General features: G+C 42.6%; 41 protein-coding genes (1 of these 41 running past the window's edge). 39 read left to right on the top strand and 2 right to left on the bottom strand.

The window, feature by feature from the left end:
• Positions 1-169 precede the first annotated feature (169 nt).
• From BO18_RS31340 to BO18_RS31495, 32 genes are all read left to right on the top strand, one after another.
• Positions 170-2,062 (top strand): hypothetical protein, encoded by a 1,893-nt coding sequence (locus BO18_RS31340; RefSeq protein ID WP_034452932.1) that lies wholly within the window; start codon positions 170-172, stop codon positions 2,060-2,062.
• 24 nt (positions 2,063-2,086) lie between these two features.
• Positions 2,087-3,082: a CIS tube protein gene (locus BO18_RS31345; RefSeq protein ID WP_034452933.1), complete on the top strand. Its 996-nt coding sequence runs from the start codon at positions 2,087-2,089 to the stop codon at positions 3,080-3,082.
• A 15-nt stretch (positions 3,083-3,097) separates the two neighbouring features.
• Positions 3,098-3,997: a CIS tube protein gene (locus BO18_RS31350; protein WP_034452935.1), complete on the top strand. Its 900-nt coding sequence runs from the start codon at positions 3,098-3,100 to the stop codon at positions 3,995-3,997.
• 3 nt (positions 3,998-4,000) lie between these two features.
• The gene (locus tag BO18_RS31355; protein ID WP_034452937.1) at positions 4,001-5,170 is read left to right on the top strand and encodes a phage late control D family protein; all 1,170 of its coding nucleotides are present in this window, start codon (positions 4,001-4,003) and stop codon (positions 5,168-5,170) included.
• A gap of 29 nt (positions 5,171-5,199) precedes the next feature.
• A complete protein-coding gene (locus BO18_RS31360) occupies positions 5,200-6,012 on the top strand; it encodes a phage baseplate assembly protein V (protein WP_034452939.1) in 813 nt (270 codons plus the stop codon).
• Positions 6,013-6,022: 10 nt separating this feature from the next.
• Positions 6,023-6,472: a GPW/gp25 family protein gene (locus tag BO18_RS31365; protein WP_034452941.1), complete on the top strand. Its 450-nt coding sequence runs from the start codon at positions 6,023-6,025 to the stop codon at positions 6,470-6,472.
• Positions 6,473-6,475: 3 nt separating this feature from the next.
• The gene (locus tag BO18_RS31370; protein ID WP_034452942.1) at positions 6,476-9,538 is read left to right on the top strand and encodes a hypothetical protein; all 3,063 of its coding nucleotides are present in this window, start codon (positions 6,476-6,478) and stop codon (positions 9,536-9,538) included.
• Between the two features lie 12 nt (positions 9,539-9,550).
• Positions 9,551-11,647, top strand: a complete 2,097-nt coding sequence (locus tag BO18_RS31375) for a baseplate J/gp47 family protein (protein WP_034452943.1) — start codon at positions 9,551-9,553, stop codon at positions 11,645-11,647.
• 19 nt (positions 11,648-11,666) lie between these two features.
• Positions 11,667-12,725: a phage tail protein gene (locus tag BO18_RS31380; protein WP_034452944.1), complete on the top strand. Its 1,059-nt coding sequence runs from the start codon at positions 11,667-11,669 to the stop codon at positions 12,723-12,725.
• 18 nt (positions 12,726-12,743) lie between these two features.
• Positions 12,744-13,043, top strand: coding sequence for an STAS domain-containing protein (locus tag BO18_RS31385; protein ID WP_034452945.1), 300 nt, complete (start codon positions 12,744-12,746; stop codon positions 13,041-13,043).
• Positions 13,040-13,690, top strand: coding sequence for a cell division ATP-binding protein FtsE (locus tag BO18_RS31390; protein WP_051689361.1), 651 nt, complete (start codon positions 13,040-13,042; stop codon positions 13,688-13,690). The genes BO18_RS31385 and BO18_RS31390 overlap by 4 nt, the downstream gene beginning before the upstream one ends.
• Before the next feature lie 22 nt (positions 13,691-13,712).
• A complete protein-coding gene (locus BO18_RS31395; RefSeq protein WP_034452946.1) occupies positions 13,713-14,588 on the top strand; it encodes an ATP-binding protein in 876 nt (291 codons plus the stop codon).
• A 15-nt stretch (positions 14,589-14,603) separates the two neighbouring features.
• Complete coding sequence (locus BO18_RS35325; protein ID WP_051689362.1) at positions 14,604-15,197, top strand: SH3 domain-containing protein; 594 nt, start codon at positions 14,604-14,606, stop codon at positions 15,195-15,197.
• Positions 15,198-15,202: 5 nt separating this feature from the next.
• The gene (locus BO18_RS31405) at positions 15,203-15,439 is read left to right on the top strand and encodes a hypothetical protein (RefSeq protein WP_034452947.1); all 237 of its coding nucleotides are present in this window, start codon (positions 15,203-15,205) and stop codon (positions 15,437-15,439) included.
• A gap of 23 nt (positions 15,440-15,462) precedes the next feature.
• Positions 15,463-17,916 (top strand): ATP-binding protein, encoded by a 2,454-nt coding sequence (locus tag BO18_RS31410; RefSeq protein ID WP_034452950.1) that lies wholly within the window; start codon positions 15,463-15,465, stop codon positions 17,914-17,916.
• Between the two features lie 128 nt (positions 17,917-18,044).
• Complete coding sequence (locus BO18_RS31415) at positions 18,045-22,982, top strand: hypothetical protein (protein WP_034452951.1); 4,938 nt, start codon at positions 18,045-18,047, stop codon at positions 22,980-22,982.
• Positions 22,982-23,854: a hypothetical protein gene (locus tag BO18_RS31420; protein ID WP_034452952.1), complete on the top strand. Its 873-nt coding sequence runs from the start codon at positions 22,982-22,984 to the stop codon at positions 23,852-23,854. Before BO18_RS31415 ends, BO18_RS31420 begins: the two co-directional genes overlap by 1 nt.
• Position 23,855: 1 nt before the next feature.
• Positions 23,856-27,455, top strand: coding sequence for a hypothetical protein (locus BO18_RS31425; protein WP_034452953.1), 3,600 nt, complete (start codon positions 23,856-23,858; stop codon positions 27,453-27,455).
• 15 nt (positions 27,456-27,470) lie between these two features.
• Positions 27,471-29,207: a PP2C family protein-serine/threonine phosphatase gene (locus tag BO18_RS31430; RefSeq protein ID WP_034452954.1), complete on the top strand. Its 1,737-nt coding sequence runs from the start codon at positions 27,471-27,473 to the stop codon at positions 29,205-29,207.
• 96 nt (positions 29,208-29,303) lie between these two features.
• The gene (locus BO18_RS31435; RefSeq protein WP_034452955.1) at positions 29,304-29,990 is read left to right on the top strand and encodes a hypothetical protein; all 687 of its coding nucleotides are present in this window, start codon (positions 29,304-29,306) and stop codon (positions 29,988-29,990) included.
• A gap of 21 nt (positions 29,991-30,011) precedes the next feature.
• Entirely contained in the window at positions 30,012-30,836 is an 825-nt protein-coding gene (locus BO18_RS31440) for a GNAT family N-acetyltransferase (protein ID WP_034452956.1), read from the top strand.
• 14 nt (positions 30,837-30,850) lie between these two features.
• Positions 30,851-35,458: a hypothetical protein gene (locus BO18_RS31445; RefSeq protein WP_034452958.1), complete on the top strand. Its 4,608-nt coding sequence runs from the start codon at positions 30,851-30,853 to the stop codon at positions 35,456-35,458.
• A gap of 34 nt (positions 35,459-35,492) precedes the next feature.
• On the top strand, positions 35,493-37,805 hold the full coding sequence (locus BO18_RS31450; protein WP_034452960.1) for a hypothetical protein: 2,313 nt from the start codon (positions 35,493-35,495) through the stop codon (positions 37,803-37,805).
• Positions 37,802-38,629, top strand: a complete 828-nt coding sequence (locus tag BO18_RS31455) for a GNAT family N-acetyltransferase (RefSeq protein WP_034452962.1) — start codon at positions 37,802-37,804, stop codon at positions 38,627-38,629. Before BO18_RS31450 ends, BO18_RS31455 begins: the two co-directional genes overlap by 4 nt.
• 71 nt (positions 38,630-38,700) lie before the next feature.
• Complete coding sequence (locus BO18_RS31460; protein ID WP_034452964.1) at positions 38,701-39,984, top strand: glycoside hydrolase family 3 N-terminal domain-containing protein; 1,284 nt, start codon at positions 38,701-38,703, stop codon at positions 39,982-39,984.
• Between the two features lie 443 nt (positions 39,985-40,427).
• Entirely contained in the window at positions 40,428-41,078 is a 651-nt protein-coding gene (locus tag BO18_RS33905) for a hypothetical protein (RefSeq protein WP_051689363.1), read from the top strand.
• Positions 41,079-41,119: 41 nt separating this feature from the next.
• Positions 41,120-41,485: a zinc-ribbon domain-containing protein gene (locus BO18_RS31470; protein WP_034452966.1), complete on the top strand. Its 366-nt coding sequence runs from the start codon at positions 41,120-41,122 to the stop codon at positions 41,483-41,485.
• Positions 41,486-41,496: 11 nt separating this feature from the next.
• Positions 41,497-42,729 (top strand): hypothetical protein, encoded by a 1,233-nt coding sequence (locus tag BO18_RS31475; protein WP_034452968.1) that lies wholly within the window; start codon positions 41,497-41,499, stop codon positions 42,727-42,729.
• A gap of 306 nt (positions 42,730-43,035) precedes the next feature.
• A complete protein-coding gene (locus BO18_RS31480; RefSeq protein WP_034452970.1) occupies positions 43,036-44,358 on the top strand; it encodes a YARHG domain-containing protein in 1,323 nt (440 codons plus the stop codon).
• Between the two features lie 23 nt (positions 44,359-44,381).
• Positions 44,382-45,155, top strand: coding sequence for an N-acetylmuramoyl-L-alanine amidase family protein (locus BO18_RS31485; protein WP_081861371.1), 774 nt, complete (start codon positions 44,382-44,384; stop codon positions 45,153-45,155).
• 417 nt (positions 45,156-45,572) lie between these two features.
• Complete coding sequence (locus tag BO18_RS31490; protein ID WP_034452972.1) at positions 45,573-46,127, top strand: hypothetical protein; 555 nt, start codon at positions 45,573-45,575, stop codon at positions 46,125-46,127.
• Positions 46,102-46,284, top strand: coding sequence for a hypothetical protein (locus BO18_RS31495; RefSeq protein WP_034452973.1), 183 nt, complete (start codon positions 46,102-46,104; stop codon positions 46,282-46,284). Before BO18_RS31490 ends, BO18_RS31495 begins: the two co-directional genes overlap by 26 nt.
• 14 nt (positions 46,285-46,298) lie before the next feature.
• On the opposite strand, the gene BO18_RS31500 is transcribed toward BO18_RS31495, so the two are convergent.
• Complete coding sequence (locus BO18_RS31500; RefSeq protein WP_051689365.1) at positions 46,299-47,201, bottom strand: YitT family protein; 903 nt, start codon at positions 47,199-47,201, stop codon at positions 46,299-46,301.
• A 38-nt stretch (positions 47,202-47,239) separates the two neighbouring features.
• Positions 47,240-48,040: a hypothetical protein gene (locus BO18_RS31505; RefSeq protein WP_034452974.1), complete on the bottom strand. Its 801-nt coding sequence runs from the start codon at positions 48,038-48,040 to the stop codon at positions 47,240-47,242.
• A gap of 114 nt (positions 48,041-48,154) precedes the next feature.
• Here BO18_RS31505 and thrC point away from each other — a divergent pair, with 114 nt between their 5' ends.
• The 7 genes from thrC to BO18_RS31540 all read left to right on the top strand — a co-directional run.
• Complete coding sequence (thrC, locus tag BO18_RS31510; protein WP_034452975.1) at positions 48,155-49,648, top strand: threonine synthase; 1,494 nt, start codon at positions 48,155-48,157, stop codon at positions 49,646-49,648.
• 35 nt (positions 49,649-49,683) lie between these two features.
• On the top strand, positions 49,684-51,054 hold the full coding sequence (locus tag BO18_RS31515) for a citrate/2-methylcitrate synthase (protein ID WP_034452976.1): 1,371 nt from the start codon (positions 49,684-49,686) through the stop codon (positions 51,052-51,054).
• A 149-nt stretch (positions 51,055-51,203) separates the two neighbouring features.
• Positions 51,204-52,058 (top strand): hypothetical protein, encoded by an 855-nt coding sequence (locus BO18_RS31520; protein WP_034452977.1) that lies wholly within the window; start codon positions 51,204-51,206, stop codon positions 52,056-52,058.
• Between the two features lie 6 nt (positions 52,059-52,064).
• Positions 52,065-56,060, top strand: a complete 3,996-nt coding sequence (locus BO18_RS31525) for a C2 family cysteine protease (RefSeq protein WP_034452979.1) — start codon at positions 52,065-52,067, stop codon at positions 56,058-56,060.
• Between the two features lie 2 nt (positions 56,061-56,062).
• A complete protein-coding gene (locus BO18_RS31530) occupies positions 56,063-56,716 on the top strand; it encodes a hypothetical protein (protein WP_034452981.1) in 654 nt (217 codons plus the stop codon).
• Positions 56,717-56,786: 70 nt separating this feature from the next.
• A complete protein-coding gene (gene deoC / locus BO18_RS31535) occupies positions 56,787-57,446 on the top strand; it encodes a deoxyribose-phosphate aldolase (RefSeq protein ID WP_034452982.1) in 660 nt (219 codons plus the stop codon).
• Between the two features lie 119 nt (positions 57,447-57,565).
• Positions 57,566-57,671 carry the start of an aminopeptidase P family protein gene (locus tag BO18_RS31540; RefSeq protein ID WP_034452984.1) on the top strand. Its footprint extends 1,718 nt past the window's final position, so the window shows 106 of its 1,824 coding nt (coding positions 1-106); it begins with the start codon at positions 57,566-57,568; its stop codon lies beyond the right edge, outside the window.

Here is a 57,671-nt window from a genome sequence, read left to right on the forward strand (position 1 = left end):
CCTTATGAACTAAGTAAAGACAGACAGATGAATAAATACGCGAAGGTTCCACCTGACGATAAGAAGAGGCCTGAGCCGGTAATCTGGCCACCAACAAGAAGAGCTCTTATGGCAGATAATCTCAAGTAATGAGCGAAAGAAATAATAAACAGGATAAGAGGGGGACATCTTGTTAACCATTTCAGCACCTATAGAGATAAAGGCAAAAACTACATACCTGCGAGACCCGGAAGCCTTTTATCAAAGGATAACAGGCAACTACTCTCTGATGGAGACCAGGATTGAGGAAGAGGATCTTCTCCACATAGCTGCAACACCTCCCGAGATCTATGTGACTGAGGGAGAGGGAATGACCAGCATCCTTACCCAGAACCAGAGGAACGAGACCAATCTTCAGAAGGTTGAGATCCTGAACAATGTCCTTAACAGGATAGTTGCTTCAGCTGATGTGGAGCTCACCTATCAGGATAAGGTATTTATAACTGACGCACTGTATAAGCTTGGCGTCAAGGATGACAGGAAGTTCATGAACGCCTTCTACCGCATGGCAGAGGAGACAAAGAACACCAACACCCTTATAAATATCTACCTGCAAAGGGCAGGTGAACTTAAGGAACTGGTGGAGTCCATCGAGTCAAGGCAAAAGGAGATCACCAGACAAGAAATAACAGCTACAGAAAGTGAGAGGGAGAACTTTCTTTATAACTCTGTAATGAAGAGACTAAAGACAGGGGCTATCTACCAGATAGTATCCAACTTCAACAGGTCCGTTACAGAGAACGAGATAGAAAACACCGAGTACTCCATTTCAGACCAGTCCTATACAGCTCAGCACATCCTTCTTTCAGTGCTTCGGGAAAGGGCAGGAGTTTCCGGAGAGAACCTGGTATTTCTTAACAGCAATGTCTACGAAGAGGACATTGAAAACAATGAAAATGAGATCAGCACCGTAAGAAATCAGATCACGGCTGCGGTCCTCATGGATCTTTTAAAGAACATCTACCATACAGCCTACGACAGGTTTTATGGAAGGACAGAGAACTACTACAGATTTGAGGATACCTTCTTTAAATCTTCAGATCACACTTTCCTTAGGCTTCTTAACAACACTGATGAGAGCTACATAAACTATCTGGAGAGTGAAGAGTACATCACAGAGAACAATAACCTCACCTCCACCGAGATAGAGCTTCTTCAAAGGGGAGAGGAAGGCCAGATGTCTGAGGAAGAGCTACTTCAGATTACTCAGACCATCAATGAGATAAATGTTCAGAATGAAAAGAGAAGGCAGGAGTACGAAAGAGCCTTCGAAAAGATAAGGGAAAAGCACATTGAAAGAGAAACCACAGGAGGAATGGAAAAGACCAGACAGGACGGTGTTCTGGCACTTTCAAATCCTGAGGAGCTGAAAGAGGTCCTTGCCCAAAGACAGGAAAAGAGGCAAAAGAAACAGGATCTCATTATGAGAGAGATGCAGACTCTTTTCCCTGACCAGGCATCAGAGATATACCAGCTGATAGATCAGTATTATCAGGGCAACACGACACTCATACAGAACAATGTCCTAAGGCCTGCTGAAGTTGGAGAACTAATCTACGATATCAACGAGGCAGAGAGAGCTGAAACAGAAGCAGCAACCCAGCAGGAACAAAAACGTTCAAAAGAGGCTGAGGAATTCCTGAAATCCTTAAAGGAAGCAAGAGCACAGGAAAAGAAGCCAAAGAGAAAGACAGAGAACTTTGAGCAGCCTGTGGAGACAGTTCACAGAACTAGCAATGCCCTTACTACTGAGGAACTGGATGAACAGATATCAGAACTGCAGAACAATATTTCCAGGCAGATCAATAAAGAGATAAGGTCTGAGTCAGTTACTGAAGACAGAGTGATCAATAAGCAGGAAGTGATCACCAACCAGACTACCTCAAACAATATCAGTGCCTTCGATATTCAGAAACTCATTGAAAGTGGTGTGAAGAGAGAGATGAACACCATAAGCAATCAGGTTATAAATAAGCTTGAGAGACAGATGAGGAATGAAAAGGCAAGAAGAGGTTACAACTAAGAATAACCGGGAAAGGAGGGCACCATGGCAACAGCACTTGATAATTTTACCACCAGTTTAAAGGGAATGTTCCTTGATGGAGGCGGCGCTGAAAAGGCAGTCCTATATATCTACCTTGTTGACGTGGATCAACCTCAGAACGTAGAGGAAGAGATCAAATACGTTAAGAATCTGGAGCATGGTCTCTTGGCAAAGCTGGATAAAAAACTCAGTGTCAAGGATGCTATTTCAAATACTGCTTCAGGGGTATGGGATTCTCTTAAGGAAGCATTTACTCCCGGATCAGGAAGCAGCCAGGATTTGGGAAAGCTATTTCAGGAAGCAGACAATAACCTGAAAGGTAAGTCTGAAGAAGATGGTGGAGACAAAAACTTCGACTTGGATCCCACCAAGAGTAACTTCCTTAAGTTCAAGGTTCAGTATAATCCAGCAACCATAAGACTTTCTTCCATCAACGGTAAGGTACAGTCCAGAAGAGCAGAGGAAGGTATTGAGAACCTGAAGATCTACAATTTCACAGGAAAGAGCAAACTCTCCTTTGATCTTGTCTTTGATGACACCGACAACATGAATGCCTTTGGTATGAATGAGCTGACCAACATGAACTTCACATCAGCCATCAATAAAGGAATAGACACCTTTAAAAAGGGAAAAGAGGGACTTACGGGAGACTACAGTGTAAAGCCAAAGATGGATGCTATTTTATCACTTCTTTGCTCAGCTGTAACCCAGGAAGTAGTTTTCTTCTGGTCTAAGATGGTCTTCAGAGGAACTGTTACGGATGTCAGCAACAGATTCACAATGTTTAACAGTAAAGGAAATCCTGTAAGAGGTGAGATGCATTTAGAGCTTACTCAGGATAAAAAGAAGACTGAACAGGGCTATGATGACTCCTATTGGAAAAAAGCTTTTTCTGATGTCTTCAAGGAGCAAAAAACCGGCTCTGATCTTACAGGAGCTTCTTCTTCAAACACATTACAGAAATTTACCAATAACAGTTTTATGAATATAAATATCTGATAATGGAGAATTGATATGGGAGTTATGGATACCGTAGGAAAGGCTGCCAAGGGCTTTTTAGGGGTGGCGGAAAAAGCGGTCCTCATCATAGGAGATTCAGAAGACTATAAAGTTGAACTTGCGAATTCGGAAAAACCTCAGGCAGGTGCTAAGGCAGGTGGTCTTGGTCCTAAAAACATTGGAAAGTTTGACACTTCAGCAGCCAAGGGCTTTAAGCGAATGGCCAAGGGATTTAATCTGGAACAGGAAGATGAGGATTTTACCGATGCCGGAAATATCAAATCCTACAGATTTGAAGTTCAGTTTAATCCTGATGAGATCACAATCAACGGATACGGCGGTGAGGAGCTGCCTATTCAGAACTACGCCAACAGGCGAGATCCTTCGGAAACAGCCAAAAACGATGAGGTTAAAAAGGATATGAAGAAGGGTATACCCGGATCCCACATGGCAGCCGCTGATACCCGTATAGATATGAACTTCAAGGTGGTTTTTGACAGAACTGATCCTCAGGATGCTTTCTTTTCTGATAAGTTCACTCTTAGCCAGTCTAGCCTTGTAAAGGGAGCAGTAAATGTTGGTTTGTCAGCAGCAGGAGTTAAGAAAACTTCTGTGCAGCCTGAAGTAGAAGCCCTAAACGCCGTTGTAAGAGATCCCAATAAGAGACTATGCATGTTTATCTGGGGCGACATGAAATATGAAGGGCTTCTCAACTCGGTAAATGCTGAGTATACAATGTTCAACGTAAACGGTGAGCCCTGTAGAGCGGTAGTGTCAATTAACATGGTACTCTACGACCAGGCTGAGCTTGGTAGAAACATTAAGACCATTAAGAATATGTACAGTAAATATGTTCATGCGCCTGGTCCAAGCATGGCATCATCTGCAGGCGCGATCATAGGAAACGGAAACTAAAAAATGGCTGCTATTGATCTTGATGAATTATATACCAAATATTGTGGATTCCAGACACCTCAGGCGAAGGTCCTTATGGGGGGTAACGACCCTGAAGAGGATAAAAAACTAAGGGTTTCAGTGGCAGATATCCTGGTTGAAACCACCAGTGAACTAAAGGCGGGACTTGCTACATTTTCACTGCTATATGCCTATGATACTTTTTCCGGAGCCTTCGAGGTAAAGGACCTTAAAAAGTATCTGGTTCTTGGCAATGATGTAACGATCTATCTTGGACATGCAGAAAATGCCACAGAGGTCTTTAAGGGATACATCGCCAAGGTGGACTTTGTATATGACGCTGAATTTGCAGGAGATACGGTCATCAGAGTAACTGCCATGGATATAAAGGGCATAATGATGGCCAACAACAATTCCAAGCGCCTCAAAGCCAATTATTACTCCGATGCGGTAAAAGAGATACTGGATCAGCAGACTTACCAGAATTTGAAAAACAACAGCGTCATTGATTCTATCACCATTGATGACACACCGGATAAACCCGCAGGGGGAGCTCCGGCAGGTGGCGGAGCCGGAGGAGAAACACCGGATAACAGAATTGAGATGGTGGCTGAAAGCGATTACGACTTCGTAGTAAAGACTGCTAAAAAGTTTAATTTCGAGTTCTTTACCATCGGTGGAAATGTAGCCTTCAGAAAAGCTAAGGCCAACACCCAGGAACTTGCAGAGATACATCCTTCGGACATGATAATATCCTACGATATCGGTTACGATATCACCGGTATAGTAGGTGAAGTTAAGGTAAGAACCCTTGATATTGGCAAGGCCAACAAGGTGGAAGTTAAAAAGAAGAACACCGGTAAGTTTTCTCTTGGGTCAAAGGCAAAGCCTCTTATCACCAACCAGTCCTACGTCTACATAGATTCATCTATTGAGACCCAGGCTGATGCAGATAACAGAGCAAGCTACATCATGGAGGACATTTCCTACAGGTACGGACATCTGGAAATGAAGCTCTGCGGAATGCCTGAATTTGTACCGGGAAGATTTGTTACATTAAAGGGATTTGGGGATGCGGCTTCCAACAAGTTTTACTTGACCGATGTAATTCATGAATATGCCTATGGCGGAAAATATACCACCAAGATAATTGGCAAAGCTGCAACACTTTGATCTAAAAGATAAGAATTGTGGAGGATGAGATGCCATTTTTTGATATTGTTGATGACGTGGCAAGACAATCAATGGAAAAAACCGCCATGTGGGACAACCGGATAAGCGGCGTAATGGTCTGCACGGTTGTTAAGAACTACGATCAGGAAAAGCAGGGGTTTGTCCAGGTTAATATCACCACCAGAGATTACGAGGAGAGTAAACTCATCTGGGCAAGAATGGCATTTCCCTATGGCGGAGATAAATGGGGAAATTACTTTGTTCCTGAGATAGGGGATCAGGTCCTTGTAGTTTTCGAACAGGGTAGTATCGAAAGGGCCTTCATCATAGGAGCTGTCCCAAAGAACAACTCCGGCTTTATGAAAAAAGCCTTTGATGAGAACAACCAGATAAAGAGGATCATCACCAAAAACGGAAACACCATAGACATTATCGATAACAAGGAGGGTGAGGGAGACAACGACAAGATAACCGTCACCACCTCCAAGGGCCTCCACAAGATGGAGCTGGATAATGAAAAAAAGAAGATCCTCATCTCCGACAAGGAGGGGGATAACAAGATAGAGATCAAGACAGAAAACGGTCAGATGGAGATCAATGCAAAGCAAAAGCTGACCATCAAAGTTGGAGATAACATAAAGCTCTTTATGAACGGCTCCAACGGAACAGTTTCCCTGGAGGCCACAAAGGTTAAGATGGAAGCCTCCAACACCTTCGAAATATCCTGTAACAACAGAGTAAATGTAGAAGGTGGAAACCTGGCACTTACAGGAAATTCAATGACCAAGTTAAAGAGCAGTGGCCCTGTAACTGTAGAGGGAACACCAATAAAGCTTGGATAAGGAGAACTAAATGGAACAGTCTTTTTTAGGAACGGGAGTTTCCTTCCCACCTCAGGTTGATCCGGCCACAGGCAGATTCAAGATGAGCGGAGGATCCCAGAGCGTAAAGGAATCCATATATCTGATACTTATGACCCAGGTCACTGAAAGGCTAACAAGACCTGAATTTGGTACCCGGTCAGCCTCCTACGTATTCATGGATGTTAACCAGACAGAGATCACCATCATGAAAAGAGATCTGACTGACGCCATCCTGAAGCAGGAACCCAGGGTCAGTGATGTGGATATAGAAGCTGACATGGAAGCCCAACAGGGGTACATCCTTATGAATATTGATTACACCCTGGCAGCCAACCACAGGCGAGGCAATCTGGTATTTCCATTCTACTTAAATGCTGAGCCGGCTCCTTCCGAAGAGGAAGAGTTCTATGAACCAGAAATTATAGACGTGGAAGAATAATCTATGGAAAGTGCATTCAAGCCTCAGACCGCTGAGGATATCGAGAACAGAATAGACAGTCTCAGAAAGAGCTACGCTCCCGAGTGGAAGTTCGATAGGATTGACCCTGACGCAGGTAGTGTTATAGCCCAGATCTTCGCAAGACAGACTGAGGAAAACAACAGACTCATGAGCCAGATGCCTGAGCGCTATCACATGGAGTTTGTGAATATGCTGGATGCTACACTTCGTCCGGCACAGCCTGCTGCCAGCATGGTCATCTTTAATATGGACAGCGATACGGTTCTTGGAACTCAGGTTCCAAGAGGCACCAGGATCACGGCAGAATCCGACTCTACAGAATCAGGTCTTATTATCTATGAAACTGACAGGAACATCTTTGTTACGGATTCCAGGATCAGGGCTGTCTTTTCCACTGATATGGAGGCAGGTACTCTTTCACCTATCTTTGGTAATTACAAGACTCCTGATATCGTATCGGGAACCTTAAGCATTCTTGATGAGGAGGAATCTGAGGAAACTTCATCTGAGGAGACCATCTCAGAGGAAGAGGAGCTTGAGGAAATCTATAGGGTAAGGCCCTTCACTCTTTTTGGAGAGAGGGAGAACCTGGGAAAGAGCATCCTTGTGATCTACGAGGAAAAACTTGTAGACAGCATAGGAGAAGCAATTTACCTGAGATTCGATGGAGCTCACGACCTGGTTGACAGAATAGGCCAGGGAAGGATCGCTATCAAGTATCTTTCTAAGACCGGCTTTAAGACCTTCGATACCTGTGAACTTCTTTCCGATGGAAAGACCTTTAAGCTGATCAAGAGTCTCGAGGCAAGAAAGACAGAGATTGGCTCAAAGAAATACGCAGTGGTCATTCTTGAAGCTCAGGAGACCATGACAGATTCTCTTGAGGTTGAGGGTATTTCCCTTTCAGCCGGCGGTGATTCACAGCCACCGGAATTCGTTGGAGATGGAACCATCGAACTGGAAAAGAGAAAGTTCGCTCCCTTCTCAGATGAGCTGGCAGTATTTAATGAGTGTTATATAGGCCACGACGGATGTTTTTCAAAGAGTGGTTCAAGGATAACCATTAAGTTTAAGACCAGCTACCATGAGAATAAGCTTCGTATCAGTCCCGAGGAGGAAGAGGCAGAACTTGCGATAATCAAGCTTAAACCAAAGAAGAACCCTTACGATACACCTGCACAGGTGAAAGTAAATGAGATCATTATTGAGTATTTCAATGGCATTGGTTGGAAGAAGCTTGAGTGTGATACTGAGTACTCCGGAATGTTTGAGAGCTGTGAAGAGGGTGAATATAAGCTCAGCTTCATCTGCCCTGAGAACTGGGGTGCAACTGAGACAGGACCATACAGTGGAAGGTGCTTAAGGGTCAGAGTAATAAAAGCAGATAACTGCTACATGAGACCGGGACTTCATATGTACCCTGTTATAGAGAACCTGAGTATTTCCTATTCCTACGAGGGAAGATTCACAAATCCTGCAAGGCTGGAAAAGATATCAGGAACCAGGAAAGAGGACATTACAGCAGGTCTGGTTTCAGAAAAGCCCTTTACAGTGCTTTCGGGAATACAATATCACGAGGACGCTCTCTATATTGGTCTTGATAAGAAGCTGACAGATGGTCCCATAAGCCTTTATTTCCAGCTTTCTGACTCCAATAACCAGAACGGAGTCAAGTGCCACATGGATTACATGGGACCAAACGGATTTACCAATATGAGGGCTACGGATCTTACAGAGAGCTTTACCAGATCCGGAACAATGATGTTCATGCCTCCTTCAGATATGACAGAGGCCACCATTGAGGGCAACAGACTTTACTGGATAAGGATTGTAAGATCAAGCGCCCAGCAGACAGAGCTGGCAGATGCCTTCCTTCCAAGGATATCCAGAATGTGTCTCAATGCAGTGATCGTAACCAACGTTCAGACTTCTGATGAACATGATTACTACATTGAAGATCCTGAGCCAAATCTTTCAATGCCCCTTGGGGCAGAGAATATCCTGGATGCCCAGGTATGGGTCAATGAAAAAGGCTATACCCGCAAGGAAGAAATGGATCAGCTGCTTCAGGACTATCCTGAGAAAGTCAGGGCTGAGTACGATTTCCTTGGCAGGATTTCTGCCTTCTATGTACTTTGGCAGGAAGTGGACAGCTTCCAGGGAGCCCCTGATAAGAGATGTTACCGCATAGACAGAATGTCGGGAGAGATCATCTTCTCAGACGGAACCATGTGTGAAATGCCAAGGGTTACCGATGACATAGCATTTAAGGCAAGGATAAGATCCACTGACGGAGAAAACGGTAACCTGTCAGAGGGGCAGATCTCCAACTTTATCGGAGCATCACCTTATATCGATACTGTTTACAATCCTATAAGAGCCCACGGCGGAAGCAATCTGGAAACTTTGGATCACGCACTTATGCGCTGTGCAGGAATAATGCATTCCAGATACAAGCTGGTTTCCGAGACAGATTATATAAGATTCTGCAAGGAGTACTCTGACAGCATAGATAAGGCAAGGGTAATTGTTGGCGAGACCATAGAGGGACTTACAAATCCTTCTGATATCTCCATAGTACTTCTTATGAAGGACTATGCAGACGGTGCCTTCTCCTTCCACAGGATAGCAGCGGCTCTTAAGAAAGATATCTTAAACAACTGTGAGGTTACTGTCACAGAGGATAATCTCCACGTGGTTGAACCGATATTTGTAGATATTTCTGTATGTGTATGGGCAATGGTAATGGATATGGACGAGGCCTTCGATGTATCAAACGAGGTCAAGACTGTTCTTACAGAGTATCTTGATCCTGTATCCAGTCAGCTCAGCGACGGATGGTCCATTGGAACCCTTCCGAAGCAGTCCCAGATACTTATGAGACTTGGAGTTCTCAGAAGTAAAGCTGTGATCCAGAGAATCACCATGGTAGGCCACTACATAGATTCCAGCGGAGAACATGAGCTGGATACAAAGGATATTGCTGTGACACCGTTTATGATAGTAAAGAGCGGGGTTCACAAGGTAATCATAACTAACAAGTAAGGAAGCTTAGAGATGCTGAAAGTTGATGAATTACAAGCAAGAACATATTCGGAGCGAATGGAAGATGTAATGCGGGAGCTCCCCATCAGATCACAGGAGTGGACCAATTACAATGCTTCTGACCCCGGTATGACCATCCTTGAGAACCTGACAGCTTTTTCTGCTCTTCAGGGCGCAGAGATAGTGTCCTTAAGTTACAGGGCAAAGATGGCTCTGCTTAAGATGGCTGGCTTTCTTCCGGGTAGGGGAAAGTGTTCAAAAGTTCTTTTATCTGCAGATCATCTTAAAAAGCCTGTAACTCTTAAAAATGGTGACAGGTTCCACATCGGAGACCTTTGCTTTGAGACCAACAGGGAAATGACTGTTGGCACATCAAAGCTCATCGGAGTCTTTTCTAAAGAGGATGATGAATTCAGGGATGTGAGCTTTTGCCTGGACAGGGAAATAAGCGTTCCCGCCAGAGTATTTGGAGATAATCCCAAGGCTGGCAACAGTTTGTATTTCATCATGGACAGGGATCCTTCCGGAGCAAAAGAGCTTATCTTTTACGCCAAGGTTATAGGAAGCAACAAGAGAAACAGGACTGAGGACAGAACAGAGCACATCTTTGCTGATATTGTCTGGGAGTGCTTTACACCTGAAGGTTTTAAGGAGATCAACGTAAGGGATTTCACCTCAGCTTTCATCAACAGCGGTGAGATCAAGATGACCCTTCCTTCCGGAAAGCTGGCAGTATGTGAGGAAGCACCCGTTAAGGGCTACTGCATAAGGGCCACCTTAAAGAGAGCCGATTACGATCTGATCCCTAAGGTTACCAATATATTCGGCTTCCTGTTTGAAGTTTGGCAGAAGGACACAAAGGCCTTTAGCCAGACCTTTGGAAAGAACGACAAGGTCACAGTTACATCACCCATCGGAGATGATGTTTACTACCTGGTATTTGGTAAGGAGCAGAAGGGCTCTTCCTACAGAAGATATGAGCTTGTTACCTCCCCCGGCATTAATGGAAGGTACTGCCTCTATAACAAGAATAAGGACGGCTCAATGACCTTCAGCTTTTCTGAAGAGGATTTTGGATATGCTCCAATGAAGAGCAAGGAGTGCGTAAGAGTCATCATCTATAACGAAGACATAATGCGCAGATACAACGTGGGAAAGGTCTATGGTTTCGACGACCAGGAAATGGAAATTCCCTGCAGCAACATAGTACATGAGACCTTCTTCCTGATAGCCAGAAGAAAAGATAAGGATGGCTATATATACGATTTCGTAAGACCTGAGAAAAAAGACAACGGAGCCCTTTATTATCACCTCCTTGAGGGCGAAGGAAGGATCATCATCGAGGATCCGGGAGACTTCATAGATGCAGACCTGTTTATGGGAAGCGTTGCAACCACCAGCGGAAGCAGAGGAAATATAGGAGCCGGAAGCCAGCTTGTACTTGACAGGGAAGATGTAGAAGGTAGTTTTTATAATCCTGGCGAGGGAACAGGCGGATGCTTCAGAGAGACTCTTGAACAGGTCAGAAAGAGATTCCAGGCGGATATGAAGACCCCTTACAGGGCTGTTACCGCCAAGGACTTTGAATCCATAGTCAAGACAACACCGGGGCTTTGTATCAGAAAGGCCAAGGCTGTAATGGATCAGGAGAAGGACCTTGTAAAGATCGCTGTTCTTCCTGATGCTGACGAGGAATTCCCAAAGCTGTCATCCATCTATATGGAGAAGATCAATGACAGACTTGAGGAAAGACGCCTTATAACCAGCCAGTTCAGTATCTTAAAGCCCTGCTACGCAGCCATCGGAGTCAAGTGCACAGTATATGTTAAAAGACATTTCTCCGACTACAGGAAGCAGATCGAGGACAGGATCCGTTCCAAGGTGGATTACATCCATTCGGAAAAGAACTTTGGAGACAGACTCATGTTTGAGGATGTATTCCATGCAATAGAGGATCTGGACTGCGTTGAATATGTATATGATCTGTCCCTTCATTCGGAAAACAGCAAACTGGCTCAAATGAAGGAATATGATATTTATCCCAGACATGATTGTCTGTGTTATCCGGGAGAAATAAATCTCGAGATAGTTTCATCTGATAAAACTTAAGTGATATCGGGAGCTTATTATGGCACATGATATATGGTACACAATTAAAAATAACAGACTGATGCAGAGCTTCATTCAGGGCTTTTCGGTGGAAGGAAAGACCGGACTTAAGCTGGATGAAGAGTCCAGGGATCATTTTCTGTTCTTAAAGCCCATAGATGGTGTGTCTGATGGAGCTTTTTGGGGAAGACTTTCCTGTGACATGCTTTTGTCGGAAGAACAGGTATGTTATATTTATATTATGGCAACAGATACACTTAATATCGTCGTTGGCGAGGGTGAGAGCATCAATCTGGATGAATTTCTCTATGATTCCAATGAGGAGCCCTTCAGAAAAGTGTCTCTTTTGACGGAGATTGGGGCTAAGAGATTTGTAAACAATCCGGATGTCCTGCTCTATGAGCTACAGGGAAGATATCTTTTCATCGCCATGGAGATATTGGGAAATGGACCTGCTTCCATTGGAAACATCAGAGTTGGTGTCAGAGGCGACAACTTTATGGGGGCGTTCCCGGAAGTATACCAGGAAAGAAACAGCTTTTTCCACAGGTACATGTCTATTTTCTCCAGTATCTATAACGATATCAGCGAGCAGAACGACAGACTTTACGAGATGCTTGATCTGGATAAGTGCTCAGTTGAACTTCTGGAGATGTATGGTTCCTGGTTTGGAATCGATCTTAACGGAGGATTCCTTCCTGAGGATGTGCTTCGTACCATCGTCAAGGAGGCCTACAAGCTCAACAGGATGAAGGGCACCAAGAAGGCTCTTGAGAGGATCCTGGAGATAGTTGTAGGAGACGATGCAATTCTTTTGGAGAATAGACTTCAGGACGGAAGGATATTCGACGTTACGGTCATGATAAACAGAAAATTGACGGAGGACCTTCGGCATCAGCTTATGTTTTTGCTGGATCAGTTTAAGCCAATAAGGACCAGGATAAGGCTTCTCCAGATGGAGAAAGAGGCTGTTATGGACGGCAACAGTTATCTGGATATGAATGCCGCCATTCCTTCAGAGAAGCACGTTGTGCTTGATGAAGAGGCCATGTATGATGGCGCGATAACTCTCTTATAAAACGCGAGGAGATGGAAAATGACAATTGATGAAGCAAAAAACGGCGAAATGATACAGCTTAATGTACATGGAAAGGTTGATGCCAATTCCTCTACACAGCTGCAGACAGAGGTTTTAAAAGCCTTCCAGAAATGCCCCAGCGTCATCCTGAACTTTGCTGATGTTAGTTACATATCATCGGCAGGTCTGCGAGCGCTGCTTATCGGACAGAAGACCGCCAGCTCAAAAGGGGGAAAGTTCCTGATCATCAATGCGAATGAAGCTGTTGTTGAGGTACTTAGGGTTACAGGACTTCAAAAGGTGCTTAGTGTGCAATGATTACTTTTTCACATGTATCAAAAGAGTATACAACTGAAGATGGGAAGACCAGGGTTTACGATGATTTTTCTGAGGAGATCCAGGATGGTGAGTTTGTGGTACTGACGGGGGAAAGCGGCTCAGGAAAGACCACTCTCATCAAGATGCTCCTTAAGGAGACGGATCCCCAAAGCGGAGTCATCAAGGTGGATGGGAAGGATATTTCCGGGATAAAGAGAAGCCAGATCCCTTATTACAGAAGAGGGATAGGAGTTATTTTCCAGGATTTCAAGCTCATCCAGAATGAGAGTGTCTATGACAATCTTGTTTCTGCAATCCTGGCCACAGGAGGCTCCTACAAGGAGGCTGATGCCAAGATCATAAACGTTCTTACCATGCTTGGAATCGACAATCTTCACAAGAGATATCCCAAGGAGATGTCCGGCGGTGAGCAGCAAAAAGTATGTCTTGCCAGGGCAATCATCAACAATCCCAAATATCTTTTGGTGGACGAACCCACCGGGAATCTTGACCCCACATCTTCAGAAGAAATAAACAGACTCCTTGAGGTTATTAATGGCCAGGGAGTCACAGTGGTCATGGCAACCCATGATCACGAGGCAGCCAACAAAGAAGGCCGTCGAAGAATAGATCTGGACAAACTTTAAACTATTGCAGGGGGATTACTTAATGACACGAGAACAGAAGATTTCACTAATCGCATCATGCGGACTGTATGTTCTTACTATTGTCGGATTCTTTTTCTTTAGCCTGACCCTTATTATTCTGGTATTCTTGGGGTTTACGCTTTGCATTACCTATTTTTCCTATCAGTGTTACAGGAATCATAACGACTACACAGGGGCTGAGCATCTGCAGCAGGAGATAGGTATCCTTAAGGCTGAAAAGGATCAGCTGGTAAAGGATTATGAGGCCCTTCTTACAGAGAAGGACAAGGAGCTTGAGCAGAGACAGGTTAATATAAACCGTCTCAATGATGAGCTTACACTTCAAGGTATGGCAAGGAAAGAGGTAGAAGATAAGTATACTGAAATCTCGGCTAAGGTATCTTCAGATTCCGGCGTTCTCGACAGTCTCCTTCCACCTGACGAAGAGGAAGCAACAGAGGTGGATATTATCGAAGTTGCTAAAAGAGCTATCAAAGAGCTGGAGGAGGATGCCAAAAGTGCAGGCCTTCGTGTAAATATCTCCAGTGCTTCTGAAGGGCTGACAGTAAAGGCATCAGCCAAGAGACTTCTTATCATGTTCAGGAATATCATTGATAATTCCATTAAGTACATGAAGAAGGCAGGAACCCTGGTTATTACGATTTCCAGCATAGATGACGATATATTTATTGTACTGAAGGATACAGGAGAAGGTCTTCCTGAAGACGAGACAAAGCATATATTTGAGCTGAACTATCAGGGATCTAACCGCATCAGCGGTAATGGTCTTGGACTTACCCAGGCAAAGGCTATTGTTGAGCACTATGGCGGAACAATCTACGCCAGAAGTCCACAGGGCAACGGAATGGGTATATACATTCAGCTTCCTACAAGCTGATCTATGGGGGTGGAAATGAGATACAATCAAAGGATTTTTATTTATCTTTTTGCATTCTACATTGTAGTGGCTGTGGGATCACTTTTTTTACTTTCCGGTAAAGGATCTGTTTTCAACAGGACCAATAAATCAATAGGAGCTGAAACGGCAGTTCTTACGGAAACTGTGATAGGAGCAGATGAGTCTGACCCGGTTATCGATCAGGCGGTTAACGTAATTGTAGCTGAGCCGGAGCCTGTGGTTGAGCCGGAACCTGAACCTGAGCCGGAACCTGAACCTGAGCCGGAACCTGAGCCAGAGCCTGAGCCGGAAACACCTGCCATAAGGTACTTTACCTTTACGGTAGATACAAAGACTACAGTGCTTAACCTCAGAGTAGAGCCAAATGAGAATTGTACTATTCTCAATAAGCTTAATAAGTCCAGTAAGGGATACATCCTTCTTCCAGGAAATGACTGGTGCTATCTTGTGACCGAAAAGGGAAACATCGGATACTGCGCCACCAGATATCTGGATCTTACGGAAGTAACAGCTGATGACTTCCCTGAGGAATACCGTGAAAAGGTTACAGCTCCAACAGAGGAACTTTCGGATAGCTTTGGGAATTAAAGCCTATGAGAAATTATCTGGACGATAAGGTCGCTAAGAAGAATAACGACCGGGAACAAAAAAAGAATGACCCTGACTTTAACAACAGTGATGACGGCGAGGTAACTTATATGTACGACTTAAAAAAGCCCGCTGCATTCATAAATGAAGGGGAACACGGAGTATTTGATTTAAGGAAGCAGACAGGAATTAATACTGCCAAGAGCGTTTTTGATAAGGGATCAGTTTTTAAGACCAATTAAGCGTAAGAGGGAAAGAACAGCTAATGGGAAGCTTTGAAGAGAGTAATAACAGTAAGCCCTTTAAAGACTACAACGAATACATGCAGTATGTTTTTGACTGCGTAAACGCTTGTCTTGATACCTATATCTCCAAAATGAAGGTCACCTTTGCCAACGGCGAGGGAGGCTATAAAAACGTGCTCTATCCGGATATTGAACTGGCTGGTGAGGCATGTAAGAACAGGCTGGAGGATTCCTATAAGAGAAGGATCAAGGGAGAGAGTGCAGTGTCTCCTGTTGCTGAAGAGAAGGAATCTAAGGATGAGGATACAAGTGATATCGATGACATTTTCGGCGCTTTTGCTGATGTAGGAAGCAGCACTGCCGGTGGCGATGATGATTCAGAGGACGAAGATATTGATGACGACCTTATGAAGCTTCTGGGCAACTTTGCTGCCGATAATGCCATTGACGAGGAGGAGGATGAAGTTTCTGCTACAGGCGAAGATAATTCTGATATCTGGAGTGAGATAGAGGAAGATACAAAGATACCTGTTCTTGAAAGGATCAGGCTGATCGATGATAGAGCTGAGGCTACCCTTGCAGAGGGAATTGAGCTTCCATATTACGAACTGTGTAAGAGGCTTAAATTTGAACCCTTCACAAAGTTCTGTTTTGCCTGTGGTATCTTGTCATCAACACAGACTGATTACGCCGGCGTGTTCCATATCGTAAATGAGAACAGTGCCCTTTCAGCACCCACAATTGAATCTGCAGCCAAGGTGTTCTTTGGATCAGCCTTTTCAATTACCAGTGCTTACGGTGATATGAGTGCCTGCCTTGAGCAGCTCCAACCGGTGCTTCCTCTTCAGATTATGGGAAGTATGCCTTTTTCAACAGTAGTATCACCTGACAAGAGGATAATTGACTTCCTGTTTGGTCGTAACCCTCTTTTGCTTGATGAAAACTACAACAGATTCATCAGTATGCTTACAAATGACGAGGAGCTTAATCCTGTTATGGCGAACCAGGGCAGACTGGATGCCATGAAGATCTCTTATGAGGACGGAGTCAGGATTTTCTATTACTACGGAGATGACGGAAGCGGACGAAAGTTCTTTGTTAAGCAGTTTTGTAAGGAGAATGGCCTTAAGGCCGTAGCTATTAACTGTAAAAAACTCTTTAACTATGACTTCCAGTTTGTTGATAAGGCACTGTGGTCTGTTACAAGAGAGTGTATTCTGGCAAAGGCCTGCTGCTGTCTTACAGAGCTGACCTTCCGCGAGGAGGAAAAAGAGAAGTTCTTTGGATACATGGATCTGGCTTTCTCAAAGTTAACTGAGAAGGACATCCTTGTATTTGCAATGAGTAAGCTCTTTATAGACTTCAGAGAAGTTACCAAGAGCGACTTTACGGATCTTGAACTTCCTGCTCCTGATACAGGAGAGAGACTTACCTGTTGGGAATACTTTGCTAAGGGCTTTGACCTGGCAGAGGATGTGGACCTTCTGGAGATGTCCACCAAGTTCCTGTTTACAGCCGGAAAGATCCATGATGCGCTGGTTAAGGCTAAGTCCTTATCAAACATGGATCACGAGGAAAAGATATCAAGAGCCAGCCTCTTCAAGGGCTGCAATGCTCAGATGAGTTCGGAGCTTTCACAGAAGGCAAGCCGAGTAGAAGCTAAATTCGGATTTGAAGATATCGTTATGAATGAGGATCAGAGGGAGACTATCACTCATGCGATCGAGCAGATGACCTATAGGAAACAGGTCTATGAATCCTGGAATTATACAAAGAAGTATCCTTACGGTCGTGGACTTACAGTTCTTTTGTTTGGTGCTCCCGGTACCGGAAAGTCCATGATGGCGCAGGTTATAGCCCATGAGCTTAACCTTGAGCTCTACCGTGTAGATATTTCAAAGGTTGTTGATAAGTACGTTGGTGAAACTGAGAAATCCCTGTCAATGATCTTCAGAGAAGCTAAGAAGTGTAATGTCGTACTGTTCTTCGATGAGTGCGATACCATTTTCGCTAAGCGTTCTGATGACGGTGGTTCCAACCAGGCATCAGCCAATAACAAGACAGCTCTTTTGCTTCAGGAAATGGAAGCTTACGACGGTGTCTGTGTACTTGCTACAAACTACAAGCACAACATTGACCCGGCGTTCTTCAGACGTATGAAGTACATCGTTGAGTTCCAGTTCCCGAACGTGGATACAAGAGAAATGCTTTGGAGAACTACAATTCCAAAGACCACACCTCTTGCAGAAGATGTGGATATCAGATTCCTGGCAGAGAAGTTCGAATTTGCAGGTGGTAATATCAAGAACTGCATCCTGAACGCAGCATTCCTGGCAGCAGCAGATCCTGAGGCAAACGGAGAGGTACATATGAAGCATTATCTCAATGCTATCAAGTACGAGTTCGTTAAGGTTGGTAAGGTATTTACCAAGGCTGATTTCGAGCCATACGCAGAAGAGGTCGGGCTTGCGTAAAAGAGATTTATCCCGGCTGATCGTCAGGGGAGACGGACAATCAGCCTCATGGATATATGTCAGTCTGCCGAATGGCTGACAGCTTCGAAAGAGGTCGTGTTTCATATTCGGTTATGAGGGGCAATATTATGAATAATGTGAAAAAACAGTTTAACAATCTGAAGAAGGGTGCTAAGCGAGTTTTCGTAGGAATGATGGTCCTATGCCTGATATGTACAGCGACAGGAATAGGGTCTATCTTTGCGTACGCGGATGAATACGATGGAAGTGGGCTGGAGAATAACACCACCGAAAATTCCATTCCTACCTGTGAACATTCTTATGGTGATTGGACCGATGCGGGGGATGTGCACACCAGAACCTGTTCTCTTTGCGGAGATGTGCAGAGTGAAGGCCATTCCATGAACTGGGTTGCTGGAGAAGGCGATACAGAAATCAGCGTTTGCTCAATCTGTGGACATCAGGGCGAAACCAGATCTTCCGCTTCACAGCCTGCTGCTGATCCAGAATCTACAACTCCTGACACTACGATACCGGCGCCTTCAGTAAATCCTGAGGATTGTACTCACAATTATACTCAGTGGTATCCAAAGGATGCTTTAGTTCATACAAGAGCCTGCAGTATCTGTCAGGATATCCAGGAAGAAGAGCATAATATTGTTGACGGAAAGTGTACTGTATGTGGTTATGAGCAGATTACAGATGAGTCCGGAGAGACTACACCTACAGACCACGTCCATAATTATTCCTATACATATGATAATTCAAAGCATTACGGTGTCTGCTCCTGTGGTGATACTACTGAGGGCGAGCATCAGGTAACTAATTGGGTTAAAAACGGAGCAGATAACACCCTTTCAGGTCTCTGCGATGTTTGTGGCGCCCTTGTGACAATTCCAGATGATGGCACTGTAACTTCACATGTTCATGTATATACCTATACAGACAACTTAGATGGTTCAACTCATACTGCACATTGCTCAGTTGAGGGTTGTCCTGAGCCTGAAAAGACTGAGGCACATGAAATTGGAAGCTGGACCAGTGATGATCATGGTCATCATACCATCACTTGCTCTCTTTGCGATTATTCCAAGGTTGAGGATTGTGAATTTGGTGACTGGTATTGGAATGGAAATGAGGAAAACCCTGAGCACTACAGGAATTGCTATGTCTGCGGCTATGAGGAGAGAGAAGCCTGCACAGTAGATCCTGAGACAGGCATCTGTTCAGTCTGCAACAATCAGCAGCCTATGAGGATGATGCTCAGAAGTAGTCTCCTTAGAACTACCGCTTCTAACCCTCCTTATACCTATGAAGAACTAATGGCAAGTATGCCTGTTACCAAGACAGGGCTTGTTTATAGTGGATCTGCTCAGGATCTCTTTTCTTCAAAGGGCTCACTAAAGACTGATACTCAGCTTACAGCAATGGGATTATCCAACGTAACAAAGGGAGATATCAAGGATAATGACGATCCAACCCATCCAAAGACGGAACAAGGTACTAATGCAAAAACATACAATCTCTATCAAGAGATTTCTTATAAACATGGTGGCAATGACTATACAGTAAAGGGCGAATTTACTGCAATAATCAATCCTGCAGTATTTGAAGACAATGTCACTGTAACTCCTTCAGACCTCACAAAGTATGAAGATGCTACTACAGGAATTCCGTTCTTTACACTGAAGATTGGATCAAAGACCCTTGTTGAAGGCGACGACTTTATTTCCAGCTATACTGGTACCATAGGAGAAGCAGGAAAGAGCTGTACATTTACCTTTAAGAATAAGGATACCAACTATACTTTAACATCAATAACAAGGGAACTTTCCTGTGATCCTGTCGCTCTTACCTTTAATGACAGCACTGAGAAAAAGGCTGCTTACTACAAGGAACTTAAGATTAAAGCTCCTACAGGCTATACCATTTCAAAGAGTGAGACTTCAGGATACACAACAGAGCTTTTGTACAACACTGTTTGTACAGACGCGACTTTGGACATTTATGTAAAGAAAAATGGAAAACCGAATTCTTTCCACCAGGAGGTTACAGGAATCACCATTACCAATGACCATCCTATTGAGTCACTGGTAACTACATTCCCTGCCTTCACTGCTACAGCAGACTACACAGGTTCTGATGTGACGCTTATGAAGGTGTCACCTGTTCTTAATGAAACATATATTACGTCAGCGAAGCTTACGGATGTAAAGTGGGGCTTTACTAAGGTTGCCGGATCAGGAGAAGCCACCTACACAGGTGAATCTCCAAAGGGAAAGGCTATAGGAGAATATGAGTATCAGTTCTTTGTTAAGTATAAAGATGGATCCAATGAAAAGACCATAAACTATACTGATACAACCTATAAGACCACTATTCTGAAGGCTCTCAGTAATACGGATATTAAGTTTACTGCACAGGCAAAAGACTATCAGTCACTTAGTCCTGTTACCTGCCCTGACATCAAGAACTTCTATGATGTAAAGGATGGCACTACACAGCTTCAGGTAGATACTCACTATATAGTAACAACAAATGAAAATCTTCGTGCTCCTTATGAAGCAGGTACTAATGTTGTACTTACATTCACAGGCGTATCACAGACCGGTGGATCATACAATCAGTACTATAAAGGTACTGTAACCCAGACAGTACCTGTGGCAGACATTAATGTTCTGTTTAATGGTGAGGCCCAGAAGGCTAAATATGATGATGCTGTAGTTATTAGCGCATCAGGTTATACTATCAGCGAAACAGAGGATGGTACCTTCGATTCCCAGCTAACCTTCGACACAGTAATAACCCATGAAGATGTAAAGCTATATTTCAAGGCAACTGGAACATCCCGTGTTGTATACAAGACTATTAAGGATCTTACAGTTGGTGAAGGAGCAGCCATAAAGGTGCTCTATGATGGAAGCCCTGATAAGAAGGCACTTTATCAGGATTCTGTAAGAATTTCTGCTGAAGGCTATGATGTAAGTACCTCCAGCAAAGGTTCTTTTGCCGGAGCATATATCTTGTATTATGACGATAATAAGCAGATGGCACCGGTTCCTGATTTTGTTCTTTATTTTAAGAATCAGACAACTGGAATGGTATATCGCAAGACCATTTCAGACCTCAATCTTTACTCGATACCAAGTGGGCTTCATCTTCAATACAACGGAGCTGATCTTCAGGATTGGTATAAAACAAATGTTGCTATTACAGCTACAGATGACAATGGTAATAAATACATGATTGCTGATGCAGAAGGTAAAGCAGCTTCAAAATATACTAACAGCTATGCCATTACCGGAAGCGGTACAATATCAAAGAAACTGTACTTCAAGTATTCCAATACAGAAAAGGAATGCACAGTAGTTGTTAACATTGATAAAGTGGCTCCTACCGGTAGCATCAATATTGTAGGTCAGACCAGCAGCTCATTTATACAATCTGACGAAGTTAAGATCTATGTGAAGAGTATTGAGAAGGGAACAATTGCAGCTTCTGATAATTTGTCAGGCGTTGACTATATTCTTTTCTATACATCTGAGAAATACTACGGATCAGGTGCTGAACTGGAGGCAGCAGTGTCCACAAAGAGTGCTGCCTGGAGCAGATATACTGATAGTGACAGACCTTCTACAGCAAAGGATAAAAGGGTTTATGTTTACGCTGCAATCTATGATAAAGCAGGAAATGTAACGTATATCTCTACTCATGGAATACTGTACGATACCGTAGCTCCTAAGATGGTATCGGCTACAGTAGCACAGTCAAAGGACAGCAAGAGTTCCGTAGTTGCCCTTGGTGCTACAGATAAGTTAAGTGGTGTCAACAGATTTAAGATGGAATACAGAGAGAAGACCTCAGAGGACATGGCAGGTCCGGATAAAGACTATCTGTTCAACATGGGAACCTATATTGAGGTTAAGGAAGAGAAAGATGGAACTGCACTTGGTTCCACCACTGTAGATGATCTGGACAGCACAAAGACCTACATGTTCTACTTCGTAGCTGTGGACAGGGCTGGAAATATTTCCGATGTCATGAGCAAGGAAGTTAAGGGCAGCGAAGCCAAGAAAGACACCCCTGCTTCAGGCGGCGGAGCTGCAGCCGGTGGTGGATCAGGATCCGGTTCAAAGTCCGGAGGACTGACACCTGCACCAAGTGGAATTGCCGGAGGCGGCGGATCACAGAGTAAGCCTAAGGGCGGAGCAGGAAAGAGCACAACACCTACTCAGCAGACCAACGCCGAGAAGATAGCAAATACCAAGATAAACAGAAATCCATATATTGGTGATGCAACAGGAAGCACCAAGATTGGTGAAAAAGAGACCAGCGGATGGACAAAGATCCTGTCTGAACTTAACAAGGCAGATAAAGGAACAATGATCTCCGTTGAAATGAGCGGATTCTCAGAGGTTCCCGATGACCTTCTGACCAATCTTAAGAAGCGTGAAGACGTTAACGTTAAGCTTCAGATGGCAGATGATGTTGAGTGGAGCATCGTTGGTGCAGACATTACAGATGAGAGCTTTAGGGATATGGATCTGGGAGTTAAGCTTGGATCCAAGAACATTCCGGCTCAGATCCTTCAGGATGTCACAGGAACCAATCCTCATGTTGAGTTCTCTGTAAACCACGAAGGTGACCTTGGCTTTACAGCAACCATTGGCATTCCGGTAGGTGTTACAAACAAGGGCATGAATGCTACCCTGTATTACTATGATGCCAACGGAAAAGAGCTGAAGCCTCAGAGCAGCTGCATAGTAGATGGCCAGGGATTTGCCAGATTCCCGCTGACACATTGCTCAGACTACACCGTAGTTATAAGTCCCGAGCCAATGCTTGCCACAGGTACTTCTGTAAGCACTGTGACCACTGAAACATTGACAGCAGATGAAATTCTTGATGGAACAAAAATAAGGCTTACTGATCTGTTTGGAATCAATCAGAGCGGCAGAATATGGCTCTTTGTAATTGCACTTATCAGTGCAGGACTTTGCATAGCAATTTTGTTCCTGCCTTCATTCCAGCAGGACAGAGGACTTGATAGAGGAGATCTATTGTAATGGCATCTGTGCAGGAAATATCTCCAAGAAATCTGGGAGCCTTTATAAAGCTGATCCCGGAAATACTTCAGGAAAAGGCCTTGAAGGAACCCTTTCACTTTTATGGAATCGAGGAATCCGGAGAAGCTTCCGGAGTAATCGTCTTTAAAGATTCAAAAGAAATAGCAGAGATAATGTACATCTACATCCTCCCGTATCTTAGAGGTACGGGAGTGGTAGATGTAGTTCTTTCGGACTTTTTTGTCCAACTTGACAGTGCAGGATATTCCTTTGCCACAATGCAGTTTGTGCCGAATGAATATCCTGTTTTGTCACATATTTCCAAGAGATTTGGATTTGAAGAGAGCAGGCTTGATTATGCCTATTTCAGATTCACAGCTCAGGATGTGCTAAGGTGCAGGGCATCCTCCTTTGAGCCTCAGGGAATCATCAGAGTCAGATATCTTCCTCCTGATAAGCTGGAAAGATTAAAAAAGCTTGTAGACAAATATATTAAGGTCTATGGAGATAAGCTTCTGGATATCAAGGAAGCTCTTCCTTACAGCATGGTATACCTTGAGGGAACAGAGCCCAAGGGTACCCTTATTGTTGATGTTCCTCAGTTTGACGAGGATATCACTGTTGGAGATATGAAGAGATATCCGGAGCCGGGGGCCTACGACATTACTCTGTTCTTTGTGGGGACTACATCCCAGAAGGCGCCGTTATATCTTTTAAGCGGACTTTGCAGAATATTAGAAAAAGAGCTTCCGCCCAACGCAATTATAACAAGCTACATTCCGGAAGGGCATGTTGTTACACTGTTTGAGAACATTCTTGGAATTAAAGGATACCACGAGGTTTTAGCAAAGCTCGACCTTGGAGGACTGTAATATGGGTGATTACGAACATAAAAAAGCCTTACAAGAGCAGAAGTTAGCATCGCTGCAGGAGCAAAAGCAACAGGTCGACCAGGAACAAATGGGAGGCCAGTTTCAGCTGCGCCAGGAAGATAAGGTTGCCTTTGATGAGGAGGCTCTTTCAAGTCAGGTAAGCAGTCAGAGGCAATTTTACCGTAGCTACAAAGAAACCTGGGTTCAGGAATATGAAGGCCGAAAGATAAGTCAGTCAGAATATGTGGATCCTGTTGAGCTTCGTGTTCAGAACAAAAATCTTACATATACCCAGAAAAAACAAAGAAAAGAAACCGCCAAGCAATTTGCGGAGACCTGGACCAACAGGATGGAAGCCATGGACCAGGGACAGTTTGGGTTTACCTACACAGGTAAAGCTGATACCTATACCCATGATATGATGATCGGCACCATAAAGTATGCGGCTATCGATAAGAAGAAGGACGAGATCATTGGAGAAGTCCTAAGGGAGTTGGAAGCTGAGAAGGCCAAAGTTTCTCCTCTTTTTGCCAAGTATTTAGAGCAGATCAAAGCCCTTGGACCTGATATTAATGTTGTGCCCATGCAGACTGTAAGGGAAAATGTAATCTTTAGTGAAGCAACAGTTGCGGACTACAAAAGATACATCAAGAAGGCTGTAATGGATCCTCCAGGAGTTTTAAAGGATGCAGTAAGTGATACCATTTTGTCCTTTGGAAGGTTCCCAATCAACATGCTGGATAGCGAGGCTATCCCTCAGAAGTTTGATTCCGTAAAGCAGCTGCGCGACAGATACAGAGCAGCAAGTAAGCTTCTTAGTGATATGTCCAAGGATGATGAGGTGTACGATCAGCTTGGAGAGATACAGGCTGACAGGAAACTTAGCAGCAATATTGCCCTCACCACCGAGATGTATCGAAGACTTGATGCGGATCTTGTCTACACTCTGAAGAAAAATGGATTCAAAGTCAATGAAGATTTCCTTGACACCGATACTGAGATCAACCTTCGGCGTTACGTCAGCACCAATGGTCAACTGGCCCTTGATGGTATGAAGGAACTTCTTGGAAGCAGGTCGGACCACAGGGAGGCTGAGGCAGACATTCACTGGCTTACTGCTGTAAAGGCAGAGCTGGATAAGGTGGAGCCACCTGTAGAAAAGAAGAAGGAAGAAAAGAAAGAGGATAAGAAAGAAGAAAAGAAAGAAGACAAGAAGGAAGACAAAAAAGAGGATAAAAAGGAAGACAAGAAAGAAGAAAAGAAGGAAGAAAAACCTGAATTTGAATTCAAGGATCAGTATAAGATTGCAGAGACTGCTTCAGATCTTGTAGTTGCCGGAATACCTTTGGATGCCCAGAAAAAGGATCTTTTAGACAGCCTTTCCAAGAACGTCATTGCTATTGCTCAGAATATTGAGATGCTTGAAAAGGAGATAACAAGAGCAAGAGGTGTTTCAGCGGTAAAGGAAAAGAAGAATGAATTAAGGACCGAAGTAAGAAAGAGGCTCCACTGGTACATCAGGACCAGGGAACAGCAGGTGCTGGACCTTATGGACAGAGCTGCTGGTTTTTTGAATGCCATGAGATATCTTACCGGTAAAGAAAAGCTCAATCCCAACGGTGTTGCTGTCCTGGATGAGACTCAGAAAAAGCTTCTGGATCTGGAACACGACGAGGATGAAGAGGGGGAAAGTGAGGACCTTCTTACAAAGGGCACTACAAAAGACCTTGTGGCCATAAGAACTGATCCTCTGACCTTTAATCAGTTCAAGAAAAAGATGCTGGATAGATTCAGGGATGTGAAAGAGGCTTCTGAATTTAAAAAACTCCTCAGCGTAAAAAATGCATCCATGAGATATGACATTCTTCTTTTACAGGGAAGAGATTTTGATACCATGACCCTGGAAGAGCTGCAAAAATCTTTTAATACGACCATTTCTTCACAGCCCACAGTAGATCTTTTGGCAGATTCCATGAAAGCTCATCTGGATGATGTTGATGCCCTTTATGAGAGAGTTGGAGATAAGTCATTAGCTCTTTTATCTGAGCAGGAAAGAAAGTTTGTTATTGAAAGATTTACAGCCATAAGGACAAAACTCTTTGCCTACAACAGGCTAAAGGAAGTTGTTTTTCCATCCGGCGGGACTTATGGAAACATTGCTTTGGAAAAACTTGTTAAAGATATGAAGGGCGATTTCCCGCTGTTTCATAAGAGGTTCCAGCTTAGTCTTATGAAATTTAAGCTCCTTGGTGATGCCTGCGATATTTACAGGAGAGACCAGATCACCAGGCAGATCCTTGATGGTACAGCCACTGAGGAGATGTACTCTGACAGCGAGAAGGAAGAGCTTGCAAGGCGTATTAAAAAGGTCAAGAAGGTTGACGGAAAGTATCCTCAGGGACAAAGCCCTCAGGACATAATGAGTGAGTATTTCGCAACACTCCAGGCTGAAGCAATCAATCTGAAAATGGCTCATTTTGGAGAGATGGGTAATTACCTTCTTGCAGAACAGGAAGTCTTCGAGCATGAGGACAAGGAGGCTACAAAGAAGGATAGAAAGAGCAAGATTGCTAATCAGAATGCAGCCTTAGCTGAAAAGCAGAAGAAACTCCAGGAAGAGAAAGAAAAACAGACTGCCCAGAAGAAAGAGAAGAGAGCAAAGGTACAGGTTAAGAAGGAAGAGAAAAAGAAGAAGGAAGCAGAAGATAAAGAAAAACGCAGAAAACAGGCTCTTGCTGATAAGCACTGGCGCGAAGAAATGAGGCGTCCTCCTGTACGTGTTCAGGATCCGGAGGGGCACGTTCCTTACGAGAAGCAGGTTAAGCCTGTACACTGCTGGGCATGCGCTCTTTCAGGCCTTATGAATCACAGGGCAGGAAAGCAGGTGGCAAACCTTGATGAGATCTCAAAGCTTCAGGTACCACCTCGTGAAAAGACCGGAGTTATCGTCGAAGATAATTATCAGTCAACAAAGACTGTTGCTGAGAGTATGCTCCAGGGTGAAACCATGAGTTCACCTATGATGCTGGGAGATTACGTTTTTGACAAGATTCCGGGAACTATCATGAGGTCAGTGCAGATCGGATACGGAGACGCTGACAAGAAGGATGAATGTAAGGAGACCATAAGAAAGACCATCAGGGCTGCTCTGAAAAAGGGCCCGGTTGCTGTGCTTCGTAACCAGCACTTTGTGCTTTGTTATGGAATTCAGGGAGACAGGCTCCTTGTAAAGAACTCCACCAGAGACAAAGAGGATGGAGGACCGGATGCTATCATGCCTGATCACTTCACAATTGATGAGTATGTGGAGAAGATGACAGCTAATGCCGGAATCGAGCTGGTATGGCTTGAGGACCTTAAGGGCCAGGAAAAGAAGCTGGCGGAAGAGTTCCCTGAGAGCTTTACCTACGATGAAAAGACCAGTGAATTCCAGCTTCCTGAGGAAAAGAAGAATCAGACCTTTGAACACAAGGGCCCTGAGACACTTATGCATGTAGAGGGACTTGAAGGCTTCAGAGCCGAGCAGGATGGTCGTGTAACATACACAGTTTATGTTCCAAAGGCAAAGCCAAAGATTGAAAAAGAACCTAAAAAAGATTAAATCTTGACGTGACTTATGTTTGAAAAAAAAGAACGGGGAAAGAAAGAGACAACCAGAAAGGGCTTCAGGTTTACATTGGGAGGGAAGATAAGCCTTGCCATTGCAATTACCATGCTCTTTTTGGTCTTGATCTCTTTTTTTCTTGTTCGCTATATGCTTTTTGTTCACATCGTATCCGAAGACATCCAGGATGTTTATTCCATGGGTGCTACAGCTATGGATTATATGCAGCTTTCCCAGTGCAAACGCATGTGTGAATATGCAAGGGATGCTTATGAAAAGTCAGAGGATGAAGACGATGATGACTATTATGAACTCTTTCCTACGGATGCTGAGCTTCTGACCAAGAAGATCAACGTGGTCAAGATACGGGATGATCTGGAAGTCGTAAAAAGAAATTTTGACGAAGTAAAGGACATAGGCTTTTGCTTATGGGACAAAGAAAATGAGCAGCTGATAATAGTTCAGGATACTGATAATACTGAAAGGGGAACCCGAAAGCATTTTGATGAGACAAAAGGGGGATATGTGTATTCCACGAGAAATCACTTTATTCAGGTAGAAAAGCTGGTGGATGCAAACAAGGGACAGTACATAAGGATCACAGCTCTGATACCTCTTTCTCAAGATGAAGATGATGGCGATGACGATGACGATTACAGTGGTGACAACAATGCCAGTTACATGTTCATAATACATGAATCAGATACCCCATATTACCTGATCTATTCCTATATGGGATTATATGTACTATTCATAGCTATCATTTCAGTTGCTGTACACCAGATTGTAGGCAGGTTGTTCTCCAGACAGATAGTAAAACCCTTAAAGGGACTTTCCAGGGCGGCCAACAATTACACTGCCAACCCGGATAAGCTGGGACAGGAGCGTTTCTTTGACAAGATAGATATAAAATCCAATGACGAAGTTGGGGACCTGGCAATCGCCATGAAGACCATGGAGGTTGAGATCAGGCAGTACATTGAAAATCTGAAGGAGATTACTGAGGAGAAGCAAAAGCTTGCTACGGAGCTTGAGATTGCCGCTAGGATTCAGATGAACATGCTTCCCGAGAAACTTGAGTTATCGGATAAGCCTTACGAGATATATCCTTTTATGAGACCTGCAAGAAGCGTTGGAGGCGATTTCTATGATTTCTTCCCGATAGATGAACACCGGGTTGCGCTGGTAATCGCAGATGTATCAGATAAGGGTGTGCCGGCAGCTCTTTTCATGGCTGTATCAAAGATTCTCATAAAGGGAAGGCTTGGAAATGTTCCGGATGATGTGGCCATGGCATTAAGGGATGCCAATAACCTGATCTGCAGTAACAATAAGGACATGATGTTTGTTACGGTATTTGCAGGGATCTATGATGAACGGACGAGGACTTTAAAGTATGTTAATGCCGGTCATGAGGATCCGATAGTTTACCGGAAGGCAGAAGATAAGTACTCCTACATTATGGAGGAGCACGACATGTTCATGGGTATTGAGGAAAATCTGGAGTTTACTTTAAGAGAGATTACTTTGGAAAGCGGCGACAGGTTGTTCCTTTATACTGACGGTGTTACAGAGGCTGCGGATGCCCAGGAGAACAGATATGGTACAGAAAGGCTTTTGAATGCCCTTAATGAGGATACATCCCTTATGGGTGATGATTTTATCAATAATTTGTGGGATAAGCTGTCTCAGTTCCAGGATATGAACAACCAGGCAGATGATATAACAATGGTTCTTTTTGAGGCGTAAAGAGATTTTGCCCCTATTTTGGGTGAATCGTATAAAGGATTGAAGTGATTTGGAGATGGAGGCTTTACCGAAAGCCGGCTGTTAGGAGGTGTGATTATGGCAGAACACCAATTTGAAGGATACAAGCAATCTAAACAACAATCAAACTGGGACTATGAAGTATATCAGGCTGATAAGAAGTCTAAGTTTTTCGCTCCTGTTGGGGAGCCTGTTGAAAGCAGCCAGCAGGTAGTGCAGCGCTTCGAGGAAAGGTACAACAATCCTGAGGATTTTGCGGAAAGGACCAAGTACTATTTCCAGGATGAAAATATTGGATATCTTAAGGCTGAACGTTATCAGAGAATGAATGAGGATGAGGACTCAAAGGTTAAGTACTTTGCCGGAGCTCATACAAATCGCTGGGCATGTAAGAGAAAAATGAAGGCTCAGGAGGCTTCTGATAACTTCAAGACCATGGCACAAAAGATGTATGTATACAGGAAGCTGTCTAAGAAGCCGGATTGTACCAGCACTGATAAGTTTGCCCTTCAGGAGGAGGTTATCAAGTATCGTTTAAAGGGTATGACTGCAGCAGCTGTTGTAAAGGGCAAGAGCAGTGAGCATGAAGAATATATGAAGACAAAATCTAAGCTTTCCTGCAGTATGGTTCTTTTAGATCAGCTGGATCACCTCATTGCTGAAGAGAAAAATGCAAAGCAGCTGGAGGTATTAAATAAAAAGAGAGAGGCGCTTTCCAAGGTGGTTGATAATACAAGAGAGCAGCTTCTTAAAATAAATATGTAACAGTTGGACGAGGAGAAAGTAATGAAGATCAGTTACGTGTATTTGGATGAGAAAAACAGGATCTATTTTGAGAGAGTATTTCCTAAGGAGATCGAACTGGCACCATTTCGTGTGGCAGTGGGAGTTATTGACGAAGAAAGAAGGGTCTTGGGAGCTGTTTCCTATATCCTTTTGAACTATGAATACTCTCTGGACTGGATCTATGTGGAGCCACAGGTAAGACGTCAGGGAATTGGAACGCAGCTTGTACAGGAGACCTTCAGGTGCATGATGCACACAGGAGACCTGTTCCCGCTTTCTGCGCAGTTTGAGTACTCTGACGAGGATAATGTGCTTCACACTTTCTTTTTATCCATGAAGCACATGATAACAACCTATTCCCATGAACGCTACTATGTGACAAAAGATGACATAAAAAAAGCTGAAGGCCTTCGCTACAATTCAAAGAATGAGGTTGAAGCGGAACTGTTTTTTGATAAGCCTGAGGCTGAACAGAAAAAAGTCCTCAACATGCTTATGAGAGAGCAGACCTATGAGGTAGCAGACTACGAGCGCTGGAAAGAGAGCTGTGTTCCGGAGCTTTGTAAGTGCATATATGTAAAGAATAATCTGGTGGATCTGATCTTTATGCAAAAGAACCCTGATGGGAATTTAGAGCTTTCCTACCTTTACGGAAAGTACCCTAAGGGGCTTTTTGAGCTTCTTGCAGAAACTGTAAGAGATCTGGAAAACCATTTTCCGGGAGTTAAGATTACCTTCGATGCCATGACAGATGATTCTAAAAAGCTTGCAGAGCACCTGTTCCCAACTGCAAAGAAAGCTCATGTATATGAAGCTGAATTTTAACCGGAGGATGTAATATGTCACATTTTGAAGAATATAAAAGAGCTTTTAAGCAAAGAGAGTTAGATCCTCAGCCTTTGCAGACTTTTTATCAGAATACCGCTGAAAGGACCCTGCCTGGAGTGAACGATTACACGATAGGCTATGATGCTGATCAGCTGATGCAGTATTTTGAAGACAGGAATATGAATGCTGAGGACTTCGAGGCCAGGACTAAATACTATTTCCAGGATCAGGAATATGCCACAAGAAAAGAACAGCAATATACCAAGTTTTCCAACGCTGATAATGCTGATCTTATAGCTTATGCCAACAGATACCGGAACCATGATGCTGATAAGAGAAGTAGAAGTGCCGGAAAGGCAGCCAGGTATTTCCGCCTCATGAATCAGAGGATGGCTCGTTACAGGAACGACCAAAATGCTGATAGCCTGACGAAATTCGAACACAAGGAAGAAATCATGTCCTTAAGGCTTAAGGCTATGCTTGAGGCAGCAGAGATGAAGTCCAAGAGCAGTACCCATGAGAAGTACCTTAAAGGCAGGGCGAGACTATCCTGTAACATGATCCTTAAGAATCAGCTCATGTATCTTATAAGCAATGAGCATGACCGCAGGCTTTCCAGAAAGCTTAGGAATAAGCTTGATAAGATCAACTATAAGATTATTGATGCCCAGAAAGAAGTAAGGAAAAGCATCAAGTCTGTCCAGGAAACCTGGCAGATCACTCATGGGATCAATTCAACTACCAAGAGGCAGAAGTTTGCTGAATACAGGCAAAGAAATGGTTTTATCAAACCTTATGCGGCAGATGCACTCTTTAACCTGGAGACATTCCAGAATCAGGCGCAGGTCCAGGGACTGGAGTGGCCATGCTGCGTAGTTCTTGGGGACAGACACGGAGCTCCTCTTAATAAAGCAGAGGTGAAAAGGCGAGATTTTAATCAGGCATACCGTCAGGCTGTTGAAAATGGAGATGCTGAAGCGGTAGAGGAGATGCAGAAGCAGGCCATAAGGCGCTTCATGAGGATGCCTGTACCATCTCCAAAAGAAGTTGCTGACGATGATCTTGTTAAGTACATCAACAAACATTTAAGAACATATTATGAACTTACTAAGCTGGCTCTTCCTTACTACCAGAAGGAAGTAACTGAAGGCAGCCTTAAAAACTATGCCCAGCAGCATCCGGAGTTTATGAGAAAGCTCTACTATGTTGAGGCGTTGAACAAATATATAGATTTTGCTCTTCGCTGCGATTACATGATCCAGTACAAAGATGGGCGTTTCGCCATGGAAAGTGATCCGAGATTTATGGCTAGGAAGAAGCTTGATGGCGGATGGGAACGTCAACTGGCCTTTGGCCAAGGCCAGGATATAGCGATGTTCCAGGGCCTTAAGCGTGCCTACAGGAATATGAATAACAGACTCTTTATTCCTATTCTCAAAGCCAGGAAGAAGCGCGGAATGATCATCAATAATCTTAAGGACATGAAAAATAAGATCATTATTGCGCCTAAGGTCAACAAGATCAAGCGATTCTCTCTTAATCCCGGAATGTCTGAGAAGGACTACGATGATGAGGAAGAGATCAATGTACAGGAAGATGATCTTATTTTGGAGATCAATAACAAGCCTTTCATAAAGCTTTCCGATGCTAAAAACGAAAAGACTGATAAAAAGTACTTAAAGAACAAGGAACGCATCATTGAAAATGATGAGGAGTACGATGAGGAAGATGAGAAAGAAGACAACATCATAAAGATCAAGGATGACAACAAGATCATCATAAACGAGAAGGAAGAGGACAAGAAGGAAGAGCCTAAGGTTGAAGTGAAGATAGAAGAACCTAAGGTTGAGGAGAAGAAGGAAGACAAACAGGAAGATAAGAACCTGATCATTGAGGAGGAAAAGAAGGAAGAAAAGAACAAGATCAATGTGATCAATGAGGAAAAGGTTCAGCAGAAGGCGCCGGAAAAGATGATCTTAAAGGCTCCCAAGTATGAGCCTGTTGAGGGATCTCAGGAAGTCCTGAAATACATAAAGGATTATCTGGGAGTTGGTAATCATCAAGAGTATGTTGATTTCATGGAGAAAAAGGCTAACCCTTACATTTACAAAGGGGAGTCTGGAAGAACTTTAGACAGATGCGTTGGCAACATGATCAAATTTGTGCGCTTTGATGAAAAGCATATGCCGGCTACCAAAGAGGATGAGATCAACCATAAGTGGAACATGGATTTCCTTGCAACCTGGGAAAAGGGAAAAGAAAATCCTGTTAAGATGGGAGAGATGATCGCCCAGTATCTGCCACACATCTATGATGACATTGAGATGCCACCATTTCCGAAGAATGCCGATCCTGCCGATATGGAGCAGACGGAGTACAGAAAGGAGCTTGACGCTTGGTGCGACAGGCTTGTTAAGACTGGAAAAGTTGCAGATTTCCTATATAAAGCCAGTGTTGGAAAGTCCATAGATCAGATGAAAAAGACGATCCCCGGACTTAAGGAATATGTACAAAAGAATCCTAAGATGAATGCAACCATGGACATTCTCACTGCTGGTTGGTGTTATCTGAAGGAGTATCTGATAAACCACTATCATGTAAGTGCAAACCTTGGATCTGAACTTAGACCAATTGAAATAAAGGATGCAGTAAAAGTTTCAGAACAGGGAATGAAGATGTATGCATTTATGCTTTCAACTAACATGATGAAGAATAAAGCTGCCTTGAATATGAAGCTTGGAGCGTTTGATCAGGGACAGATGAAGTTTATGATCCCTGAATTCGAACAGGCCCTTAAGGAGGAACAGGAAGAGGCTCTAAAGGCAAAAGATCAGGAGCAGAAGGAAAAGATAGAGGACCAGAAGGAAGAACAGAAAGAAAAGAAGGAAGACCAACCTAAAAATGTGATCATAGAAGAGGAAGATAAGGTTGAGACAGAAATTGAGATCAGTGAAGAACTCTTATCTCAAGCGAATCTTCCTAAGAGAGTCAGAGAACCGAGAGCTCCAATTCCAAAGGAACTTAAGGCCTATTCAGACGCAGCCAATGATTATAAAGAGCTTCATGATGGTATGAATGCAAATCCGGTTTATAAACAGATGATCAAAAATGCCAACTATCACCTTGTAAAGGGACTGGCCAGAGATTCAGTTGACAGAGTAGCCATGAAAGTCATGAAGCCTGTTAATTTTGATGACAATTGGCAGCCTATTACAAAGCAGGACATGGAGAACCATAAGTGGAATCTGAAGTTCCTTAAAACCTGGGAGGGAACTGAAGGAAAACTTGAAGTTATGGGGAATATGCTAACTGAGCAATTGCCAAAAATATTGGATGATGTGGCATTACCTGAAGAACCAAAAATCAGGATAGATTTAAAGACGGCTTCAAAGGAGGAAAAAGCGCAGGCTATCAGCAGTATCAGAAAACAGTTGGATGAGTTTTGTGAAACCCTCGTAAAGGATCATGATAAGTACAATAAACTTGTCTTTTTAGCTAAGCAGGATCTGTCATATGACAATCTCAAGAAAAAGGTTCCAGGATTTTTGGACTTTTTCAATAACAATACGAAGTTTAAAGCCAAGGGTGATACTTTGGGATACATTTTTCAGTATCTGTCATTCTATTTACAGACTAAATATGGATATGATAACGCTCATGATATGCAGGTAAAGAAGAACATGCCCGGCTCCGAAGAACTTCTTGATAACTTCGCTGAGAATTATTATGAGAATTACGTCTCCTATCTGGATCACAAGGATGATGAGGTGGTACCTTTTGATAAGTCAGGGCTGAAGACCATTGTTCCCAGTATGGAAGAAGACAGGGAATTCTGGAACACGAAAAAGATTCAGCCGGAGCTTTCCAGACAGGCCTACAAGACTTATGGAACTTTAAAGAGATTCAATGGTTCCATGGGTGGTAGTAAATATGCCGAGCAGTATCAAAAAGTACAGGCACAGTTTGCTAAGTATGCCAAAAAGGGTGATACCTCCATGGAGAAATGCGCCTACGCCATTATGAAATCGGTGATTTATGACTCTGAAGGAAAGCCTATAGCCACCAGATTTCGCCAGAATGAAGACTGGAATATGAAGTGGCTTAAAGCCTGGGAAACAAATGATGCTAAGGCTCAGGAAAAAATGGTATCTCAGTACCTGCCTGAAACACTTGATACAGTAAAAGATATTCCAATTCCTACTGCTGATGAACTTAAGAAGCCGAATGCATATCTGGTAAGGCTTAACAAGTGGTTAGATGACAAGCTGGAGAAGAATACATCGGATTTAATAATGACATTCCAAAAGCTTTCTTCCATAAACTTTATAAGTAAGATCTTCCCGGGAGCAAAGAATTACCAGAAGAATAATCCTAAATTTGCACAGCTTATGAAGGTGACAGCAAGCCTTGAAGAATATGTATATAACTACGTGGCAGACAAGTATCTGTTAGATATAAGGTCCAAGGAGCCAAGAATTCTTTTGGATAAGGACGAGATGATCACAAAGGCTAAGCCAAACCTGGTTAAGATCATACCCGGTCTTATGAAAGATGTGACAAATTACGGAAAGCGCAAGAAGGATCAGGAAGTTCCGTTCCAAATAAAGGGAAAGAAATAAATTGGGTTTCTGATAGCATTAAGGAGGTATTGCTATGGGGAAATTTGAAAGCTATATAACAAAGCATCGCTATGATCCAACACAATTTCCTATGGACGCTGAAGAAAAGCAAAGGGACATGGGCATAGGTGAGTTTTGGATCGACTATGACGCTGAGCAGTTTGAAGAGCATCTTCAGGAGAAGATGCAGGGTTATAGCTTCCAGGACAGGTACTTGTATTATTTTGATGCCGCCGGATACATGGATGCCAAGCGTGAACGTTATAAAAAGATTTCTGAAGGGAAAGGCGGTGTAACTCAGTTTGCAAAGGCTCACGGCTATCACTCTGCCAGAAAGCGTAAAAAGAGTGCCAGGAAGGCTTCTGAGGCTTTTGGAAAAGCTGCGCAGTACGCAAATGATATACGTTATCAGCCGGCTCCCGATAGCCTTTATGACCGGTTCCTTCAGAGGGAAACAGTAATGCGTCTTATGCTTGAAGGAAGGATGAATGCCGCTGAGACTAAGTCTATAAGTAAGATGCATGAGAAATACTTACAGGGTAAGGCAAAGATCACCAGTCTCACGGTACTTCTTGAGCTGCTGGATAAGTGTAAGAATGAAGCAGATGCTCAGGCGGACATGACCTCTAAGATGAAGCTCCTTAAGAAGGAAGAAGCCCTGGAAAAAGAACTGGCGAAGGCCAGGATCGAATTCAGGGAAAGCCAGATCACTGCTGACCAGAAGTGGGTTCAGTCAAGTGGCTTTGATGGTATGAGTATTGAGAGAACCATGAGCACTGCGGAAGACAAGGTCACCAAGGGCAATGCTCTTACCTGCCTTATTATGGGCAGACTTAAGAAGCAGGAAAAAGATGGACTCATCGGCGACTTTCCTCTTGTTATCCCCAGGCTTGACAGCTATGGAAATCCAATAAACAAGGCTGAAAAGAAAAAGGCGGAGTGGAATCAGGCATATCAGAGCGCAGGGCCAAACCTTAAAGCAACAATGGATATGGAAGTCATAGCAAGGGTTGAGAAATTCAAGCTTCCGGATCTGGCTGAGCTTGATAAGGTTGGCATGGAAAAGCTGTTCCATGCTCATCCTGTGGAATACTATGAAATGCTGATAAAGGCCCCCAGGTTCCTTACTGAAGAGATCAGAAAAGGTGGGACCTATGCGGACTATGCCCAGCAGAACCCTGAATTTGCAGCTAAGGTAAACGTTCTTCAAAGCCTCGGAGCTTTGCTTGAATATACCATTAAAAGAGCTCATGTTGATCCATTTACGGGAAAATTTTATTCCCATGCTGATTATGAAAGACTTAAGCCCAGCCTGGATGCTGTTAAGGATAGTTTTGGCATAGATGTGGCTTACAGGGAGCTTCTTAATGCGCATAGAATGTCTCTTTTACCTGATGATGACGACGATGATGATGACGATTATGACGATCAGCAGCAGGTAGAGAGGGAAGAGGAACAGGAGGATAAAAAGCTTGACAGCCAGGACGATGGTCAGAGGGTTGTAAAGGTGGATGCCCAGGAAGAGGAGGAAGGACAGGAAAAGCAAAAGCCTATAGAAGAGGATACTGAGTCCATGCTTGAGTATGGCATGCTTCAGGAGGAGAGGAATCCGGATCTGACTCTAGAGGACTATAAGATATACAAGGAGATGTTTGACAGCGGTTACGCAGCAAGAGATCCCCATCTGGTGATGGATGTCTTTAGCATGAATCTTGAAAGAAAGCAAAAGGGACTAAGTAAGATAACCCTTCAGGATCATCTTTCTGCATTTATGTCATCTCTTCGCTATAACGGCAGAGGAGAACCTGCATCGGCTGAGGACAGACGCATCCTTGAGCAGAATAAGAGGTGGTTAAAGGCCTGGCAGGAGGATGACGAAAAGGCCAAGAGGGATATTGTGGATGAGCAGCTTCCTAAGCTCTTTGAGGGCTTTGAATTCCCTGATCCGGCAGCAGAACCTGTTACTGTATGGATTGAAAGGATGATAAAGGAAAAGCCTTTCAAATTCAATGAGATGCTAAGGAAGGCCACAGCTATAGATGATCTGGCAGAAGAAATGGATTATATTTACGATTATGAAAAGGCCCATCTGGATCTGGTTTTCAAGCTTGACCTTGCACATGATATAGCAATGATAGCCAGAATGCAGATGGTTGCTTACCATTCCATAGATACTTTCAATCAGGGAATAGCAGGACCGGAGGTGGGAAGCATTGCCCACGGTGCAGGAACAAAAGAAGCACAGGATAGCTTTGAGCATTCAGAAAAGCTGGCTAAATTTACTGCAGATTATGCTACTCACTGGGCTGAGTTACAGAGCCATAAGACAGGAGGGGGAACTACATGACAATTGACTATGTTCTTATAAACAAAGAAAACAGAGATCAGTTTTTATGTGTATTTCCTGCCTTTTTAAAGGCAAACGGAAACAGGGTTTCCCTTGGGGCTGTAAACGAAGATGGTGAGATCCTTGGAGGTATCTCTTTTACCTTTGCAAACTTCCGCTACGACATAGACTGGCTCTATGTGGAAGAGGCTGCAAGGAGGCAGGGAGTAGGAGCAGGGCTTGTCCGTCAGGTGATAAAGTTCGCTAATAATACCGGTGAGATTTATCCTATCGCCTGCAGATTTGATGTGTCAGATACAGATAAAGAGCTCCACAGCTTTTTTATCTCCCTTGATGAGATGGAGGTTGACTATTCCCATGAGCGCTACTATATAACAACAAAGGACGTTGTTGCATCCAAGCTCACCAAGATGGAGCCAAAGAAGGGAAGTATCGGGGCAGAAGCTTTTTTTGATAAGCCAAAGGGCTTTCAGGAAAATGTTTTGCGCTTTCTTGAAAAGAACCACGATTACTCGGTATTTGACTACGATGAGTGGAAGGATGAATGCGTACCGGAGCTTTGCAAATGCGTGATTTCTCACAATGAGCTGGTTGGATCGATCTTTATTCTTCAGACCGGGGAAAATAAATTCGATATTTCTTTTGTCTACAGCAGAAACCCAAAGGCTCTGGCACTGCTCCTTGGAAGCGTGGCAAAAGAGCTTGAGGAGAAATACCCCGATGCTGAGCTCTCCTACGAGACTGTAAGCAGTGAGAGCGAGGTTTTGTCGGAGCATCTGTTCTCGCACGCAAGAAGTGAACATATTTATGAAGCTGTTTATTAATAATTTGGCCAATTTTTGTGCTATCATATTACCTAGGAAAAAAGTTTTTGACTCTAATGGGGATTAAATAGATGGCACGTTTGGATGAACAGGATTTTGATGAAAAAAGGCTCTCTCGCCGCCAGAGAAGAAAGCAGGGAGAGCTTTTTGCGTATATAATTTTAGTAGTGACTATTCTTCTGGTTGTAGGCGTTATCGGAGTGGGAGTTCACTTTTTAAGAGGCTTTATCAAGGACCGTACTCCGGAGCCTGAGGTGGTGGAGACTGAGGCTACACAGGAGGAGAGCGCTGCTGTGATCGAGACTCCCACGGAAGCACCTGAGCCCCAGGAGTACACCCAGGAGGATCTTTTTAAGGAGATAACCGACACTGTTCTTGGAGAGATGTCTTTGGAGGACAAGGTGGCCGGTCTCTTTATCGTTACACCGGAACAGCTCACAGGAGTTGAGACTGCTGTAAAGGCAGGAAGCGGAACCCAGGAGGCCCTTTCTACCTACGCTGTTGGCGGTATCATGTATGCTCCCAAGAATATCAAGAGCACAGATCAGATAAAAGAAATGCTGGATGCAACTGCTTCTATGTGCAAGTATCCCGTATTTACTATACTTTCTCAGCAGGCTGGAGACTCCGACTCTGTAAAGGAGACTCTGTCTCTTACGCCGCAGCAGGAGATCACCGATGAGGAAACTTCCCATTCTGCAGGTTTGGATGTTGGTTCACAGCTCTTTAAGTACAGCTTCAATTTTGCTGTGATGCCTTCTGTCGAGGTTTCTGAAGAGAGCCTGTTTGGCCAGGAGCCTGGAACAGTTAAGAAGAACGCATCTGCCTACGCCCTGGGACTTAAGGAATCAGGTATAACAGCCTGTGGAGCTTTATTCCCTGCAAAGGCAGACACTGCATCTGAGATGGCAGCTATTGATGTTTCCAAGGATGACCTGGTGCTCACCCAGTACGAAGCCTTCAAGGAGGCCATAGATTCCGGATCCTGCAACGCCATTATGGTCACCAATGCATCTTTTCCTCAGGTTACCGGGGACAACACTCCAGCATCTCTTTCCGGAACTATGATAGGAGAGGAGCTTCGTGGAACCCTTGGCTTTGATGGCATAGTTATCACAGCGCCCTTAAGCGAAGGTGCCATAACCGAGTATTACACCTCCAGCGAAGCTGCTGTTGCAGCCATCAACGCCGGTGCAGATATGATCTGTGTTCCTGAGAATTTCACCGAGAGTTACGAAGCGCTCTTATCCGCAGTTCAGAGCGGAAGCATCTCCGAGAGCAGAATAGACGAATCTCTCAGAAGAATCTTCAAGATCAAGTACGCCGACCGCGTCGACCAGATCTCCGAAAATTAAAGTTGTGCCACGGGGACGGTTCTGCTGGCAGATGCAGCCAGACCTTCAAAAATACTTGTTTGCTCCTCGTCGTGGATTACTAAATTTCAAAAACAGCCAAAAGCCTCATCTCATGTTATTCAGAACATTCGGCTTTAGGCTGTTTTTTCAATTTGTACTCCATCTCCTCGTGCGAGAACTGCGTATTTTCAAAGATCTGGTTGCATCTGCCAGCAGACCCGTCCCCACGTGATTCTAAATAGCTGCTATTTGAAAGAGCGTTAATCGATTCCTTGATATATAAGCAAAATGTTTATACATTTTTTACGAAAGAAATTATCGGTATATGATATATTAAAGGCAACTAGAATAAAACTATAAATGTGCGGAAATAATCATTCTACAATAATTACTTATTTATTTAATTGTTGCATGTGTTTTTAGAAACATGATAGGAATGTTTAATGGATGTTTTTGGAGATAAAAGAATTGTTATTGCACTTCAGCAGACTGAAGAACCATTGTATATTGGAGGTTCGGACATTGTTACAGAAAGTGGTCGTACTGTAGATGTTGAGTATGAAACAGAATTAAAGTGGAATATAAAAAACCATTTAAAAATGGGAATATGTGGAGAATACTACGCATGGTATTTATTTGCAAAGTCAGGTATCATGCCATATTATCCGCTCATAGATGATCATGGAATAGATTTTATTGCGCTTATCCAAGATAGAGTGATTAAAATCCAAGTCAAAACTGCACACTGTAGTAACTATACTTTTATTAGGGCGGATAGACCAAAAACGTTTGAGTATTATTATCTGTGTTATATCAGGGTGGATAATGGATTGAAAGCTAAAGCGTATTTGTTTTCAATGAGCGATATTAAAAGACACTTAGAAGAGGCTGTTGAGGAAAAGGGAGTAAAGCATTATGAGAATTTTTCTTATCACAGTTACTCTAATAGTGATGTAGATAGAAAACCAGAGTACGGAATATCCGGAGCAGATAAATACTATATGCCATGTGGAAATATAGAAAAATATAATTGTATTTCCGATGGTTGGAGGATAAGGAAAGATAATATAAAAAGAGTTTTAAAGATGGAATGAATTATTGTTTTAACTGTGTTATAGGTGAGAGGAGTTTTTTTATGGGTCTTTTAGGAAATCTTGGAAGTATGTTAGGTGAATTGGATAAGGGAATTAATAATATCGTGGATGAAATAAGTAGTAACACTAATCTTTTAGAAAGGCAAAAAGATCAAAATGCAAGTAAAATATGCTCGAAATGTGGGAATTCTATGCCGATTTCTGCTAGGTTTTGTTCAAAATGTGGCACTGAATATGTGGAATCAGAGAATAAAAAAGAAGAATTAAACGTAGAAGTAGACATGCAAAATAATTCAGTGGTTCAAGGAATATGGCCAGTTATTCCTGATAATATTTGTTTTTATTGTGGTGCAATCGTTGATGAAAACGCATGTGAATGCTCTATTTGTCATAGCAAATTGATATAAGTGAGGTGGATATGAAAGTTGAGGTAGGTCAATGGAGTTGGCAGTTTTTACTAGATAGAATCAATAAAGTATTTTCGGATTCAGGAATTAGTACCATTATGAATCTAGACTATTCTGGTAATAGTGAAGCTAAATATTCAGATATACCTAATGGTCATACACCAACGGCTATTTTGGAAAGTAAAAATGTGTGGAGACAATTTGATGAACGTAATGGTATGCAATTTGAAAAAAAGAAAGTAACTGATGGTAAAGTAGATATTATTCATAGACACTATGGATTTATGGTTGTTCCTGAAGAATACTTGTTTACATTTAAATTGTTCACTGAAGGGAGTGAAGGATTAGAAGAACAGCTAAAAAAGCTTGTCGCTAACTTTAATAATGGATGCATGACTTTTTCAGTCAAAAATCCTTATGATGAGACCGAACCATCTTATTTGGGACTATACATTTCTTTTGAGAAGGCAGTGCGTGTTTCGACTACTAGTCAATTTAGTGATATTATTAAAACTCCTATTCACTTCAAAGGCTCATGTTATAGGATACTATCGTTTCCAACTGAGCCGCCGAAAAATGATTTCGAGATTGGTGATTATTTAGGAATTGTTCAGGGGCTAAAATGCATAGAAAGCGTTTTTTCAAAAATTGACAGTGATGTAGATAAGCTTAACCAAATTCAAAATTATAAAAAGAAAACACTATTCATGCCAAAGGAAATAGCAACCTTGGGAAGTCAATATATTTCGCATCAACAGATGGATAGGCAAGTGTTTGAACAACAAATAGTTATGCTCCCGTTTTTTTATCCGAATCTTTATGACGAAATATCAGCTGGCAAGAAAGTACAGGGAATAGAAGAGTTAAAGAATAAACTGAAGAATAGATATACACTTGTACATAAGAAGGCAATGGAAGTTTATGAATTATCTGGTTTTCCTATGAAATATTATGGGAATCTTGATCTTATAATTTATGGATTAAGCAAATATGGAACAATAAACGAGGCGATTAATTATACTATCAAAGAATTAAAAGCAAGAGATGCTTTGGCGAGAGATATGCAAAATGTTTTTAAAGGAGCAGTGAGTGATATGGCCACAACGGCTAAAGAGAAGTATGACGATATTAAAAGCAACGGAAGAGGCCATTATAAAGGTATGGCTGCATGTGCTATGACACATGGGGATTGTTGTAGTTCAGCTTATTGTAAATTTTATTATGATTGCTTGGATCATCGTTAGGATAATCAAACTTTTTGAGGGGGTGCCAAGCGTTTTTGGGTTTGACTTGAGGGTCAGACCCTTTTAGTATGGCGTTTTTTCCTTTTTTTATTATATCATGTTGGTGAGTCTAACAAATTTAAAAGTATTTTGCTATAACCAGAGAGTGTTTTGAATACAAAATTTAATATTTCGTTTATTTTGGTTTAATACTTCGTTGATAAAATGATAAAGAACGGAATGATGTGTTAAAAAGTATCGTGGCCTGAAAACTATAAATGATAATGAATAGCTATATCCAATTTTTATTTCTTGTGGAGATTGCTAATGAAAGAGATAAAATGCCTAAGAATAATACATAAACTCATTTTCGTGCTATTACTTGTGTTATTTTTTGTTGATGCTAAAGGAATATGTGCATATGCGAATGACATTGATGCTGCAATTCCAATGACAATAGATCAAAGAGTAACATCCAATTTTGGTGCTAGTTCATCACATGATAATTTTAGCTATTACGAATGGTATACATTTACTACACCGGATACTTGGTGTGAGTTTGTGTTTCATGGAGTATTTAATGGTGCTGATGCTCGCAGCATTAAAATTGTAAAGAAAAACAGCTTAGGTGATTACGAAAAAATAGCCAGTGCTTCTCCACCAAACAGGAGTCATAATGCATGTACATGTACTGCAGTAATCGAGCCAAATACGCAGTGCTGGGTCGAACTAAGAGGGTTGGTTTACAGCGTTGATTTCTATATGGACGTAAAACAAACGGAGCCTCCCGAACCCGAAAAGACAGATGGTAGCAAATGGGATAAAGCAATACCAATTATGATTAATGAAGAAGTGAGCGGAAGAATAGGTGAGAATGTTAATACAAAAAACGATTCAGAATTAAAGTACTATAAATTTACTACTCAAAATGAAAAGAAAAGGTATTATTTCTATTTTGTGTTTTCTGAGGATGGGCCTTCGGTATCGATTAATACATATGAAAAGCCAGGAACTGTTGTGGACATGATACTAATTAGGGCAAGTTATGAGAATGATTATAGGGCGACCGCTTACCATCCGTATGATCTTGAGCCCAACCAAGATTATTCTATAGTTATTCATGCTGATAAGCCTAATTCTTATAAATTTTTTATATCAACAGAAAAATTAGAAACACCTATTACTTTAGATGATAAGTTAGATAAAAACTCAAGTAATTTAACTAATTCATTTGGGAATCGTTCTATAAAAGAAGTTGATAAAGATGAGGTTCATGCTTCAGAATCCAAAGACGAAGAAATGGTTCGTGGCATTGATCAGGAGGCAATGAAAGGCAGTTCGGATAAGAATCAAGATAAATACGAAAAAATTGATGCGCTCATTATCACTGCAATAACTAGAGAAATAACAGAGGATGAATTAAAAGGTTATACTTCATTTGAATTATCAGCAGTTCGTAATGGAATATATGCTGTTCATGGATATGTGTTCAAATCTGAACAATGGAATGACTATTTCAAAAATTTCACTTGGTATGTTCCTGACACATCATTTAAGCAAGAACAGTTAAATTCCTTAGAAAACAGTAATGCTGGAATAATCAGGACGTATGAGGAAAAAGAATTTGGAGGGATATACTCATTTGATTGATTATTCGACAAAAAGGGTTACAGATGAAAATGATTCTTTGCATGAAAAGAATACTATTGTCGCTATATGTCGGAGCTTCATTATGCTCTGAGGTTTCAGGTGACAGTATTGCTGGTGCTAATATATTTCAAGAGACTCAATCGGAACAGGATTGTAGTCAGTCGTATCAGCACGGAAAGTATATTGTTGCAATTGATGCCGGGCATCAGGCAGTAGGTGATAGTGAACAAGAACCAATTGGTCCAGGATCGACTAAAACAAAAAATAAGGTTGCGAGTGGAACATCTGGTATTGCAAGTGGATTACACGAGTATGAATTAACTCTCATTGTTTCTCTTAAGCTTCAAGAAGAAATTATAGGATATGAAGTGGTTATGTGTCGTACTACAGATGATGTAAATATCAGCAATAGTGAGAGAGCGACTATAGCCAACCAAGCGGGAGCAGATGCATTTGTAAGAATTCATGCAAATGGTTCAGATAATAAATCTTTAAATGGAGCGATGACAATTTGCCAAACCAAATCTAATCCATATAATTCAGCTTTATATGATTCAAGCTATAAACTGTCAAGCTGTATCCTTGATTCTTTGGTTGATTCAACAGGGTGTCATAGATGTAATATATGGGAAACTGATTCAATGAGCGGAATAAACTGGAGTCAAGTTCCAGTTACAATTGTTGAGATAGGATATATGACAAATCCAGATGAGGATATAAAAATGGCTTCCGAGGAATATCAGCTAGAAATTGTATATGGGATAGCTGATGGTATAGATAAATTCTTCTTGCCATGAAATTGTTTGGAAGTAATTGAAAAAGGATGAGCGACAAGGCTATGTTTCTCAGATACACTAAGCTAATACTCTTATGATCTGTAGAGGAATAAAGGATTATAAATAACTAATGAAGATAAAAATATCATTTATCCTCAAATGAAATTTTGGGATATGGGATTTTGGCAAATGGGCTAAAATAAGTATTTGGAAGAAAAGGATAAAAAGATAGCATATGAAAAGTGATAGGATTGAAGAATCAAACAGAATAGTCCTTTTTTCCTTCAAGCACTATTTTTTCAGATTAAATGGGAATTAAAGTATTCTTAAAAGAGCCTTCATTACATTGGCAGGGCAGCTCGGATTTGTTATAATTATTGTGAGGAAGGAGCGGTATTTGCTTGCTTTCTTGCAATATTTCTAGATTGGAAGTTAGTAATGATAACATTTAAAATTGATGATTTGACACCATGCCTTAAACTGGTTGAGACAGGAGAGATTTACGATACTGAGGTAATCAGAATCAAAAGAAAATCAGTTTTACAGAAATTCAATTCAAGAACAGGGTGGTATTGCAACTGGTCAAAATTTGAAGAAGGCATTGACGTATATGCTTTGGTTCTGAAAGGGACATTTGACATACAAGGGTTGGTCGCTCTTGAGAAAAATGATGAGCAAAATGCGGTTCATGTTGTATGGGGATGTACAGCGCCAGAGAATAATATTTACAAGTATGGTAAACAGAAGTTTAAAGGTGTAGGTGGACATCTACTTGCAATTGCGGGGCATAAATCTCTTGAATATGGCTTTGGTGGCTATATTTATGCTGAAGCAATGGATAAAGAGCTCTTTGATTATTATATTAATGAGTTTGGAGCTAGGGCATTTCCGTATGGTTATCCTCCACATCCATACCGTATAGAGATAACCGAAAAGGCAATGGCGCCGATTATGGAGGTGTACAATTATGATGACAATGGTGAAGAATACTAATAAAGATCCCGTTCTTGAATATCTCGAAAAGTATCCACCATACAAGCCTCATGGTGATTTGGGAATAGATATGAGAGGGCTTAGTCGTTATGCGGATGAGCATGGCAAGGAGCCGGCTGATCTTACACCAGAAGAAGTAGAGATGTTCAAGAAGTAACACGTTAAATACATTTAATCCCTTGGACGCATGTAGAAGTTGCCCAAAAGTTCTTCAGTTCTTACAGAATTGATGAAGGCATTTGGGTCGATTTCACGGATCTTAGGGATTATTTTTCTTGTATCTGAAGCGCTTACGATTGAGTAAACGATCTTTTTATTCTTATGGGCAAAAGAACCTTCTCCGTCAATCAGGGTTGCACCATGACCACAGGTTGAGTAGATCATCTTGCATACCCGGTCCGGAACATCAGTTATTATGAAAAGCGTACGCTGCTGATAGGTCCTGTACAGCATGTGGAGGGCCTGGGTTGAAACGTACTGGAAAATCATTGAATAAAGCGCCTTGTCCCAACCAAAAAGGAAACCTGCAATTGCCAGGATGACGATGTTTCCACCAAGGATGTAAGGGAAGGCATCAACGCCCTTTTTCTGGGAAAGATAGATTGAGATAAAGTCTGTTCCACCACTGGTGGCATCAACGTTAAGACACATCGTAATGGCTATAGCATTAAGGATTCCGCCAAAAACTGCAACAAGAAGTGGATCGTGAGTTAATGAATAATGGGGCAACAGGTCAACGAAGAAACCATTTGCCAGAACCATGATCATGGAAAAGAGAGTGAACTTCTTTCCAATAAATCTGAAGCCTATATATACAGGGATAGCGTTCATCAGAACGTTGATCGGAGTGTAGGGAATAGAAAGCCCCAGATATTTAAGGGCGCTTCGCTGAATGATAATGGTAAGACCTGTAGCTCCGCCAGGGTAAAGACCTCCGGCATTTACGAAAGTGTTGATGTTCATAGCCATAAGAAATGCTGCAAGAAGAACGACCACAAGCCTTATCAGTTCCTTCCTGACGGCATTCCTGGTAATCCTGGTAGTATTCTTAAAGCTGTATGACTTTGGTGACATGGGTTTTTCCTCTGTTTAATTGATATTTTTAGTATAAATCATTTGGATTGGAGCGCATATATGGAAGGCGCAATCTTTACCTTCATGTAGATGTCGGCGTATTGGGAGGGGGAGAGGTCTTCCACGTAGTTGAGCTGGAAGTTCTTTTTGATCCCGTTCTTTATGAGGATGTCTGCCGCCTTGTTGTAGGCGATGGCTGCTTCGGCTTCGGAATTGTACTTGCCGACAACGTAGTTGCTCTTGATGTGGATGATGGCTTTGTACTTAAGGAAGCCTTTCTCTGCAAACTGCCTTACTCCGCGATATCTGTTGAGGATGATGATGTTCTCGTAGCGAAGGTCGTTGGGATCCTCGTTGGCAAAGCGGTAGTCACGGCCCTCCACGGCATAGCTCTTTATACCGTACCTCTGGAGAACTGAGAGCTGACTTCCGTAATCTGCCACGAACAGATGGGAACCCCTTTGCATGATCTTGTGGGAGGAGTAGTAAAAGAGATCTTCAATGTCGAATTTCAGTACCTGACTGGGAGAAAGATAATACAGGAAGTATTTCTTTTCCAGATAAATAGGATTAGCTATATACATGCCCTTGTCCCGGAAATTTATGAGACTTACGCACTTCTCAAAAGGAAGGGCCTTATTTTTTTTGTAGGAATCAATGGAAAAAGAGGGATTGTCTAAAATAGCAGCTGCTTCCTTGTAGGCAGTGGCAGCTTTTTTGATATCGTCAAAGCTTCCAAGGGAAATGTGTCTGCCCTGATAGGTGATGGATGCTCTGTAGGAGGGTGTGCCATCCTTCAAAGCCGTGGAATATACACCAATATAATTTTTTTTGCTCATTTTTCCCCCAAATGAAGACACATTATGATATACTAAGTTGCTAAAGAGCCAAAGTAATAAGTTATGCATATATTTTATATGATTATGCACAGGTGTGTCAAAATGGAGGAGAATATGTCAAAAGAAGTTTACTATTCAAGTACCAGAGGCAACAAGGAGAACATCAAGGCTTCCGAAGCAATCTTAAGAGGTCTGGCCCCGGACGGCGGTCTTTACGTTCCATCCTTTATTCCTCGTTTAGAGAAATCACTTAGAGAATTATCAGGTCTTTCCTATCAGGATACAGCCTATGAAGTAATGAAGCTTCTTTTAACAGATTATACAGAAGAGGAGCTTAAGTACTGCATTTCTCATGCTTATGATTCTAAGTTTGACACAGAGGAGATCGCGCCACTTTCAGAGGCTGGCGGAGCATATTTCCTTGAGTTATATCACGGCGCAACTATCGCCTTTAAGGATATGGCCCTTTCAATCCTGCCATACCTCATGACCACAGCAGCTAAAAAGAATAATGTTAAGAACGAGATCGTAATCCTTACTGCAACCAGTGGAGATACCGGAAAGGCAGCACTTGCAGGATTTGCAAAGGTTCCCGGAACCAGGATCATTGTCTTTTATCCAAAGCACGGTGTAAGCCCCATTCAGGAACAGCAGATGGTTACACAGGAAGGCGACAACACATGCGTTATCGGAATCGAAGGAAACTTTGATGACGCCCAGACAGGAGTTAAGAAGATCTTTACCGATCCTGAGCTGGCAGCGCTTATGGACAGCAAGGGATTCCAGTTCTCATCAGCTAACTCCATCAATATCGGAAGACTTGTTCCTCAGATCGTTTATTATGTTTATTCCTATGGAAAGCTTTTGAAGGAAGGCAGAATTGCTGATGGAGACCCTATCAATGTAGTGGTTCCTACAGGTAACTTCGGTAACATCCTTGCTGCATATTATGCCAAGAACATGGGTGTGCCCATCGCTAAGCTTATTTGTGCATCAAACTCAAATAAGGTTCTCTTCGACTTCTTCCAGACAGGAGAATACGACAGAAACCGCGAGTTCGTTCTCACAAGCTCACCTTCAATGGATATCCTGATCTCTTCTAATCTTGAGAGACTCATCTACCACATTGCAGGAGACAGCGCTGAGGCTGATGCTGCTTATATGAAGCAGCTCACAGAAAACGGTAAATACGAGATCACAGATGCCATGAGAAAAGAGCTTTCGGACTTCTTCGGCGGTTTTGCTACAGAGGAGGAAACCTTTGCTACTATCAAGGATCTGTTTGATAATTCAGGTTATCTTATTGATACCCACACAGCTGTTGCAGCGTCTGTTTACGGAAAGTATAAGGCCGAGACTGGTGATAACACAGTTACAGTAATTGCCTCAACAGCAAGCCCATACAAGTTTACAAGGAGCGTAATGAATGCCCTTGGCCGCGGCGATGAGAGCAAGGACGACTTTGCACTGGCTGACGAGCTTTCAGAAGTATCAGGAGTGGAGATTCCTGAGGCAGTAACGTCCATCAGAAATGCCCAGATCCGTCACAAGACAGTAGTTGATAAAACTGAGATGGAAGGAGCTGTTAAAAACTTCCTCGGAATCTGATACAATATATTTAATAAATTCAATCGGAGGTGCGCATGGATCTAGGTAAGGGTGTTTACTCAGAAATCACACCTGAAATTGTTGAACTTTCAAGGCTTTCAGAAGAAGCCGACCGTATTGAGAACGAACTTTTTTATAAATATGATGTGAAAAGAGGTCTTCGTGACCTTAACGGTAAGGGCGTACTGACAGGCCTTACCAGAATATCTGAGATCATCGCCAAGAAGGTAGTGGACGGCAAGGAAGTCCCTGCTGACGGCGAGATCTATTTCAGAGGCTACGATGTTAAGCAGCTCATCAAGGCTGCGGAGGAAGAGAACAGATATGCCTTCGAGGAGTGTGCTTATCTTTTGCTTTTTGATAAGCTGCCTACTGGAAAAGAGCTATTTGAGTTCGAGAAGCTCCTTGGATTTTACAGGTCACTTCCCACAAGCTTTGTGAGGGACGTTATCATGAAGGCTCCTAGCCGTGACATGATGAACACCCTTGCTCGTAGTGTGCTGACTCTTTATTCCTACGATGATCTTGCTGATGATGTGTCTCTGCCAAACGTACTGAGGCAGTCACTTCAGCTTATAAGCTTGTTCCCACTTCTTTCAATTTATGGTTATCAGGCTTACAACCACTATCATGAGGGCAACAGCCTGGTTATCCATCCTCCGAGAGAGGAGCTGTCCACAGCGGAGACTATCCTTTATCTGCTCCGTCCTGACAGCAAGTACACCGAGCTGGAGGCTAAGCTTTTGGATATCTGCCTTGTGCTTCACATGGAGCATGGTGGTGGTAACAATTCATCCTTTACAACCCATGTAGTTAGCTCCAGTATGACAGATACCTACTCGGTTATTGCAGCTGCCATCGGGTCTTTGAAGGGACCTCGCCACGGCGGTGCCAACATCAAGGTTGTTCACATGTTTGATGACATTGAGGAGAATGTTAAGAACTGGAAGGATGAGGCAGAGGTTTCTGCATATCTTGAGAAGATCCTCAACAAGGAGGCCTTTGATAAGCAGGGGCTAATCTATGGTATCGGACATGCGATTTATTCCAAGTCAGATCCAAGAGCTGTTATCTTAAAGAGCTTTGTAGAAAAGCTTGCAGCTGAGAAGGGAAGAGAGGATGAACTTGCTCTCTATGAGCTGGTTGAAAAGCTTGCTCCACAGATCATCAGCGGTGAGAGGACTATGTACAAGGGTGTTTCAGCCAACGTGGACTTCTACTCAGGTTTTGTTTACAGAATGCTTGATCTTCCTGAGGAGTTGTATCCTACAATCTTTGCCATGGCAAGAATAGTAGGCTGGTCTGCCCACAGAATGGAAGAGCTTGCCAATAACGGAAAGATCATTCGTCCGGCCTACATGGCAATTGAACCCCGTAAGGACTATGTTCCTATGGACAAGAGATAAATAATTAAACTATAAGCGCTCACTTTTGTGGGCGCTTTTTTTGAGCAATAAATCGCTCAATCTAGCGAATAAAATTTATCGTATTTTTATAGATTTTTACCTCCACGAATTGATAAAATAAAAGGTAAGAATGGAGGATTATGCAAAGAATGAATATTCTTGCCTTGGATGAAAACCTAATTGAACAGTATAAGGAATACATACCTGAAGACTTGGCTGAGGATCTTGAGAGAAATTTCTTCCATGGTCTTATTGCTGTAAGCGATGGAGCACCGGTTGGGGGTATTATTTGGGAGGTCAGGAATGTCGTGACTTCCGAAGAAATGGAGAAGGAGAGTTCTATCCACTGGATTAGACTGGAGGATCAGGATGCTGCCAGGTCACTTTTTGAATTCTACAAACTGTCAATTGATATTGATGATGTGGTAAAGAGCGTATATACACTTCCTGCCAGGGACTTCCAGGAGGGAAAGGTGGCTCTTTTAGAGGCTGGATTTACCGTGGATCTTATGGAGGGAGATGTTATAAGGGCTACCCTTTCAGACATTATGGCGCTTCCTATTTTCAAGAAGATCAAACCTCAGGATGATATCAAAACTCTTTATACACTTTCTCAAAGTGGCTTTAATGTGGCCATCAGGCGTTTTGCAGAAAGGGGCAGTAAAGGTATCTGCGAGGATCTGGAATACCTTCCAAGGGAGTATTTTGATAACTATGTGTCCTGCTATTGTCAGATGGACGATATGATAAACGGAATCCTTCTTTTCCATGCCAAGCAGCCTGGAGAGCTGCAGATAGTCCTCATGTCGGCTATTGGTGAGGAGTCCCAGAGGATTGTAGCCCAGATGATGTGTTATGCACTAGCATGCGCCAAGCCCCTCTATAAACCTTCTACCCAGATTTGTATAGAGAGACATAACTATATGACGCTGGCTCTTTCAGAAAAATTATTCCCCAGCGGCTTTGGAATTCCAGTTTACACAGGAAGCAGACAGGAAAGGTAAAAAAATATGATGGATTATCAGTATTCACAAAAAAAGAATGAGAACCTCAATGCTAATGAGCAGAAGGAAAAATCAAATGTCTTTTCAGTTATTGATGAGGAAGGTAAGGAGCTGGAAGAGTACAAGATACAAAAGGTTATTGATGTATCTGACCCTGACTATGTCTACAAACTGGATTCTGCCAAGCAGTCTGTTATCGATGGCGAGATCATAAGTGCCAACAGACTCCTGAATAAAAAGGGCATTTCATCTGTTTCTGAAAAGAGGCGTAAGACCTTCCTAAGGAATCTTGAGGATTCTAAAGCTGCTACCACAATTCTTGGCATCGTTAAGACTGAAGAGGAAGCCCAGAAGGAGCAGGCAGAAGAGACTGATGCCCAGAAAGCTAAAAGGCTTGAGAAGTCTCTTATGGAGATTACCCAGTTAGATCTTAAGGAATTTGCCTACGACAAGACTGAGAATTTTCTTAACCGCAACGGTTTTCTCGAATCCTACAGAAAGCTCCTTGCCATAAAGACTGCGGACAAGGATCTTGATGAACTTTTGGATATCTACGAAAAGAAGGGCAAGGTAATCCCGAAGCCTGAGAATATGACTGATAACGTTATTCAGGACCTTCGTGCCAGGATAGCTGTTTTTCAGGAAATGGAAAAAGACTATTCGGAGATGCTTTCTATCATGGCTTCTCCTTACTATGCGCTGCTTACTGAAAAGGATATGCAAAATGAGCTGGAATCATTGGACACCAAAAAGCTTACTGCTTTGACGGCGGGGAAAAATGTTCCAACGGCTTTTTCTGATTACATAGATATGCTAAAGGCCAGAAAGATCAGACAGGACTCTTCAGAGGGCGGCAGCTACTACAAAAAGAATGTTTCTACTGAGGCGCTTCTCAATTATTATCGCAAACAGTATACGGTTAATTCTCCCGTGGCAGATCTTAGCAGGGCCCTTAGTAATGTAATGTCTGAGACTAAGTGGTCAGGTGATAGTTCTACCATGAAAGCCATAAAAAAAGGGATAAAAAAGCTATCGACCCTTTACGGTGCAGACAACAAGGAGGAACTTATAAAGCAATATGACTGGCTCACGTTTCTTATGGAAAACTATCTTTCCACAAAAGATACCCAGAAGGGAATGTATGCTGACAGGCACAAGAAGGTTCAGATTCTATTAAATAGCATGAAGCTTCATAGGGAAAAAATGGCTTTTGAGGACCCGGAGTCAGCTCAAAATGCTTTTTCCGATGAGTTCTTTGAAGCGTGGCGTATGCGCAATAAAGATGATGAGCTTAATAATATTACTGCAAAAGTCAATGAGTTGCTCTTAAAAAAGGTCCCTAGAACAGAAGAGGAATTTGAAAGTGACAAGGCAGAGATGGCCAAAAGACTGGATGACGTCATAGCTTACCTAAAGACGAAAAAAAACGGAGCCTGCATCCGGGAAAAGCTCAAGCTTGAACGACTTTCTTACCTAGACAGAATAGACAGGATTGAGAGATATAAAGACAGCTTTTTAAAACGCAGTTTTGAAAAGGAACGCCCGGATAAAAATTTAATGATTTGGGGCAATAATATCTTGTCAGTAAAAGTAATTGATTCAAAATATATCAGCGAGCATAGCGAGAATAATTATGTGGGTACGGAGGAAGGAGGACTTCAGGAAGAAGGACTCAGATTTTTGGCTGATAAGTTTAATGCACTGGATTGCTTTGTCCTGGGACAAAAGTATGTATTCAAGGACCTGGTTGGACCGGAAGGAGAGGAAGAAGAGGTAAAACAGAATATCTATGTGTATCAGAAGGACCAGGGAAAGATGCTTACAGATGCCATTGCAGAAGCAGACAAACTGGGACTACCTTTGATGTATTCGGATCATGCCCTTGAACAGCTTCAGACTATACAGATGATAGATTTTATTCTTGGGCAGACAGGCAGAAATCAGGACAGTTTTGTTGTCAATTACCAGGTGAAGTGCGTTGAGAATCAAAATTACCTGGTTATTAGTGATGTAAAAGCAAGGAATCATATACAATCTCTGGGAGATGAAAGCTTTGATGAGATAAACAAAGAGAGTGATGGTAACGGGATTCAGACGAGACAGCTTATCAATAGTAAGGGCTTACCAAATCTGGCTGGTTATAACACTAAAGTGGCAAAAAAAATTGTGACGGCCTATTCCAAAACAGTCCTCGAAGCTTTTAGAACCATGGGGCTTGAGGAAAAGAAATGTCAGCTTTTAAAAGAACGTCTTGAAAAGCTCCAGGATGCACTGAGTAAAGATTCAGAGGAGGGCGGATATCAATATCGAGTCGATAAAGCTCAGGAGGAAATAAAGAAAAATCCAGGTCTGGCCGGTGATATAAGGCAAGCAATTCGCGAGCAACTGAATAAAAAGTCAGCCCATACCTACATTAATTCAGCCCTTATTCAGGATACAGGTAAATTGGATCTGGAAGAGGTTTCCAAACTTAATCAGGACTTTGATAAAGATCTTAATGCTTCAAAAGTAGTGTATGAGAGAAAGAAGTTCTTTGATGAGAGCCTTGAAAAGAACAGGAAGGGCTTTGCCGGAGAGAACCTTAAAACAGAAACAAAAGAAGTTCTTGATGTTATTGAGCTTTATCAGGAGATCAATATTCCTCCCCAGAGACTGTATATGGGAATTAAGGGCTATTGGGATGTCGTACGGAAGCTTGAACCTGCGAAATACCAAAAACTCATGGAGGAAACACGAAGTGAGCTTATTGCTTCCGGAAAAATGACGGAAGATGAAACAAATGTTGAGGAAATGCGTAAGGCTGTAGATGAAAAATTGAGAAAGGATACCTACCTAAGACAGTACGTCATCCATATTAAGGATAGGCGCCTTAAGGATGCCATAAAGCGTGTGAATGACAGGATTACTGCCCTTAAGGCCATGGAAAAGAGGGGGCAGTACGAAGAAGAAGAACTTGCTCAGATGGAGGAATACAAAAAAAGGCTGGATCCCGGGAACATGAACGGAGAGCTTGTTGTAGGAAAAGAGGGAGTTCACAAGGAATATAAAGACAGCCAGTTTAGTAATTACTATATATTACGGGAGGAAAAGGAGACAGCTCTTTTCCCGGAGCCGCCATCTTCTATGGATGTTTATCAGGGACAGGTGGGAGACTGCTATTTCCTTGCTGTTTTAGGCTCTGTGGTGGAGGCTGACCCAAGCTTTATCATGAGACATATGAAGGATAATGGCGATAATACCGTTACCTGTAAGTTCTATAAGCCAAATGAACAAGGAGGCTTTGACGACATTTATGTTACTGTGGATAAATCATGTGCACACAAGGAGAAAGACGGAAAGATTATCAACGTGGGCGCATTTGGAAGCTTCTGGGTCCAGATGTATGAGAAGGCCTTTGCTGTTTCCGGCCTGGCACATGTGGGTAGAAAGTATGAGAAAGGAGAATTTGACTTGATCGAAGGAGGGCTTGCTACTTATGCTTATTCCTGGATAACAGGAAAGAAGGCAAAAACTGTCTTCGACAATTCTGACATAGGTGATCCGGTATATAGGATTAAATCACTGGATAGCAGGTTCAAGAAAAAAGATGAGCTTGGCAGGACTTTCATGTCAGATGAGTTTAAACAGCATGCCAAGAAGGCTAAAGAGAAAATGAAAAAGGTCTTAGATGCAGGAGGAATCGTCTCTGCTGAAGCATATATGGAACTGCTTGATTCTGATTCTGTCGGCAATTGCGGTGAAGCAGTAAGACGTGGACTTGTTAGCAGGCATGTATACTCTGTTTTTGGCTTTGAAACTATAGATGGCAAAGACTATGTAAGGATTCGAAACCCCTGGAGTACCCGTGTGGGTTATAACAAAAACGAGCTTACCGGTAAAGTGGTCATGACTGAGGCAGATACAAGCAAGCTTCGCGGAACATGCCTTGTGGATTTCGAAACCTTCTATGAGCATATGTCAGGTGTTTTCTACATTGATAAGATGAGTGAACAAAAGGGGTAAATATGAACGAGAACGAATATATCAGTGATGTACTTATACCATCCCTGTTAAAGGCAGCAGAGTGCATTGAAGGGGCAAAGGGTTTCGAAGAATCTGTAGACGCAGCAGGACTTCCGGCTGTTCTTGTACACATGGAAGAAGACAACTACGTAATTTCCTGCATCCCTGCCAGCGACGAGGAAGAAGTTTACCTTTACCGGGTATCTGAACCGATTTTTCAGTCCTGGGAGTTTATAGAGACTGTGCTCCCGGCGGACCTGGAGGTCTTTCCATACCTGATCAGGATCTATAATGTGCTAAGGGGAATAAACGTGGAAAAAATCTCCTTTGAAGGAGAGCAAAGTGGCCTGGATGCGGCAGCAGGCCTTGTGGCTTCCTCAATGGAACAGACAAGGTTAACGAGTCTTAGTGGCATTTTGTCAGAGCTAGGACTGGAGAATGTTTATTCCAGAACACCTGAAGGCAAAAGATGCCTTGTTGCAATGGAAGAGGGGGAAGAAGTTCTTTTCTCCTATATGGCTGTGCTTCCTGATGAAGACATATCCCTGCTATGCATAGAGTGGGATGGAAAAGAGGCGCTTCTTCCGGAAACCGGTGCTCCAAGGGATGAGGAGACCTATAGAAAAGTCCTTGAAAATCTGGAAGCCTTTGAGTGAGATATTAGGTGTGAATATGGCACTTTTGGTGCTATAATGTGTTAGATATATTTTAAAGGAGACTTTTACTATGGACGAAAGAGAAATTCTTAAACTTATTGATCACACACAGCTTCAGCCAAACGCTACATGGGAGGATATCGTTTCCCTTTGCGACGAAGCTGTTAAGTACGGAACAGCAACAGTTTGCATTCCTGCTACATATCTTAAGAGAGTAAATAACAAGTACGGTGAGAGCTTGAAGCTCTGCACTGTAATCGGATTCCCTCTTGGTTACAACTGCGCTGAGTCAAAGGTTGTTGAGGCTAAGGAAGCCATCAAGGACGGTGCTTCAGAGATCGATACAGTTGTTAATATCAGTGATGTTAAGAACGGCAGATTTGATGAGGTTAAGAAAGAACTTGAGATGATCCGCGAGGCTTGCGGCGACAAGCTCCTTAAGGTTATCATCGAGACCTGCTACCTTACAGAAGCTGAGAAGATCAAGCTCTGCGAGATCGTTACAGAGGTTAAGGCTGATTACATCAAGACTTCTACCGGTTTTGGAACAGCCGGAGCTACCATCGAGGACATCAAGCTCTTCAAACAGCACATCGGTCCTGATGTTAAGATCAAGGCAGCAGGCGGAATCAGAACCATCGAGGATGCCCTGGCTTATGCTGAGGAAGGTTGCAGCAGAATCGGTTCTTCCAAGGTTGCACCTCTTATCGCTGCAAAGTATAATCTGTAAAGAATTGAAAGGGCTGTCGCCAAGTGTGGCAGCCTTTATTGACGCCTATCTTCCGGAACAGAAGATAATAATTCAGGGCGCCAAAAACTTATAAAAGACAAGTTTAAGGAGCATCAAATATGGAACAGGAAAATAAAGTTATAAAGGACAGGCTTTCAGCTCTTCGTGCTGTCATGGCGAAAGAGGGCATTGACTACTACATGATGCCAACCTCTGACTTCCACA

The organism is Butyrivibrio sp. AE2032 (assembly GCF_000702965.1).

What these genes read in the sequence shown, in the direction of transcription:
- BO18_RS31345 (WP_034452933.1), top strand. Translation starts at nt 2,087, where the DNA reads ATGGCAACAGCACTTGATAATTTTACCACCAGTTTAAAGGGAATGTTC.
- BO18_RS31350 (WP_034452935.1), top strand. Translation starts at nt 3,098, where the DNA reads ATGGGAGTTATGGATACCGTAGGAAAGGCTGCCAAGGGCTTTTTAGGG.
- BO18_RS31355 (WP_034452937.1), top strand. Translation starts at nt 4,001, where the DNA reads ATGGCTGCTATTGATCTTGATGAATTATATACCAAATATTGTGGATTC.
- BO18_RS31360 (WP_034452939.1), top strand. Translation starts at nt 5,200, where the DNA reads ATGCCATTTTTTGATATTGTTGATGACGTGGCAAGACAATCAATGGAA.
- BO18_RS31365 (WP_034452941.1), top strand. Translation starts at nt 6,023, where the DNA reads ATGGAACAGTCTTTTTTAGGAACGGGAGTTTCCTTCCCACCTCAGGTT.
- BO18_RS31370 (WP_034452942.1), top strand. Translation starts at nt 6,476, where the DNA reads ATGGAAAGTGCATTCAAGCCTCAGACCGCTGAGGATATCGAGAACAGA.
- BO18_RS31375 (WP_034452943.1), top strand. Translation starts at nt 9,551, where the DNA reads ATGCTGAAAGTTGATGAATTACAAGCAAGAACATATTCGGAGCGAATG.
- BO18_RS31380 (WP_034452944.1), top strand. Translation starts at nt 11,667, where the DNA reads ATGGCACATGATATATGGTACACAATTAAAAATAACAGACTGATGCAG.
- BO18_RS31385 (WP_034452945.1), top strand. Translation starts at nt 12,744, where the DNA reads ATGACAATTGATGAAGCAAAAAACGGCGAAATGATACAGCTTAATGTA.
- BO18_RS31390 (WP_051689361.1), top strand. Translation starts at nt 13,040, where the DNA reads ATGATTACTTTTTCACATGTATCAAAAGAGTATACAACTGAAGATGGG.
- BO18_RS31395 (WP_034452946.1), top strand. Translation starts at nt 13,713, where the DNA reads ATGACACGAGAACAGAAGATTTCACTAATCGCATCATGCGGACTGTAT.
- BO18_RS35325 (WP_051689362.1), top strand. Translation starts at nt 14,604, where the DNA reads ATGAGATACAATCAAAGGATTTTTATTTATCTTTTTGCATTCTACATT.
- BO18_RS31405 (WP_034452947.1), top strand. Translation starts at nt 15,203, where the DNA reads ATGAGAAATTATCTGGACGATAAGGTCGCTAAGAAGAATAACGACCGG.
- BO18_RS31410 (WP_034452950.1), top strand. Translation starts at nt 15,463, where the DNA reads ATGGGAAGCTTTGAAGAGAGTAATAACAGTAAGCCCTTTAAAGACTAC.
- BO18_RS31415 (WP_034452951.1), top strand. Translation starts at nt 18,045, where the DNA reads ATGAATAATGTGAAAAAACAGTTTAACAATCTGAAGAAGGGTGCTAAG.
- BO18_RS31420 (WP_034452952.1), top strand. Translation starts at nt 22,982, where the DNA reads ATGGCATCTGTGCAGGAAATATCTCCAAGAAATCTGGGAGCCTTTATA.
- BO18_RS31425 (WP_034452953.1), top strand. Translation starts at nt 23,856, where the DNA reads ATGGGTGATTACGAACATAAAAAAGCCTTACAAGAGCAGAAGTTAGCA.
- BO18_RS31430 (WP_034452954.1), top strand. Translation starts at nt 27,471, where the DNA reads ATGTTTGAAAAAAAAGAACGGGGAAAGAAAGAGACAACCAGAAAGGGC.
- BO18_RS31435 (WP_034452955.1), top strand. Translation starts at nt 29,304, where the DNA reads ATGGCAGAACACCAATTTGAAGGATACAAGCAATCTAAACAACAATCA.
- BO18_RS31440 (WP_034452956.1), top strand. Translation starts at nt 30,012, where the DNA reads ATGAAGATCAGTTACGTGTATTTGGATGAGAAAAACAGGATCTATTTT.
- BO18_RS31445 (WP_034452958.1), top strand. Translation starts at nt 30,851, where the DNA reads ATGTCACATTTTGAAGAATATAAAAGAGCTTTTAAGCAAAGAGAGTTA.
- BO18_RS31450 (WP_034452960.1), top strand. Translation starts at nt 35,493, where the DNA reads ATGGGGAAATTTGAAAGCTATATAACAAAGCATCGCTATGATCCAACA.
- BO18_RS31455 (WP_034452962.1), top strand. Translation starts at nt 37,802, where the DNA reads ATGACAATTGACTATGTTCTTATAAACAAAGAAAACAGAGATCAGTTT.
- BO18_RS31460 (WP_034452964.1), top strand. Translation starts at nt 38,701, where the DNA reads ATGGCACGTTTGGATGAACAGGATTTTGATGAAAAAAGGCTCTCTCGC.
- BO18_RS33905 (WP_051689363.1), top strand. Translation starts at nt 40,428, where the DNA reads ATGGATGTTTTTGGAGATAAAAGAATTGTTATTGCACTTCAGCAGACT.
- BO18_RS31470 (WP_034452966.1), top strand. Translation starts at nt 41,120, where the DNA reads ATGGGTCTTTTAGGAAATCTTGGAAGTATGTTAGGTGAATTGGATAAG.
- BO18_RS31475 (WP_034452968.1), top strand. Translation starts at nt 41,497, where the DNA reads ATGAAAGTTGAGGTAGGTCAATGGAGTTGGCAGTTTTTACTAGATAGA.
- BO18_RS31480 (WP_034452970.1), top strand. Translation starts at nt 43,036, where the DNA reads ATGAAAGAGATAAAATGCCTAAGAATAATACATAAACTCATTTTCGTG.
- BO18_RS31485 (WP_081861371.1), top strand. Translation starts at nt 44,382, where the DNA reads ATGAAAATGATTCTTTGCATGAAAAGAATACTATTGTCGCTATATGTC.
- BO18_RS31490 (WP_034452972.1), top strand. Translation starts at nt 45,573, where the DNA reads ATGATAACATTTAAAATTGATGATTTGACACCATGCCTTAAACTGGTT.
- BO18_RS31495 (WP_034452973.1), top strand. Translation starts at nt 46,102, where the DNA reads ATGATGACAATGGTGAAGAATACTAATAAAGATCCCGTTCTTGAATAT.
- BO18_RS31500 (WP_051689365.1), bottom strand. Translation starts at nt 47,201, where the DNA reads ATGTCACCAAAGTCATACAGCTTTAAGAATACTACCAGGATTACCAGG.
- BO18_RS31505 (WP_034452974.1), bottom strand. Translation starts at nt 48,040, where the DNA reads ATGAGCAAAAAAAATTATATTGGTGTATATTCCACGGCTTTGAAGGAT.
- thrC (WP_034452975.1), top strand. Translation starts at nt 48,155, where the DNA reads ATGTCAAAAGAAGTTTACTATTCAAGTACCAGAGGCAACAAGGAGAAC.
- BO18_RS31515 (WP_034452976.1), top strand. Translation starts at nt 49,684, where the DNA reads ATGGATCTAGGTAAGGGTGTTTACTCAGAAATCACACCTGAAATTGTT.
- BO18_RS31520 (WP_034452977.1), top strand. Translation starts at nt 51,204, where the DNA reads ATGAATATTCTTGCCTTGGATGAAAACCTAATTGAACAGTATAAGGAA.
- BO18_RS31525 (WP_034452979.1), top strand. Translation starts at nt 52,065, where the DNA reads ATGATGGATTATCAGTATTCACAAAAAAAGAATGAGAACCTCAATGCT.
- BO18_RS31530 (WP_034452981.1), top strand. Translation starts at nt 56,063, where the DNA reads ATGAACGAGAACGAATATATCAGTGATGTACTTATACCATCCCTGTTA.
- deoC (WP_034452982.1), top strand. Translation starts at nt 56,787, where the DNA reads ATGGACGAAAGAGAAATTCTTAAACTTATTGATCACACACAGCTTCAG.